Source organism: Rhodospirillales bacterium, from assembly GCA_016712595.1.
Lineage (GTDB): Bacteria > Pseudomonadota > Alphaproteobacteria > Rhodospirillales > Defluviicoccaceae > Defluviicoccus.
In genome coordinates this window covers 1,237,501-1,291,825 of the sequence record JADJQT010000001.1, presented here as the reverse complement: position 1 = coordinate 1,291,825, position 54,325 = coordinate 1,237,501, and the positions used below count along the sequence as shown (strand labels likewise).

Here is a 54,325-nt window from a genome sequence, read left to right as displayed (position 1 = left end):
CCATAGCGCCTTGAACCGCCCGTCGAAGGTGACGTAGGGGAACTCCTCGGCGGCGAGGTCGTCGACGCTGAGCGTGCCGGTGACGAAGCCGACGTCGAACGTCGACGCCCGCCATTCGAGCCCGGCCCATTCGCGCTCGACGATGTCGGGATCGGTGCTGCGGACGATGCGGATGATCAGCGACGGTGGCGTCGTCAAACCGCGCAGCAGCGCGACGACCTCCTGGCTAGTGTTGTCGATCCGGATCTGCGCTCTGGGCGCGCGGCCTTCGGCATCATCCGGCAGCGTCACCTCGAACGGGAACGGCTCGTAGCTGGCACCATTGCTGATGGTTGCCACACCATCTGAAGTGAGCCGCAGCGGCGCCGGCAGTTGCGGGTGGCTGATCTCCAGCAGCACCAGCCAGGGTGTCGCACAATCCTGCGCCGCGAGCTCGCGGGTCGCGGCGTCGGTGAGGGTCACGGCAGCAGTTCCAGGTCGAGGCTGACCCGCCAGGCGATGCCGGCAGCGACCGGCTCAATCGTGGGCGGCGGCACGATGCGGAAGGACCCCAAGGCGCCAGTCACCGGATGCACCCAGGAGAACGACAAGGCACCTCCCTGCAGGTCGGAAGCGAAGAAGCTGCGAAAGGTGGCGAGCTGCGACGGGCTGAGCCGGAACGCCGCCCTCAGCCTGGTTACCCCGGCCGTTGCCCGCCGTCGCGCCTTGGCCGGTCCGATGTCGGTGGCGCTGCGCACCAGCAGGTTCGGCGGCGTCTCGGCGAAGCCGTCGGCCAGCGGCCGCTGCGGCAGCGATGCCGGCCACGATGGAATGGGCATGTCAGGAGCCAGAGGTCAGGAACCAGGACCCAGGAGGACTACCTGGCATGGGCGGACCGAATATTGGCGGCAAGCTCGTTCCTGGCACCTGGTTCCTGGCTCCTGTCATCTGGCACGGATCGGGTTGGCGGCGGCGGCGAGCGCGCGGTTGAGCGTGCTGCCGGGGCGCGCCGCGCGCTGCGCCATCGCCACCTCGACCGTGTTGCCAAACGGGATCACGGAGAGGCTTGTTTCGCAGTCTCGCCTAAGGGCTGCCCGAGCTCAGGCCCATAGATCGACGCCAGACGGATCTTGTGCTGAATGTTTGCTTGGTCGACTGCAGTGGACGCGTCGCCCTCCTGCACAGCGACGACCTTGCCAGACCAGGCGAAGGAATCAGTCGAGACAAAAGCAACGATCAGCCCTGCCGCAAGACCAGCGCGAATTGCCACCTTCTCCAAACCTTGAACACCTCGGCAAGAATGATCCGCGTAGCGTTCGATGTTCGCGCGAAGGCCCCTAAGACGACGTTACCAGGCGAGTAACCTCGCGTTTACCGCCGGCCCGTATCCTCGCCGGCATGGAGGCGAGTCATCACCAGGCGTGTGCGCCAGTCCCGAGCCAAGCGTTCGTGCAACCCGGAACAGTCCGAGCATGACCAGCTCGGCGAGCAACTGTTGGATTTGACGGGAATCTAGATGGTGAGGAGGAGAAGCGATGACTACGACGCAGAAGAAAATCATAGCTATTGCCGCAACGGGCCTAGGGGTCTGGTGGCTGATCAGCGTGTCCGAGCCGTCGAAGTCGCCGTCGTTGCCGGCCGCGTCAGCGCCGGCGGGGCTGGAGTGGGATAGAACCGCGCATCCGGTTGTTCCGCACACGTCTGTCGAGCAGCAGCTCGCTCAACCCCGCAACCCCTCGGGGGGTGTTGAAAGTAAAACCATCAGCATGACGTTTGAGAACTGTCAGCTGTTGATTCGTCGAACCGCCGATCAGGTCGGCCAGGCACCAATCAATATCGTCGACAGCGAAATCCTGCGCATGGTGAGATTCGTCACTAGCGATGGTTCGGTGCTGGTGACGTGCTCGAAGCCGGACGAGAAGGCGATGATCACACGCAGCCCGTATCAGTGAATAATACCAAAGGCTCTGCTGGCTGACTCACGAAGGGGATTTCGCGGAGGAAGATTTCTGACTCGATTGGCGCGGGGAGATTCGCGCCATACCAGCAGCGGCATGTCAGGAGTCAGAGGTCAGGAATCAGGACCCAGGAGGAGGAGTACCTGGCAGGGGACGATCTAGTATTGGCGGCAAGCTCGTTCCTGGCATCTGACTCCTTGGCTCCTGTCATCTGGCACGGATCGGATTCGCGGCGGCAGCGAGCGCGCGGTTCAGCGTGCTGCCGGACCGTGTTGCTCGCTGCGCCATCGCCACCTCGACCGCGTCGATGATGACGTTCAGACTCAGGTTGCCGGAGGGATCCCGCTGCTCCTCGGTCGTCACCTTGGCACCGGCGTTGTTGATGACGTTGACGGTCACCTGCGGCCCACCGGCCGCCTCGACGCCGAGCCTTCCGGAGGAGAGCCGCTTCAGCGGCAGCACCGCTTCCGGCCCGGCCTCGCCCATCAGGCCCGTGCCGTGCGCCATCGGGAACAGGGTCGGCCGGTCGACCACGCCGCCCTGGGCGAACGGAATGACGGCGCCGTGCGCGAACACGCCGCCCTCGGCATAGAGCCCGCCGGTGCCGGGCCCCGGCGCCGCACCGGGCTCACCACTGCCTGCGGTCGGGGCCGACGAACCGAACAGCCCGGAGACCAGACCGCCGAGCCCGCCGCTCAAGGCCTGCGCCAGCGGTCCGAGAACCGCCATGCGGATCGACAGACGGGTCAGATCGGCGATCATCGAGTCGACGAGCGAGGCGAAGTCGAGCTTGCCGGTCGTAACGAAGCCGACGAGCGCGTCCTCCATCCCTTGGAAGGCCTGCGTCGTCACCTGCTCGGCGGCGCTCGCCGCATCCATCGCCTGATCGGCATAGTCGCGCAGCGCCCGCGTCACCCCGTCCTGCCAATCGCGGCTAATGGCGAGCATGCGGTCGGCCGCCTGCTCCGCCTCCCGGTATGCCTCGGCGATGGCGCGTCCATGCGTCTCGGCGTCGATGGCGCCGGCCCGCATCAGCGCATCGAGCTGCTGCAGCGTCGCTGCCAGTTCCTCCGCCGGCGTGCGCATCTGCTCGGTCAGCCGTGCACCCTGCTGGCGCAGCTGCTGCTCGGTGCGCAGGCTGTCGGCCAGCTGCTCGCGGGCGAGCTTCTCGTCGTAGAGGGCGTTGGCCAGCCGCTCCACCTGCACCCACTGCTCGTCGGTGGCGCGTTCCGACAGCCGCGATAGCGCCTGGTCGACGAACTGCCGGCGCTCGTCGCCGAACAGCGCCAGCTGCTTGGCGAGATCGTCGACGATTTTCTCGTTGGCCTGGTAGGCGCGTTCGGCTGCCGCCTGCTCGGCCGCCGATTGCCGTTCGGCGGCCTCTCGGGCGCGCCTGGCCGCTTCTTCCAGTGGCTGGTTGATCGCCGCGATCCTGCGCCGCGCGATCTCTTCCGCCTCCTGGATCGCCGCATCCACATCCGACGCGTTACCGCCGTCGGGTGCGCGCAGCGCGTCCAGGCGCTTCTTCGTCTCGGTGAGCTCGCGGTTGACCTGGGCGATCCGCTCGGCGGGACCGGTCGCCAGCTGGTCGAGCGCCTTGTCCAGCTGGCTGCGCTGGGCGGCGAGTGCGTCGGCGCGCCGTTCGGCCTCGGCCGCCTGCTGCCCGGCCAGCGCTCGCGCGCGCTCCTGTCTGGCCGCTTCGGCTTCGGCATCGCCGATGCGGGTGAGCGTCGCCAGTTCCTGCTCCAGCGCCGCCACCCGTTGCCGCTGCTCGTCGATGGCGAAGCGCTGGCCCAGCATCGGCGTGGCCGGTCCGCCTGCTTGCAGCCGGGCCAGCTCGTCGCGGGCCTGGGCCAGTCGTGCCGTTGCCGCGGCGATGCGCTGGCCGATCGGATCATCCTCGATCGAGGACGTGATCCCCTCGATCGCGCCCGACAGCAGGTCGAGCGCGCCTTGGGCGAGGGAGGTCACCGCCGGCGTGCGGCCGATCGCCTCCAGCAGGTTGCCCCAGGCGTCCTGCAGCCGGTTGGTCGCACCGGTGAGGCCGCCGGCTTCGGCCGCGCCGGCGCCGCCCACCTGCTGTTCGAGAGCATCGAGAATCACCCGCTGGGCTTCCGCCGTCTGCCCAGTCTCGACCAGCGAGCGGATCAGCTCCTTCTGGGTATCTGAGAATGAGATGCCGACCCGCCGCAGCGCGGTGAGGCCATCGATCGGATCCTCCAGCGCTTTGCCCAGCTGCGTCGCGGCACCTGACAGATCCCCTCCGAACACCGCGCTCATGTCCTGCGCCAGGCTCAGCGCGCGGGTGAAGGTCTCGCCGGAGACCGATCGGAAGGTGGCGAGCACCGCGGCGGCATCCTGCACACCTTCCGCCGTCGCCAGCGTCGAGCGCTCGATGCCGTCGGCGAACGAGGCGATCTCGACTGCAGTGAGGCCGGACGCATGTCCCGCGGCCTTCAGCACCGCCTCCAGCCGGCGATACGACTGATCGGCCTTCGCCGCCTCCTCCAGGCTGCCCTTGAGACCAAGCGTGACGGCGCCGATGGCGGCGGCCGCAGCGAGCCCGGCCGGGCCAATGCGCGCCAGACCGGCGCCGAGCGGGCCGGCGCGGTTGGCCATCTCCTCCAGCCCACCACGCAGTTCGCCGGCCACGCCGTCCAGGACCTGCAGCGCGCGCGACGCCGGCCGCGACGCCTCTTCGATGCGCTGCAGCGCCCGCGCTCCGCTGTCGCCGACATCGCGCAGCTCCGCCTTCACCTTGCCGCCGTCGATCACCGCGAGGCGGATGGCGAGATTACGATCGGCCATGGTGGAGACTTTCAATCCTGCTGATTTGCGAGGCGCTCGTTCAGCGCCTTGATCAGTCCGGCCTCGGCGGCGGCCAGCAGCTCGGCGATAGAACGGGCGTCGTAGCCGAGCGCCGTTGCGAGCGTCATCGCCGCCGTCAGGTCGAGGCCGATGACAACGGCTCCGTTCGGCGCCAGGCGCAGCTGGCCCGAGCAGCGAGTGAGTACGTCCCACGCCTGCCAGCCGGCATCAGTCAGCGGTTCATGCTCGGTGTAGGGGCAGCGATGTCCGTCGGCGCCGGGCTTACCTCGGGCGCAGGGGCGGTCCAGCGCTACGCAGCTCGCGCAGTATCCGGGCCCGCCGCCGAAGTGCCATTCGGCGCGGGCCCGAGTGCGTTTTTTTCTGCATCCAGCAGCAATGCCGGGCCGAGATACGCGCTCTCGAAGGCACTGGCGATCGGCCACAGGTCCATCAGCGCGTCGATACTCTCGTGCGTCAGCGCCGCCGGTAAACCATCGGCATCGCCGACGCCGTCCCAGTCGAGAAGCGACAGCCGCGCCAATGCCTTGACCAGCGCCGCGGTTCGCTCGCCGGCAGCCTGCGCTTCATTCTGAACCGGTGCGGCGATCCGCTGCACCTCGGCGCGGGCCGCCATCATCAGCGCCGTCGTGCACGGCCGGACGTGCAGCCGCACGCCATGGCCGAGGTCGAGCCAGTGCGGCTCCCGCTTGAGATCGAGACGGATCATGGAACGTACTCCCGACACTACGATCGACTTTATCGATCGCAAGAACAGAAAGTCTGCGTTTGAATCGATTGGCCGGCCGGTATATCTGAGCTGAGTCGTCTGGCGCGGCGATTCCCTCGAACCGCTGCGGGCGGCCGGGCATCAAGGATTACCACTAATGCTGAAAACACTGACCTTCGCCTGCGTCCACTTCACGGTCGCGTTTACGGTCGCTTATGCGCTGACCGGTAGCATTCTCGTGGGCAGCCTGGTCGCAGTGGTCGAGCCGCTGTGCAACACGGTTGCCTATTACTTCCATGAAAGGGCGTGGGAGCGCTGGGGTGGAAACGCCGCCAAGAGCGGCCGGGCGCATGTCTGTGCGCTACCGATCGGATCTCAGGCGTAGCTGGCGACGTCGTTGAGCAGGTGCACGCGCAGCATGGTGCCGCTGCTCTCGTCGTAGGCGGCACGCCAGTCGAAGCTCGCCTCGACGCCGCCGGGACCGGAAATGGCGTACTTTGGCTTCGGCAGGAACACCCGGAACAGCTCGAACGTCAGTGACCAGCCTTCCGCCGTGCTGAAGCCGTACTCGACCGACACCGGATCGCCGTTGGTCGCCTCGGCGACGAGGGTGGCGCCATCGAAGCGAAGCGTCATCGCGCCGGTGCACGTGGCGATCGTCGGATCGGCGGCCTCGATTTTGCCGTCGTCGCGGATCACCCGCACCCGCTCTAGATTGTTGGAGAAGGTGAGACTGCCACCAGTGACGCCGGCGAGTGGCGAGCCGCCGCGCTTGATGAAGCCGCGGCTTTGGCTGAACCGCTTCAGCGCGAAGGCATCCGGTGTCGCGTCGAGGGTGGCTGCCACCTTCTCTTCGCCTTGGGCGACCAGCTGCACGGTGCCGTTCGCCGGCCCCTCGCGGCCCATCTCGAAGGCAAGGCTCTCCATCACCGTGCCGAGGTGGCGGAAGAACACCGGCGTTACGAGCTTCGGATGACCGATCTCGAAGGTGAAGCTCGGAATGTCATCGCCGCCCGACAGCCACTCGTGCCGATAGCCGCCGCCGGTGAGCGTCGACGCCGACACGGTGCCATTACTGTCGGCCGAGGCTGCCAGCGTGAAGCTGTTGCCGGTGGTGCCGGCGGTGTCGAACTGGATCTCCAGCCGGTCGTCCGCCGTGCTCGCGGTGTAGGTGCACTTGGCCACCTGCACATCGGCCGAGCCGTTGAGATCGCTCGCGAGCGCCGTCAACGTCGCATCGATGCTGGCGCCGATTTGCGTCTGGTTGCCAGAGGGGGTGCCGATCACGAACGTCCAGGTGACGCCGTTGAAAGTGATGGTGCTGTTGGCGGCGGGCTGCGCAGCAAAGGCGATGTGTCCCGTCGCATTCGTCTGCACCGTCGCCGGGTCGCCGAACAGCCCTGTCAGCCAGAAGCCGGAGCCGCGCAGATCGAGCGGGATCTCGACCCGGCCCTCGTCGGTGATCAGCCCCTGATAAGGGTCCTGGGCGTTGCGCCCGCGCCCGAGCAGCGGATCGTCGCCGAGCGGCTGCTCGGCAGAGAGGTCGCACGACTTGAAGTCGAGAGAACGATAGCCGGTGAGCGGAGCAATGCCGTAGCTGGTTTCGCGGCCGGCGAGCAGTGTCGCGTCGGCGCCGTAGGCGCGGACTTTGGGCATCGGCGGGTCTCCGATTGTGGAAAGGTCAGGCGGCCAGCGGATCGCTAACCAGGTACTCGATGGTCACGGTGAGCCGCGCGGTCAAGACGGGTGCCGCGCCCTCGATCGCCAGCATCGACGTCTCGGGCGCGCTCCAGAACAGGTTCTCGGCGAGGCCGCCGAGACTGCGGTCGCTGACCAGCGCAGTACCGATCCCAGAGAGCAAAGCGTCGAGCGCTGTCTCTCCACCGCCGCCGACCGGCTGGGTGACAAACGCCTCGACCTCAGCACGGTGGCTGTAAAACTCGGTGCGCGGGTTGAGCGTCACGTCCGGCTCGCCGGGATCGCCGTCGCGAAGGATGACGAGACCACCGGCCGGCACCGTTTGTGGCAGCGCCTCCTTACGGCGGACGCTCGCGGCGGCGATTGTCTTCAGCCGGCCGAACAGCGCCAAAAGCACTTGCTCCCTCCTCGAAGGCATTCACGCGCATCCCTGCACTGTTGATCTTTCATGACAACTCGGGGACGGGCAGGTCTACGCTGCCTAAGTCGCAGTCATCGCGCTGCGCCCACAAATGAACAACAAACAATCTGCGGCGGACAAAATCAAAATGAGCGGCTTGACGATGTTGGGGCAAGTGCTTCACGAAGAGCACTTCCGAATACTAGTTTGCATTTGCGATCTGCAAAACCGGGTTGTGGGCCAAGCCGGAGAACGAACATTTAATCCCGACGACGACCGGGAACACGAAGAGATGCATGGCCTGATCGGCAGTCTCGATCGCGTTCTGGCGCATCATGCCTTCGAGGAGAACGTCATCTTCCCGCTCATCCGTGGCGACGGCGATCCCGATGTGGCTGATCTCCTCGAAGAAGAGCACGTCGAGATCGAGCCGACGACCCAGCGTCTGCGGGCGGTCACCGTCAACATCCTGCAGCATGGCCCGAGCAACGGCCGCTGGAGCGAGTTCCGTACGCTTGCCCAGAAGTTGTTTTCGCAGATGCTCGGGCATCTGGAAAAAGAGGAGGCAATCATCCTGCAGCGACTGGACCGCTTACTCGACGCGGCGACCGATCATCGCCTCGCTTCCCAGCACCTGTCTTCGCGTCTGGTGCCGGCCGTCGCCAGCAGCTCCGGCATGCCACGCTAAAGTAGCCACTGTCGAGCCACCAGCCGCGGCAATTCCGTGAGCCACTTCTGTGCCGCACCGTCGACGTCGAGGCGCTTGCGCACGGTCACCTGCGGCACCAGGATGAACAGCGGCACGGTGGTGCGGCCCGAGAGCCGCGAATATGCCGCCCCCTTGCGGCGCCCGATGTTAGCCACCGCCCTACCGCGGGCGGTCAGCCGGACGTTGTCGGCCACGAGCAGGCTCGGGCTGCCCCGGCGATAGACGAACCGCAGCCGCATGCCGTGGATCCGCTCCCAGGCACCGGGCGTGATCTTCTGCCGGCCATCGCCGAACCGGCCGGCGGCGGGTGTCGGGATAGCGAGGAACAGGCCCTGTTGCGAGCGGATGATCCCACCTTCCGCATACAGCCGCACCAAGCCCGGCGCCTTCGACCAGATGTAGCCGGCGGCGCCAATGCTCGGCTGGCCCTTCGGATAGACCTCGCCCCGCCAGGTGTTGGCCAGCCGTGAACCGAGGCCGGCGCCGGTGATCTGGCCGCGGAGTTCGGTCTTCAGGCCGTCCGTCGCCGCGCGAACGCCGGCGGTGACCGCCCGCTCGGCGGCGCCCAGTTCAGCCTTCAGCAACGCAATCAGATCCCCCTGAATGGCCGCCTGCAGCCTCATTGCGGCCGCGCCTCCACCGTCCAAACGAGCTGTTCGGCGTCGCGGATCGGCTCGCCTTGGATGACAAAGACCGTGCGGCCCGCCTCGATAGTGTCGCCGTCTGCCGGGGCGGCGACCTCGCTGACGCGAACGTCGATCAGCAGCGTCTCGGTGACGATGCGCGTCTCGCCCAACGTGCCCACCCGATCCGGCCGGCGCAGAATGACGCGCGCCGGGACAGCGGGATCGGCGCCGCTGACCCGGTAGACGGTATCGATGCCGAGGTTCGGATCGGCGAACAGTGCGTCCATGGCTTCCTTGAAGACGTTCATCAGTTGCTGGAGGTGATCTTCACCGCCAGGCGCGGCCGCTTGTTGACCGGCAGCACCGAGGCCTCGGTCTTCACCTCGATGGCGCTGCCGTCGGGACGCGCCAGCTGCCGGGCGTACATCGGCAGGCCAATGGTGTTGACCGTCTCGATCAGGTTGGCGGGCGCGCCGTAGGTGACGAAGGTATCGAGCGTGCCGAGCGGAAAGGCGATGCCCTCGCCGGCCGGCACCAGCGTCTCGGTCGAGCCGGTGGCGAGGGTGACGGTGGCGTTGTACTCCTCGAAGACGATGCCGGCGAAGGGGAAGCGTCGGCGGGTGTCCTCGCGCAGCGGCTGGGCGCCGGTCGAGGAGAAGTACTTGTAGGCCTCCTCGACCTTGGCGTGGCCGATCAGCTTGTCGAAGAACTCCGGGCTGACCAGCGCCAGCACGCCGCTCATCGTCTCGCCCTTCAGCTCGGTCTCGATCTTGCGCAGCACCTCGCGCACCTTCGCCTGGACCTGGGTGCCGGCGGTGCCGAGCACGAAGTCGACCGACTGCTGGGCGAGGCCGAACTCGGTGAAGTAATTGTAGAGGGTGGTGCCGGCGCCGTCCTTGACGATGCCGCGCAGCGCGTTGACCTCCATGTACTCGCGGGTCTGGGCGTGCTTGACGCGCATCCTGGTAAGCTTGCGCTCCATCACCGTCGCCAGCGGATCGGCGGCATCGCTCATCCCGAAGCCGCGCACGCCCTGGATGTCCTGCGGCGTGATCGCGTCGTCGTGTGGAATCCACGGGATGGTGAACGAGCGCATCGATCGCAGGTCGCGGTTGGCGACGGTGGCGGGCGCACCGAGCGGGACGGAGGGCAGCAGGTTGAGCACCCCTTCCGCCTGCTCGATGATGACGCTCCTTTGGGTGACGCCCTCGAAGCGGAACAGGCCCATCTGGCCGAGGCGGCTGTAGACGTTGGGCAGGATGTTGATGGCTTCCGTCATCTCGGCGAGCGAGTAGCCGCCCGCGTCGAACGGGTTGATCATCGTAACCATGGTGCGGGGAATCCTTGACGCAGAGTGCGGATCAGGCGGTTTCGCGGACGACGAGGCCGAGGGTGGCGAGCTGGACGTGCTTGGCCGTCTTCTCTGCCGGCTGATCGACCGAGGCATCGTACGCCAGCGCCGCCTTGGAGAGGATGACCGGGCCGCGGGCGGCGATCAGGCCGGTTTGGTCGGCACCACTGGCATCGACCGCCTCCAGCAGCACGGCTGAGGCGGTCTCCGCTCCTTCGTCGCCGACCACCTCGGCCGCAGCCGACAGGCGGTACTTGCCGCTCGCGGCGATCCTGCCCAGCACCGCGCCCAGCGGATAGCTGGTGCCGGCCTTCAGCGTCACCGTCTCGCGGCAGTAGCTGGCGTTGAGTTCGAACTTCAGCAGGTCGCCGAGCGTCGGCGACTGGGTCAAAACGGGCATGGATCAGACCTCCCTTATCCCCGGACCAAGTCCGGGGACCGGCCGGTGGCGGCCCGCTCGCGGGCGCGCCTGATGATCGGACTGTCCCCGGCAGTGGCGGCTTGCGGCGCGCTGGCGATCACGTCGGCGGCTTCCGAGCGTGCCGCCAGCTTCTCCAGGATGGTCCGGCGCAGCGCGTCCGGCTTCAGGCCGCGGCGCATCGCATCGGCCGCATCGATGTCAAGGCCGAGCCGCGCCGCCTGGGCGGCAACCGTCGCAATCTCCGAGAACTCGCCACGCAGCCTGTCGGCGATTGCGTGCGCATCCGGGACGGGCGCCGGTGACGGGCGATCCGGCGGCCTCGTGTCGGGCGGCGCTTCGGGCAAATCCGAAACGACATCCTCCGGCGAGACGTCGCCGGGTTGATCGATCAGAGGATCGGGGCTGTTCATGGTGCGGATCCTTGCGGGTGACGGGAATTGGCGAACGGTGGTTGGGTTCGCAGGCGGGCCGGCGCGGATGCGCTTCGTCTCCAGCGCCGCCCTCAGATCGGCGACAGCCTGGGTGACGGTGCCCACCCGATCGGCGAGACCGGCCTTGACCGCCCGCTCGCCGCGGTAGATCGCGGCTTGCGTCGCACGGATCGCGTCGGGACCGAGGCCGCGGTTGCCGGCGACGACCACGACCAGCGCGTCGTACAGCGCATCGACATCGGCCTGAATGTCGGCGGTTGCCCGCGGCGACAGCGGCTCGTGCGGATTGCCGTCGGTCTTGTGGGCCCCGGCGTGGATCAGCGTCCACTTCAGCCCGGCCATGGCGTCGGCCGCGCTCTCGTCGAGGTGCACGGCGACGACGCCGACCGAGCCAACCTCCCCGGTCCGGGTGACGTAGAGCCGGTCGGCGACAGAGGCGATGGCGTAGGCCGCCGACAGCGCCGCTTCGGAAGCGACCGCCCACAGCGGTTTGCTGGACTGCGCTTTGATGGAACCGACCGTCTCAACCAGATCGAACAGGCCGCCGACCTCGCCGCCGGGCGAGTCGACTTCGAGGACGATGCCGCGCACCGCCGGATCGTCGGCGGCATTGCGCAGCGCCTCGGCGACGGCGCCGTATTCGCTGGCGCCGAGCAGCGCGGTCAGCCAGTCGCCGCGGGCAACGAGTGGCCCCAGCACCGGCAGGATCGCGATGCCGCCTTCGGACACCGCGTAGTCCCGCGGGCGCGTCGCCTCCAACCACGACGGCAGATCGCTACGGCTGCCAAGTGCGGTTGCGCTGGCGACCAGTGCCTCCAGGCGTGTGGGCGCGATCGCCCAGGGCCGGCCAACGATCCGGCTGGCGGCATCAGATGTGAGATTCATGCGCTGATCAGCCGGTGGTCATTGGTTCGGCGCTAGCGTCGGCAGCGGCGAACGAGGGGTCCGGCGTTTCCGGCTGCGCACCAAAGCTCAGCCCCAGCGCCCGCTCGCGCGCCTGGTCGGCGGCGATCTCGGCGTCGACCTGCTCCGCGTCGTAGCCGCGCTCGGCCAGCGCCTGGGTGCGGCTCTTCAGCCCAGCCGCGATCTGCTCGATCTCGGCCTTGGCGTCCTTCAGCGGATCGACCCAGTCCCACTTCGGCGGCAGCCAGGCGCACGCCTGATAGCCGCGCCGGTTCGCGTCGTAGCCGGGGATGGTCAGCCCCCCGGCAAGCACGGCAGTGTCCATCCACCTAGCCCACACCTGCCGGCACAGCTGCCAGACCGTCACCGCATGTTGGTAGGCCTCAGTGCGGCGGCGGAACTCCAGCAGCGCCAGGCGGGCGTTGGAGTAGTTGGCCTTGATCATGTCGTTGGAGAGGTACGCGTAAGGGATGCCAAGAGCGGCCGAGACCTGCAGCAGCGTGCGGTACTGGAACGGCTCGTAGGTCTGGCCGGAGTCGGCCGGATCGGAGGTCTGCACCTGCTCGCCCGGCTCCAGCATGACGATCTGTCCCGGCTGCAGATCCATCGTCCGTTCGCCATCCTCGCCGGTGCTCTCCGCCACATCGAACGGCTCGGCCGGCGCCGGGGTGGTGATGAACAGCGCGTGCATCGCCGCCACCTTCTTGCGGTCGAGTTCGGCGTCGTCGTACTGGTCGAGCAGGAACAGCTTGACGATGGCGGGCGCGAACTTCGAGACCCCCCGCAGCTGGCCCGCGTCCACCGGATCGATGACGTGGACGATCTCGGGGGCGGGAATGCGCACCGTCTCGCCCACCAGGCCAGGGTCAGTCACGTCGCCCGGGTGCCGGCGGAGAAAGTGGTACGCCATCCGCCGGCCGATGCGATCGAACTCGATGCCCTGGCGAATGACGGTGCCGCTTGGGCCAACCTCGTTGCGGGACAGCGGCAGCATCTCCGAGGGCAGCATCTGCAGCTGCAGCGGCACGGTCAGTCCGTCCTCCGCCCGGCGCGGGCGGAAGCGGAAGAACACCTCGCCGGCGATGAATACCTCTCGGGCGGCGCGGCGCTGCAGGCCGTAGAAGTCGGTCACTCCGTCGGCGTCGGCATCGTCGGTCCACTCCAGCCACAGCTTCTGCACCGCTGCCTTCAGCGCGGCATCGATGATCAGCGAGGATGGCTTAATGCCGGCACCGACGACATTGCCGGCCCAGCTCTCGATCGCATTCGCGGCATAGCCGTTGTTGCGGATCAGCCAGCGGGCCCGGGCGGTGATATCGGCACCGGCGGCGGCAATGAGCGTATTGAGATGCGCCCGGCTCGGCTGGAAGCCCTTCAGCCGGCGGTTGCCGAGCCCCGCCTCGAAGCCGCCGATGAAGGCGCCGACACGACGCCGCCAGTGCGCGAACACGCCAGGCATCAGAGACCCTTCGTCGCCAAGGTGAGGATGCGCCGTCGGCGTGTGCCAGTCTCCGCGGCAGTAATGCGTTTTTCTAGATCGGCGAGTGCTGCCGCCATCTCGGCGTCGCTGGCGTAGGTGATGCGCTTGCCGTCGTACTCGACGGTGCGCACGCCGCGGTAGCGCGCCGCCAGCAGCGCCTCGCGTTGCGTGCTCAGCTCTTCCAGGGTCATCGATCAGCTCAGATAGCTCGAACGGAACACGCGGCGGCCGCGGCGCGGCGCCGCGGCCAGCCGGCCGGCGGTCGGCAGGTCATCCTGGCGGACGGCAGCCTCCGTCACCTCAATCTCATCTGCCGCCGGGGCGACCTGCAGCTCCAGCTCGCGCCACTTGCGCTCCGGCCAGCGGTCGGCGCCGGCGATCCAGGCGGCGGCGCGGGCATAGACGCGGCAGTCGAGCGCCTCGTTGCGTTCGCGCAGCTTCTGCCATTCGAGGCGGGTGAAGCCGCGCCGGGTCTTGACCGTCACCAATTGCTCGGCGACCAGCTGCTTGACCCATTCCGCGTCGACGCCACGCGGCAGGTGGATGTAGCCCCCGGGATGTCGCTCGCCCGCGTCCTCTTCGGTCGGCGCCGCCAGCCGCAGGAACCGGTAGGTCTCGCTCTTGAAGGTGGCGACGGCGACCGTCCACAGCCGCGCGCCGCGCTTGATCTTCACTCCGCCTTCGGTGGCATCGACGTGCGTCGGTCCCGACACTGGTGCCGAGCGGTTGAAGCCCTCGACGCCCTTGAGCGGCAGCACCTGGCCCCAGCCCTGCCGGCGTGCCCAGGCGTAGACGGCCGGCGCCTCGTAGCCGCTGTCGATGCCAAGGCGCGCCAGGCCGAGCCGAGCCCCCGAGACGTGCGGCCAGGTCTCACCGAGCAGGGCGGACACCTGTGCCCAGGTTGCGGCGTCGCCGGAACCGCCCTCGATCACCAGGTGATCGACCAGCCAGCTCTCCAGGCCGCGGCCCCACGCCCAGACCGACACCTCGATCCGGTCCTTTTGCACGTCGGCGCCGGCGGTGAGGAACAGTCCGCCCGGCGGCACCGTGCCACGGCCAAAGTCCTCACGCCGCTCGTAGAGGCGCTGCCAGTCGGGTGCTTCGCCGGTCTCCACCCAGGTCTCGCCGAGCACGGTGTTGATGAAGCTGCGCTTGGCCTCGTCGGAGCCCTGGGCCGCCTCCCACTCGCGGGCGATCCGCTCCCACGACAACCAGCCGACTGGGCTGTAGAGGCTCGACAAGTGATAGCCGATGCTGAGCGGATCGGCCGGCGTCGCGGTCGGCCGCCATTCGCCCTGGGCCAGCATACGCGTCTTGTGATGCTCGGCGATCGGCTGCTCGCAGCCTTCGCAGAGGTAGGCCGCCGTCTCCGGCTGACCCTGCTGCCAGCGCAGCCGTTCGAACCTGAGATGCTGGTGGTCGCCGCAGTGCGGGCACGGTACGAAGAACCGCCGCTGATCCGAAGCCTCGAATTCCCGTTCGATGCGCGACAGCCCCTTGATCGTCGGCGTCGAGGCGAGGAACACCTTGCGCCGCCAGGAGAAGGTGCGCGTGCGCGCTTCCGCCAGCGCCACCGGATCGCCCTCGTCGTCGGCGGACGGCGGATAGGCGTCGACCTCGTCGAGGAACAGATAGCGCACCGGCATCGAGCGCAGGCCGACCGCACTGTTCGCTCCCGTCATCACCAGGATGCCGCCCGGGAACTCCTTCGACAGCTGGGTGTTGCCGGCATCGCGCGAGCGCGACGGCGCCACCTTCTCGCGCAGAGCCGGGCTTTCCTCGATCAGCGGATCGACGCGCTGCTGTGAGAAGCGCTTTGCCAGCTCGACCGTCGGCTGCACCGCCAGCATCGGCCCGGGCGCGTGATGGATCACGTAGCCGATCCAGTTGCAGCCGCTCTCGCTGGCCCCGAGCTGGCTTCCTTTCATGAACACGACCCGCTGCGCCGGATGCCGGGGGCTCAGCGCATCCATCAGTTCCTGCAGATACGGTGTACGGCTGGTCCGCCACGGCCCCGCCTCGTTGGCACCACGTGGACTGAGGATTCGGTGGCGATCGGCCCAGGTCGACACAGTGAGGTCCGGATCGGGGGTGAGGCCATGGCACCAGGCGCGCAGCAGCGCGTCGCCGCCGTCAAACGCGAGGTCGATGCTGTCACCGGAACTCGGTCCGGAGGTCCGCCAGCTCTGCGAGGTGCTGCCGGACATGCGTCTCCAGAACCGTCTGCATCGCGTGCGCGCCGATGCCAAGATCTGCCGCCATCATTGCCGCCACCCGCGCCGGCCAGCCGGCCCAGGCGTCGCGCTCCTGCCGCGCCAGCCGGAACACCAGTGCCGTAGCGCGCGCCCGGTCGACCACCTCGCCCTTCAGCTTCTGCAGCCGGATGCGCCGCTCCTGCGCTTTCAGCACCTCGTTGGCGGTGCGCGCCTGCAGGTAGCTCATGCCGCCGGCAGCGGCGGGAGCAGGAAGGCCCTGCTCGCGCAGCGTCTCCGCCACCGCGCCGACCGCCGCTTCCGGCACCGCGCGCAGAGAGGCGGCTTGCCCGCCGCGCTGCATCGACGGGTCGGTCGCCTGCGTCCGGCGTGCATCCGATGCGGCGGCGTCGATCGAGCCATCGGCGTGCAGCACCAGCCGTCCCGAGGCGCGCGCCTTCTGCACCGCGCCGCGCGAGACGCCGGCGTGCGCCGCGTAATCGCGCTCGCTCATTCCGGCGCGGCCGCGAAAGTCGGGTCTTCGCCCGGTCATCGCGCCTCCCGGCGGTCAGGAGATGGTCCGCGGGCGACCGATAATACGCTGATACTGATCGCTTTTTCCCTGGATGTTGGGGCCCGCTTACGCCTTCATGTGAGCATCAGGAGCGAATGAACCAGCAACCAAGGCGAAGACGATGACCACGACGATCCTGCCGACCAACTACCAGGCCAGGGGCTTCTGGGGCACGATCGGCAGCCATGCCGATCAGAGCGAAGCCTGGACGCTGGCGATGGCCGCCATCGCCAAGGCGACCGGCTGCGCGCCGGAAGCAGTCCGCGACTTCCTCGATAGCCGGCACGGTCGTCACTTCGCCGACGACGTCGCCAACGGCCTGTTTGCCGGCCTCGGGCTTTCCGCTGCGATCGATGCGACGGTCGAGCGCTGGATGGGCTGGAGCATTGGCAAACAAACCGAGCGCGAGCACGGCATCCCGCGCGACCTGCCCTACCTGACGGGCTGGGTGATGAACTGCGAGATCGAGGCCGAACTGGCCGACTGACGCAGCACCCGCTTCTCTCAGCCCCGACCGCCGGTCGGGGCTCGCGGTGGTAGAAGGCGCCGCAGCCCGTGGCGCCGAGGCAAGGACGCCACCGATGGCCATCGACTACCCCTTCAGCCTCGCCCAGCTGGCGCAGATCCTGAGCGCGCTGGAGAACGAGCGCCGCAACCCCAACACCAAGCGCAACGCGATCAGGGCGATCGAGCGCAACGCCGCGCAGATCGGCCTTTCCGCCGAGGACGTCTTCGACGCCGCCGATGGCTTGCTCAGCGGCCGGCTGAGCGCCGTCGAGTGGCGCGCGCAGCTGCGCGACGAGCCCCCGCAGCCGGACAATGCCGCCGAAGAGCCGGCGGAAGCGTCGATCATGCCCGACGCCGGCCCGCTGGCGGTGGCCGCGAGCGACGCGGGCGGCACCGGCGACGACGCCGCAAGCGACGTCACCGAGGCGACCGAAGGTGCGCCGGGGGCCGCGACGGCCACCGTGGCCGCCAACCCGGAGACGACGACCGAGCCGCGGGTCGGCTTGAAAGAGAAACTGCTCAAGGCCTGCCAGGCCGCCGAGCACTGGCTGCGGGCAGAACGCGACCGGCCCGCCGAGACCCGGCCCGACGACATCCTGCGCGTCCTGCGCGCCGCCATCGCCCAGGCGGAAGGCCAGCCACGCCGGCCGCGCCAGAGCGATGAACCTCGCCGGCAGCGTCCGCCGCGCCAGGGCAGCAAAGAGTCGCAAGTGATCGCGATGCTGCGGCGGCCGGAGGGAGCGACACTGGCGCAGATCGGCGACAGCACCGGCTGGCAAACCCATACCATCCGCGGGTTCTTCGCCGCCGCGCTGAAGAAGCGCCACGGCCTCGCCGTCACCTCGGATAAGCCGCAGGGCGGCGAACGAACCTATCGGATCACCGAGTGACGGAGGCGGCGATGCCGAAGACTACCTTGCAGCAGCGGCTGGTCGGCGCGCTGGTTGCCACTGGCCGTGGCACGATCGTCCCGAGTCGGAGCCGCAAGTATGTGACGCTGCAGCGACCGGACGGATCGTTCTTCTACGTCGGCAAGGCTGGAGCGCTGCGCTTCGGCAAGACCGTGTCCGACAGCATGGCGGCACCCGACGACTTCAAGCGGCGGCTGCTCGCAGAAACCCAGCAATAGCCTTCAGAACGGGCGATGCCGCCGGGCCTCATGCCCGGTGGCAATCGCTCCAGCGCCGTGCGCTCGAATCGCTTCAAACAGGCGCCGTAAGGCGTACGATCGTGCCAGGGAGATCAGGGTGAAGACCGCGCCCAGCGCCAGGTTGTCGCCGAGCGACGCCTGCAGCCCGAACAGCGGAAAAACCACGATCTGGGTCAGCACCGCGAGGCCGTAGCCAACGGCGACATTGGTGATCGCCTCGATCAGCGACATCCGGCGCGACTGCTTCATGCCGCCCTCGGCAGCCGCTCGTCGGCGACCGCGTCGAACGTGCGGCCGTCGCCGTCCAGCATCGCTGGTTTGTTGGTCGCTGTCTGCCAGCGCCGCACCGCCACGTCCACGTACTGTGGGCTGATCTCGATGGCGAAGACGCGCCGCCCGGTGGTCTCGCCGGCGATGATCTGCGAGCCCGAGCCGGAGAACGGCTCATAGCAGACCTCGCCCGGCCTAACGTGTTGGCGCATCGGCAGCGCAAATACCTCGATCGGTTTCGACGTCGGGTGCTCGGTCTTCTCGCCCACCTTGATGGTTGGAATGCTCCACACCGTGCTCGGATAATCCTCTGAGACCCGCGGCGGCTTGTTGCCCTTCAGCCAGCCGAAGAAGCAAGGCTCATGCTGCCAGAGGTAATGCGACCGGGTCAGGATGCCGCGATCTTTCGCCCAGACAATCTGCTGGTGGACGAAGGCGCCGAACTTCTCCCACACGCTTTCGACCATCGCCTGCCGTCGGCTGGCGTGCCAGCAGTACCAGGCGGCGTTGGGCAGGATCGCGTGCTCGATGGCGGCCTTGATGAAGCCCTCGTACAGCTCCGGGCCTTGGCTGGAGTCGTCCCAGGTGATGCCGTAGCTCTCACCCCAATCCTTGTTCTTGTCGGCGCCAGCCCTGCTTCGACGGATGGTTGGTGCCGTCGTAGTCGACGAGATACGGCGGATCCGTTGCGAACAAGATCGCCTTCTCGCCGTTCATCACCCCGATCACGTCCGCGCTCTTGGTGCTGTCGCCGCACAGCAACCGGTGATCGCCCAGAAGCCACAGATCGCCAGGCCGCGACACCGGGTTCACCGGCGGCTCGGGTATGACGTCTTCGCCGGCAAGACCATCGCCCTCGTCGAGCGGTGCCAGCAACCGGTCCAGGTCCTCGCCTTCGAAACCGGTGAGATCGAGATCGAAGCCCGCGGCGTTCAGCGCATGCAGTTCGGCGGCGAGGAGTTCGTCATCCCAGCCGGAGAGCTCGGACAGCCGATTGTCGGCGATGCGGTAGGCGCGGACCTGCTCCCGCGTCAGGTGCGACAACCGGATGATCGGCACCTCGCCCAAGCCCAGGTGCTGCGCTGCCAGCAGCCGGCCGTGACCGGCGACGATCTCGCCGTCGTCCGCCACCATCACCGGCGCCGTCCAGCCGTACTCGACCAGCGAGGCGGCGATTTTGGCGATCTGATCCTCGGAGTGGGTCCGCGCGTTCTTCGCATACGGCTTCAGGCGCGCGACAGGCCACTGCTCGATCTGCTCGGGCAGGAAGGGAAGCATGTATTTCGACCGTTGTTGCTATGCTGCAGTCCAGCGGTAGGAGCGACGGACATGACGCTGATTGCCGACTGCATCTTCTGCCGGATCATCCGCGGCGAAATTTCGAGCTTTCAGGTGTTCGACAACGAACGGACGCTTGCCTTCATGGACATCAATCCGGCCAACCCCGGGCACGTCCTGGTGATCCCCAAGGTCCACGCCGAGAGCATCTTCACCATCGAGGAGCCATACCTGCGGGCGACGATGCCAGTCGTCCAGAGAGTTGCCCGAGCGGTGCACACGGTGTTCGAGCCTTATGGGCTGAACATCGTCCAGGCCAACGGCCCCGGCGCGGCGCAATCGGTCGCCCACTTTCATTGGCATCTGCTGCCGCGCGCCAAGGACGATGATCTGCCCCTGAACTGGCCGCTGCGGCCCTGCGACAAGACGGCCCTCGCCGATGCTGCCGAGCGACTCCGACTGGCGCTGGAAGTGGACTCCCATGTTCATTGGGGTCCATAACAGAGTCCAGGCTAACTCACTGAATTACGAGGCTACTGAAGCGATGGACTACTACTTCGGCAGGTGGCTTCCCCGATTTCGGGGCTGACGCTATCGAACTTTCGGGCCATGCCCACCAGCATAGGTTGTGTTCCAAGGAGGAACCAATTAGCTACTCAGCATCGCGCTCTCGTCTCGAAGCGCCGGCTTGACCGGCGGGCTGCTTCAGTGACAATTCAAAGTATGCGAACATCATACATGTTGCGAGTTCTCGTGTCAACAGCTCAATATGTTGTGCGCAGAAGCACGCAGACACCCGAAGTGGTTCGCTAGAACACCCAGCGCTGCGACGAGAATGCCCTGACGCAGCCACCGCCTGACCGCCAGCACCGAGTTATCGACTGCTGAACCGAGACGACCGAGTCTGAAGTTTTGGGTCAGCAGCATCTAAACCTCTGCTCAAAAGCATCGAAACGGCGTTATGTCGCCGTTCCTCGCAACGCTGGCCGGGCCCTATCGAATGCGAGTCTAGCGCGGCTCGCCGCCGAACCCAGCCCAAATGCCGCTGCGCGCCTCAAGGTCATGGGCAAGACCCGTTCGCAGTCTGCTACCAAGGGCACGCAGCAAGTGGAAATCTGCGTGCCCTTCATCGGTCGAATTCCACTTGGAAACCATCTGCCGAAGCACTTCTTCATTCTTTTTCGTCCGCCGGAGATGACCAAGTAAGCTCGATCCGACCTCTGCAACCGGCTCTAGACCCAGGGCACGCTCCCGCGCTTGAGCCTCTGCCAGAGTGAATCGGTCATCCCTTGTCCGAAGTGGCAACCAATCGGACGACTTCGAACGCGCCCCGATGATAACCTGCATCGCATCTTGCAATAAAAAGTAGTGGTCTCGGCTTTGCGTGGACAAAAAAATTCCGTGCTCGAAGTAATGCTTCGAGAGGTTCCGCTCCATCTCCTTCAACTTAGCGAGGGTGAGATCCTCAGGTGGCGCGTAGAGGGCAAGAGGCTCAAGAGCTTTCCAGATTTCCCGGTATGCTGCCACGCGTTCGCCCCGCAGCTCCCTGCGAAAATGCGACATCAGCTCGATTCGCATTTTTCCTTTGATCGCTACATAGCTTGCTACCGACCCCAGAAGCGCACCAAGCAACCCTACAAGACTTGGCAGAAGAAGCTTTAGCAGATCGTTATCCATATTTTTTGTCCAGCGATCTGAATGCCAACTCTCGTCTTTACCTGTCGATTGGTATCGTCGCAGGTCCACCGCCGGGGCCAAGTGCCACGAAGTCGAAGCGTGTCTACTGTCACCGTTTTCCATAGCCATAATACGCCGCCAGAACACCCAGCGCTGCGATGAGAATGCCCTGCGCATGCTTCTCGTTGACCGACCTGCCGCCCCACCCCTGGCGCATCGCCCACTCCCGCACCGAGCGCTGCAAGCCGACGACGTGCCAGACGCACGAACCGGCCGGGCTGCCGACGCCGCCCAGCGCATCCAGCGCTCCGCCGACGCGACGACGTGCGTCGACTTGCGCGTCGGAGAGATCAGCCCCGCCACCGCCGCCTGACAGCCGCACCAGCGGCATGCAGCGGATGGCGTCGAAACCGGCGATGGTGAACTGCGCCTGGAAGTCGCGCGCCGCATCGTGCATCTCCTGAGTGATCGTGCCGGCGCGCAGCATGATGCCGAGTGTATCGACGGTGCGATGGTGGACGACGGGCCGACCCTCGGGATCGGCCTCGTACACCGGCTCCAGCACATCGTCCTGCCGCCGGACGACCGGCAGCCCGGCCACCACGCGCGCAGCCGACGTCTTCCGCTTGCGCTTCGCCATCACGCCACCTCCCGCCGGCCGTAGAGCCGCGTCGCCTCGTTGATGAGCGCCTGCCGCGTCCAGTCGTCGCCGACGTCGGCCGGCCGGATCACCACGATCCCCTGCTTGCGCCACGCCGCCCGGCGCATGGCGAACAGCTCCTCTTCGGTCGGCAGCGAGCGCGGCAGGTGCCGCTCCAGGGAGCCGCGCACCGTGCTACGCATGGGCGACCTCACTCAGGATCGCGGCGTAGCCGGCCACATCGACGATGCTGTCGAGATGCGACGGGTCGCGCGTGAGCCGGGCCAGCTTCAGATCGATCAGGCACAGCGCCACCTGTGCCGGTGTCACCGTCATCCCAAGCACCAGCGACCAGCGCGCGGCGATGTGCGTGAACAGCGTCGCCGGTGGTCCGTAGATGCCTTCGCGGTGTTCGACGACACCGGCAGCGTGCTGCAACAGCATGGCGCCGTTCATCGGACGACTCCAACGCCATGGTCGATCGCCCAGTGCAGCAGCGCCAGCGCGTCCGCCTCGTTGTCGTCCACGGGTTGGAAGCCGAGCTTGCGGACGGCCTCGATCACTGCCGCCTTGTCGGCATTGCCCTTGCCGGCAATGTGTCGCTTGATCGTGCCGACGGGAACGCCTTGGTACGGGATGCGGTTCGCCTCCGCCCAGGCGGTGAGATGCGCGAGGTAGCCGCCGAACGCGTGCGCCGCGGTGGTGCCGAGATGCCTGCGCACCTCTTCGAACACCATCACGCCGACGCCGCCCGAGGTCTCGTGGACCTCCTGCAGCCAGGCGCGAAAGCGCAGCCAGATCATGCCGCCACCCTCGAACCGGCCGGGGCGAAACTCGTGGACGCCGCTGGCGATCGCACCGTCGCGGTTGCGGACCGCCCAGCCTGTGCGCTGCCCCAGATCGAGCGCAAGGATCACCGGCGTGCTCGGATTGCCGCCGGCCAGCACCTCAACTGGCACCGCTGCCGCAACGCTTGCATCCGCGTCTCGTTGGACCAGAGTCTGTGTAGCCATGATCGTCTCCTCATCTCAGGGTCATCGTGGTGAGGATGGCGGCGGGGAACTGCCAGGAACGCCGCCGCCATCCGCTCCTCCCCGGGGCTGGTGCCCGGGTGGTCCGAACAAGTCACGCACTCCCTCCATCCTTGAGAGAGAGCACTCCAAGGGAGGTGCTCTCTCTCCTCCTAAGGAGGGCTTGATATGGCAACTGAACTACGATCGTTAGAGCATTGATTACATTGCTGAAAATGCCAGTTGTCGCAGTTGCCGGAGCGGCAACTGGCAACTGGCGTAACCCATTGATATTGCAGCATTCCAGTTGCCGCGCTGGGCGCAGTTGCCGCAGTTGCCGGAAATTTGCGGCAACTGGATCACGCGCGATGCGCTTATTCCTCGTCATACTGATAAACCCATACGGCAGGGTTCTCGACGGCGAGGGCGACGCCGGTTTGCGGGCATTTGTAGTGGGTCGGCAGCAGGGGCAGCGGTGTGCTCTCGGTCACCTCGCCGGTATCGGGATCGACGCTTTGGCCGGCCGTGCCCAGTTCCATTCCCTCGACGCACAGGTAGCCGAAGCGGGACCGCCCGGGCGGCGGCAACCCGTATTCCTTTGCGTCGCGGAAGAATTTGATGAAGCCCTTGGTGGCGAGCACCGAGAGCCGCTCGCGAATGACGGTGTTGCCCCCGAGGCCGGCCTTGTTCTCGAACGCTTCGGCGAACTGGCTGGCGGTATAGACGCGGCCCTGGCGTGCCTCTTCGAACAGGATCTGCAGGATGACGTCGTGTTTGCGGACCCGTTCGGCGTCGAACCTCTCGCCCTGCGCCCTGCGCACCAGCCGCTCGCCGCGGCGGTCCAGCTCGATCCACCGGCCACCCACCTTGTCCACCAGCTTCGGCTCGATCGGCGGGCCGTTGCGCAGCTCGAACTGCAGCATCCGCTCCGGCCGCTCCTCGTCAGGCCGGTGCATCAGGATGCCGGCGGTATAGAAGCCGCGCAGGCTGCCGGCGCCGGACAGCGCCTGGAACGGATCTTCGGCCAGCTGCTTCTTGGTGATCTTGCGGGTGTGATGGCAGAGGATCAGTCCGGCTTCGGCCGAGACGGCATCGCGCAACGCCTCCACCCGCTCCTGCAGGAAGAACAGCATGGCCGCGTTGTCGTTCTCGCCCTTGCCCTCGGCGCCGCCGTCGAACAGGTTGCGGATCGGATCGATGACGATGATGTCGGGCGGCGCGTCGGGAAAGCGCTCGCGAATGGCGGCGGTGGTCGCGGCGACGCCGCCGGCATCGAGCAGCATCCGCACCTTCGGCGTGGCAACGAGGCGCTCCCTTGCCGCAGCGATGACCGCCGCATCGAGGCGGATCGCCTGGATGCGCTCGCGCAGATAGTGGTACTGCACCTCCGCCTGCAGGTAGAAGATCGCGAGCGGCCGCGGTGGGGTGAAGCCGAGGAACGGCACACCGGCCGCCATGTGTGCCAACAGGCTGATCACGAAGTCGCTCTTGCCGACCTTCGGCGCGCCGCCGAGCACGAGCATACCGCCGGGGGTGAGCAGCCGGGGAGCGATGAGGTCGTCCGGCATCGGGCCGGTGTCGTCGAGCAGCTCGCCAAGCGTGAACGTCGGCAGCGAGGGCGGAGCGACGGACCCCGCGAGCTGCAGGGCCGGGCCGTTGCGTTGCTCGTGCAGCCGCCACAGCCGCTGCGACTCCGCTGCCAGCCGCTCCAGCGGCCAGCTGGGGCGCAGCATGGCGGCGTTGTACTGGCAGATCGCCTCCCACGCCTCGTCGCGGCTGATCCGGCCGTCGTGGGCGATGCGCACGTAGTGACCGATGGCGGCGCTGGCGCCCTGGAAGCGCGTCCAGTCGTCCTGCCCGCTTCCCCGCACCGGGGTGATCAGCACGTCGTCGATGCCGGGCTTCGCGGCCCCTGACGGCGCGGGATCGGAGCCGATGCCCGGCAGCGGCGGCATCGCATCGACCGCCTCGGCGAAGTCGCTCAGGTCGACCTCGAGGGAGGGGCTGTGCCGGCGGATGGCGACCAGCCGCTTGCAGCCGCCCTTGTGGTAGATCGAACCGGCCACCCGGATCGGCTGGTGCGCCGAGCGAAAGTGGGTGTCGCCGCCCACCTTGACGGCGATGTCGCCGCGCAGCCGGCACAGGACGCCGATGTCCTCACCCTCGGCCGGCTCGGTCAGCCGCCACCAGACGTGCAGCTTGTCGAGCCCCTCCGGCGTCCGCCCGCCGGACTCGACGATCAGCGTCGGCTCGCCGAGATGCCTAAGCAGGTGATCAAGCTTGGCGGCGATGTCGCCGGCGTCGAGATCCACCACCACCGTCTGCATCTGCCGGATGTCGGCCGACTTGGCGCGTCCGTGCTCGCCCACCGTGCCGGGAACAACGTAGAACGCCGCTCCCTCGCGTGCCGCCCAGCCGGCGAAGTTGACCGCCTTCCCGGCAACCGTGCCGTCGGCCTCCACCCAGATGTTGTGCGGGCGGCCGGCGAAGCCCTGGCCCTTGTCGATAAAGCCGCGGAACGGGATCCAGCCCTCGCAGTAGCCGAACACGACGTCGAGGAACACGCCGATCTGCGCCGCATCCGGCTCCAGATCGAACGGATCGTCCTCGGTCACCGTCGGCACGTCGTTGAAGTCGCGCCACGGGTTGAAGTGGAGGATGTTATCGCCATCGTCGCTCATGCCGACAGGCTCCAGCAGCGCTGCGACCAGGCGCACATCCGGCATTCGTGATGGTCAGGATTGGCGGCGAGGCGCGGCAGCAGTTCGCCCGCCTCGGTCGCCCGCAGGATGCGCACCGCCCGGTCGCTCATCCGCTGCGCCAGCCCGCCGTCGAACGGCACCAGTTCGTGGTGCAGCTCGGCGGTGTCCTTGTTGATGGCGGTGAACAGCGCCGGGTTGGCGGAAATGCCGGCGACGCTGCCTTCCATGTACGCCTGGTAGACGGCCAGCTGCGCGGCGTAGACCGGCTTCGATACCACAACGCCCTTCTGCGCCGTCTCCCTCCAAGACCGCGCGTTCATCGTCTTGCATTCCCACAGTGCCGGGTAGCCCAGCCCCGGCAGCGAGGGGCCATCGGCGAGGATGCCGTCGACGTGGCCGCAGATGCGGCCGCCGGCGACGGAGAAGCCGAACTGACCGCCGTCCGGACGGTTGCCCTTGCGGGTGTAGAGATCGAAACCGGCGCTGCGCAGCCAGGCGGCGGCCACGTCCTCCAGCGCGTGGCCGATGGCGAAGATGCGCAGCGTGCGGCCGCCGAAACCGCCGCCCTCGTCCTTCGGCGCGTGTGCGTACTCGAACTGCAGCGCCCGCTCGCAAGGCACGCCGAGCCGGGAGCCGCCGAGATAGGTCCGCGGTGCCGTCGCCCGGTCACCGGCCTCCAGGCCGGCATCGATCTCGGCGTTGACCAGATCGGCGAACTTGGGCCGCGAGTTGAAGTCGAGCATCAGAACGGCACCTCCGGGCCGTCCTGCCTGGCTGTGGCGTGCATGGCGTCCTGGAAGCCGCCGACTGCCACCGCGATCAACGTCAGCACCTGTGTTTCGTCTAGGTCGCAAAGGCGCCGCTCCCAGCCGATCTCCTCCATAATCTCGGCGACCGGCTTCATTGCAGCGTGCAGCGCCGCCTTCTCCTCCGGCTGCAGGTCAAACATGCCAGCCGAATCCCTGTGCCGCCGCCACCAGTAGCCCTGACAGAGCATCGAGCAGAACCACTGCGATGGCGCCGATAGCTTCCGCGGTGCGGGGTCGTACCAGCCAAAGCCAGCGGCCGGCCTCGAGCACACCGCGCAGAGCACGCCCCGCGGATGCCAGAACCGCGGTCGGGCGAAAGGGGCGGCCGGCCATCACGCCGCCCTCCCCAGTCCAGCCTGCTCGGCGGCAAACACCAGCGCGCGGATGCCGGTGCGATTGAAGCGAAAGGTCAGCAGCGCCGACGCCTGGTAGCGGGTAAGCCCAAAATCCTGCCGATATTCCGCCGGCAGATAGGCGAGCTGCTTCTCGGTCGGCGGCTGCTTCAGCCAGGACCGCGTCTTGTGGGCGCTCTCGTCGGTTTCGTTCTCGTTCAGCCAGTCATCGGCGGCAGCGAGGCAGATGGTGCGCTCGCCGATGCCGAGCAGGCGCGGGTTGTTTCCCCGTCCGCCGCCGACAGCGTACCAGCGGCCGTCCAGGAAGAAGACACCGCCCCAGGCATTGAAGCCGTTGGCGACCAGCGCCGCGTCGTCGCCGAACAGATCGCACCACTGGAAGCTGGAGCGTTTCAGGAGGTCGATCTCGCTCATGGCGAAGTCGCCCAGCTGACCGCCTCCCCCGGCGCCGGCCGCCGAGAACAGGTATCCGCACAGCGGACACTCCGGAACACCGAGCGGCACGATGGCGCCACAGTCCGGACAGGTCTTGGTCGGCGCCTCGCCGTCCGGCTCGCGGCCGATCAGGTCAACGTCCTGCTCCAGCGAGCCGTGCAGCAGCGACGACGTGCCGAAGTCGAGAACGACACAGTCGGTCTTGACGATGCCCGGATGCTCCTGCGGATCGACGGTGCGCAGGCCGCGACCGACCATCTGGATCATCGTGCACTTGAACGAACTGGGCCTGAGCAGGACGACGCAGCTGGTCGGCGGGTGGTCCCAGCCCTCGGTCAGCACCGCGACGTTGACCACGACCTGACAGCCGCCCGCAGCATAGCGCGCCAGCACCGAGCGCCGCTCCTTCTCCGGCATCTCGCCGGTCACGAGCGCCGCGTCGATGCCGGCATCACAGAAGGCGGCCGTGACATTGGTGGCGTGGTCCACCGTCGAGCAGAACACCACCGTCTGCCGGTCGCCAGCTTTCTCGCGCCAATGCCGGATCACCGCGTCGGTCACCGGCGAGCGGTTCATGATCGCGTCGACCTCGGCCATGTCGAAGTCGTCGGCGGTGCGCCGCACCCTGCTCAGCTGGTCCTGGACGCCGACGTCGATGACGAAGGTGCGCGGCGGCACCAGGTGGCCGGCGGCCACCAGTTCGCCGATGCGGATCTGATCGGCGACGTTGGAGAACACCGCGCGCAGGCCTTTGCGGTCGCCGCGGTTGGGCGTGGCAGTGACGCCGTAGAGCCTGAGATCGGGATTGCGCTCCCGAGCCCGGTCGATGATCCGCCGGTAGGTATCGGCCGCGGCATGGTGCGCCTCGTCGATCACCAGCAGATCGAGGACCGGCATCGCCTCGAGATTGGCCGGCCGTGCCAGCGTCGGCACCATCGCGAATGTGACCTGGCCGGCCCAGGACTTCTCCTTCGCGTCGACCACCGAAGTGCTGATCGCCGGATGGACGCGACGAAACTTGGTGCGGTTCTGTTCGGTCAGCTCGTCGCGGTGGGCGAGGACGCAGGCTTTCGCGGCACCGCCGCCGACCAGATCGCCGGCGACGGCCGACAACATGATCGTCTTGCCGCTGTTGTGGGTGACGGTGAAGTCGCCGAGCAGGTAGCGGTGGTCCCCGTCAACGGTGAAGCCGAAATACTCGCCCTGCCCGACGTCATGCAGGGTGAAACCGGTTCGCAGCACGTCTTTCTTCTGCCCGCGCGGCGCCGGTGTTTTGCGGACGACGCGCAGCGGCAGGCCGGTCATGTCCCCGGCAATATGCACCCGATAGTAGGTGATCCCGTTGACCGGTTTGGCCCCGCGAAGCGCTCGCAAGCCGAGGCTGCGGGCGAGAAACGCGATGTCATCAGCCAGCTTGCAAGAAGCCAAGCAGAGTTCGAAGCATCCTCGATGCATATGGCCATCGGTGTCGAGCAACCCGGCCAGGATAGCCGCCCGCGTCGGACGCGAGCCCGTCTTGTAGAGGCGCGGCACCGACTTCTCCGCCGAGCGGAGCCCGAGCAGCCGAAGCGCGCGCAGCTGATCGAGCAGCGGGTTTGGCTGCCCGCGCGGCGTGACGAAATGGTAGGTGTTGGCCTCATTGTCCGGGCACTGTTCGAGCCGGATGTTCAGGCCGAGCCGGGCCGCCTCATGGTGAACACCCTCGACAATCTCGGCGTCGGGCGTGGTAATCGAGACTCCGCCGCCAACCAGACAGCCGTCACCGAGCAGAAGGCCAAGGAAATATGGATCAATCGGCGGCTCGGGCGCGGCCGGGAAGTCGACACCCACCCGGTAGAGTTTGTGCAAGTGGCGGAAGTTGGCGCTGCGTCGGCGCAGTTCGGCCACGCTGATGTCAACCAGCGTGCCGCCGGGCATCGCCGAGGCGTGGGTGCCGCAGCTCCCCTCGGAGGTCTTTACGAGCGCCAGGATATGGCTCTCGTTGACGACGAACGGTTCGCCCTTGATCGGCCGTACCTCGACCATCGCATCCCGCCCACGGTGCAGCTCCAGCACCGTGCGTGGACAGCTGTCCGGCCCCACCAAGCGGTCACCGACATCGATGGTCTCGACCGCGCGGATCGATCCATCGAACATCAGGATCGGCGTTCCGGGGGCGTGGCAACCGGTCGGGGCCACGCCGAGGGTGTTCGAGTGTTCGCCGAGCGCGCGAACGCTGCGCTCGACGAACAGACGCTGTCGCGGTCTGAGCAGCATGGCTGCGCTGTCCGGTCACTGTGCCCAGGTCGGGCGGATGCCGGACTTCGGCTGCGCCGGCGCTGCGGCCGGAACCGGTACCGCCGGTGCCGATGCGACCGCTCCGCCCATGTACTTGGCGTAGTCCCGGTGGTCCGGGGTGATCGCCTTGCGGATCTCGTTCTTCGGATCGCCGTTGACGTCCTCGCCGACGTCGACGCGGGCGAGGAACTCGATGCCGTCAAGGTCCTGGAAGCCGCTGATGCGGCGTGCCGCCTGCGCCTGCGGCGAGGTGTCCTTGTCCGAGATGCCACGCGCCGAGTTGAGGATGCCGCGGATCAGGGCGCGACCCATGTTCGCCCACTCCGGGCCTTTCGGGCTGTAGAGGCCGATCAGCGTGAAGATCTTGCGCCGGGCGTACGGGCCTTCGAGAACGGTGAATTCGGCGTTGAGGTAGACGGCGCCGCTGTCGCCGCGCGTGGCATAGCCGCCGGTCCAGCCCTGCGCCGGATCGTCGTAGCCGCCCGGCCGGATGGTGAGGCACGCCTTGATGATCGTGCCCTTCGGCATGATGGACGTGTTCTGGGCGTCGTTGAAGTCGTTCCAGGAAGCGCTCATGGTTGGAAAGCTCCTTTCCGTCATGCTTGCGATGGTTGAGGGGTGTCGGCGTCACGGGAGGCGGGGCGGCCAAACTCCAACCTCTCGTGCGCCGGCTTCACCGGGCCGCGGATCTTCGCCATCAGCCGGCCCAGGTGCGGCTCTTCGATCATGGCGAGCCGGCCCGAGCGGTCCTTCGCCGGATACTTCCAGGGATTGAGCGTGTGGCAGACGAAGGCGCGGTAGGACGAGCCGTCGTCGGCCGGGATCTCGGCCATGGTGATGACCTCGTCGACGATGCCGGGCAGCTCGCTGCCCGTCTTGGCGCCATCGATCTGTGGCGCGAAGGTGCGGCGGTTGAAGTCGTCGAACTTCTCGTCGAGGATCCCGACGAACCAGACGTTCTTGTTTCGCGTGTGTTGCAGCTGGGTGAGCCAGCCGATCATCTCGCGGCCGTGCAGCCCGTAGGTGCCTCGGATGTCCGGCCGGCCGGTTTTCTCGGAGATCGCTTCCGGCTGCCCCTTGCACCACTGGAAGCAGAGACGTCCGGCAACGGTGATCGAGTCGACGAAGATCGTCTCGTAGCGGTCGAGCATGGCGGGATCGCCGAAGCGCTCGCAGACGGCGTCATAGTGGGCCTGGCCGTACGCCTGGTCGTCCCGCAGCGCCGGGTTGGGTCCACCGATGAACACGGCGAAGTCGCGGCACTCCTGCCAGGTGCGTGGCCGGACCGTGTCGCCGGGCCAGCCCTCGACGGCGAGATCGCCGGCCTCCAGGTCGAGGAACAGCGTTTCGCCCGACGGCAGGGTCCACAGCAGCGTGGTCTTACCGATGCCGCTGATCCCCAGCAGCACCGCCTTGACGCCGCGCCGCTCGGCGAGACGCTCGTCCGCCGTGATGATCCGGAAGCCGGCGGTAAACCCACGCTCGCGGTCGAACTTGACGACGGTGCGGACGGTTTCGGGGTGAGGGCCAGCCATCACGCGGCCTCCGTTTCCCGGGGCGCCTCGATCACGTACCGCGGCTTGGCCAACCGGACAGTGCGGGCCGGCTCGAACAGCCGTCGGATTGCCGAAGGCCACGCGGTGTACGAGCGCTCGCTGACCTCGTAGGTCGTCCGCACGTATTCCGCAGGATCGTCGCCGGACTGGCGGATGCGGGCGATGACGGCTGCCAGCTTGTCCTGGTCCCAGTTGACGCGCTTCGGAAGGTCGGCGACGACAACGAATACGCCGTCGCCGAGCCGCACCCGTCCGCTGTCCTTGTCGTCCGCCGCGCGCAGCTGCCGCGCCCGGTCGCCGAACCGGACGTCGAGCCCGGCGTTCAGCCGCGCTTCCGCGGCGGCGACGAAGGCCTTCATCTCGGTGAGGCTGTCGGCGAGAGCGGCGAGAATTTCGATCGGCTGCGCCGCCACCTTGCCGGGCGGCCAGTCGCGCAGCTGGTTGAGGGTGACCTTATTCATCGCTTGGCGTGCTCCTTCCGTCACGTCGCGCTCCTCGCTTCCGTCGGTGGGAGTGGCAGCCGGGCTCCGACGCGGCCTCGGAGCAGTGCCGTCGAGGTATTTCCCCGGAGGGTGTTGCATTCCCTCGAAAACCCGGCGCCGAAACCGGGCTCAGGCGCTGCGCGCCGCCGTTAGGCTCGTCGGATCGGTAGAGGTGCAGCTGCGCAGCTGCTCCTGCTCGAACGCCTCGATATCGGCCAGGCGGTAGGCAATTCGGCCGCCGAGTTTCAGGAACTTCGGCCCCTGTCCGAGCCACCGCCAGCGCTCCAGCGTCTTGGGGGAGATGCCCCAGCGCTCGGCCAACTGCTTCTGATCGAAGTGCTTAATGGTCACGGGCGGTCTCTCCGGTTGCGTCGCGTTGACGAGGGGGAGATTACGCCCGTGCGGTGGGGGAAATCGGGGGGACCCAGGGGGGACCGAGTGGGGGACTGCGCCGATCGCGCAAAAAAAAACGGCGCCGGAGGAGGGCGCCGTGTCGTGCCGGAATAACGTGACTGGGGATTACTCGGCGGCGACAACCTTGTTGCCGGATCCGTCAGCTCGCGCGTCCGGCCAACAGAAGCTGCAGACGCCATTGCGCTGGGTCAGAAGCCCGTTCCATGCCGGGCTGTCCTTGAACAGCTTTTCGATGCGCAAACCATCGGCGAGGTCTAGATCAGTGATGATCCTAGCCACCGAGACATTGTAGATGCCCTGCAGGTACTGCTCGTAGAGATAGACGATCACGAGGCGTTGCTTCTCGCCGCGTGGAAACTCGAATTTCTCGCCATAGAACCAGACAACGCGGCCCTCGCCGATGATCTGCAACGGCTGCTGCCCGCGTTCCAGCAGGTTGCCACCCAGCCGGCTCGCGAGATTGCCGGTGTCGACGGTTAGCCCCGCGCCGATGACGAAGCAGGTCCGAAGAGGAACGACGACGGGCTGTCCGGGTATCATCACGAACGCCGGCGGGGCGCCCCCGGTCGTCAAGAGCAGGCCGGTTCGGCCGCAGACACGCTCGCGCAGGGCGTGGCACGCGGCTTCGAAAACGTTGCGTTGACGCAGCCGCCGCCCGAGAAACACAGGCGTCATGTGCTTGCGATGGCCGATCCAGGCCGGCCCGAGCTCCCACAAAACATCCTCGAGCAGGCATTTCGGCTCGATGGTTCGCGGTATCCGCAGCTGCCGGGACAAAATCGTCAGCAGCCATGCGAATTCGACCCGGTACCGCCTGAGCAGCTCCCCATCCACCTTTACCCAGCCGGCCGACGGACTGAAGTAGGCGTAGCCGCCGACCTCAGCGCGCCAGGTGACGCCCACGGGCAGGTCGTCATGATCGGCCATTCCGGTGATCACCGGCTCGTGTCCGTCATCCTTCAGCGCCCCAGCATGGATGAGTGCCGCGCCCGCATCCGGATAGAAGTCGTGAAGGGCGGCGCCCGAGAGCTGTGCCTCGGGCGCCTCCATCAGCGTTAGCAGCAGATCGACGGCATCGGCTCCGAGGACCGAGGCCGCGTCAGACATCAAGGAGGAACCCCCAGCGCCGCAGGTACTTCTCGCCGATGAGTCGCTCGCGGTCGGTCTTGCCTTGAGGTCGCAGCCGTTCGGCATGGTGATGGTCACCGGCAGCGTCCGCCCGCCGCCGTCGGCCGGTGCCGCATGGAAGCGGATCGTCAGCCGGACCTGGGTGATCAGGTAGGCGCCGTCGAGTGGGTTGCTGTCGCCGAACCGCTCGCCCGCCGCGTCCCAGATGCTCCGCGTCGCTTTGCGCAGGCATTCCAGCGTGTAACGCTCCCCTGGACTGTCGATCGGCATCAGCCGCAGCAGCTTCACCTGCACCGACTCGATGCCGTCGTCGGGATCGGTCGGGAAGTCGAAGTTGCGGAACAGGACCGAGAGGTCGTAACGGCGGAGCTTGATCTTTTCCCCTTTGAATTCGGCGCTGAGAAGCTCACGAGCAAACATCCGCGCGATCTCCGCCCGGCTCTCGCGGTCGGGCGCCACCACCTCGACCACACCGGTCGCGGGCTCGTAGGTGAGCGCCGCTTCGTACACCGGCCGCCGTGGCCGGCGCACCAGGGCGCCGTTCTCGAACTCAAGGAAGTCGTCGGCAGCGCCGTCACGGTAGATGGTCACCTGAACGAGATCGCTGTCGCCGTCGTCGAAGGTGGGGCGCGTCCGGCGGAACAGGTCGATCTCGACGTTCGGCGATCCGAACTGCTTGCCGACGGCTGCCTTCAGCGCGGCGATGCTGCCCGGAGTCTCGTCGATGCGCAGCCGCGGCGGGACGACGAATCCGTCCCACATCCGGCCTTGGCGGCGCTCGTCGGTATATCGTGACTCCTCCGCCCGCCGAAAGCCGGCGGGATCATTCAGGAACAGCCACAGAGCTCGCTCATGGCCGTTGCGGAGAGCCTCGATCTTCGCCCGGTCGGAAACGACGCCGAGGATGGCGGTCTGTCCGACCTCGTCGGCCATCGTGGTGATCCGGTCGGCGTCGAGCAGTAGGCGTGCCCGTTCCAGATCGGATAGCGCGTCCACGGCGCGCAGGAGCGGCTTTACAACCTCCGCTTCCGCGTTGCTCCAATTCACCGGTTCCGGGAAAGAAAACCCGCCCGCCTCGAAGTAGGAACGCAGGCTGTCAACGGGGGTATTGCGGATGAAATTTGCGATGCCAGGCATCGGGAAGCGATCCTTTCGGTTGGGTTCATGTTGGTAGTTTCCCGCATCGCCCTGTTCCCTTGTGCCTTCATCAACGTTGCCTGGGTGAGGTCCGGCCCAACCCAGAGAGCGCGGTGACCGCCGTTCTCGTTGTCACTATGTTGTGTTCGGTGTATCGAACTTCCGAGAATGTCGTCGCATGGGTTCCAAATGTCAAGTATCCATGATATGTCTACAGCGAACAGAACATAAGTAGAACATGGGAAGGGTGCTCTGCCATGACCACGCTGAGCGACAAGATCAAGCGCTACCGGAAGGAGAAGGGCCTGACCCTGGAGCAGCTTGGCGAGCTGACCGGATCAAGCAAGAGCTACATGTGGGAGCTGGAGAACCGCAATTCGCCGCGGCCGTCGGCGGAGAAAGTCGCCCGCGTCGCAGCGGCTCTCGGGTTGACGCCTGAGTTCCTGATGGACGATGAGCGGGATTCGCCCGAGCCCAGCGACGTTGATCTCGCCTTCTTCCGCAAGTACCAGAAGATGCCGGGCGACACGAAAAAGCGGCTGCGCCAGATCCTCGATGCCTGGGACGAACCGGAATGACGGAACCGTCGTCCGGCAGAGCCTGGGCGAATCGCCTCACCCGGATGCTCGATCAGGTGCTCGGCTCGGAGCGCTTTCCGGTCGATGTGACCGCCCTTGCCCTCAATTACTCACGACAGTGTTTTGCCGACCCGATCACCATGGTGAAGGGCGCAGCGCTCGATGGATTCGAAGGCGGGCTGTTTCGCAAGCGGACGGGCAAAGCCGAGTGGAGCATCGTCTACAACGATGCGCTGCCGGTCCGCGGCCGGATCAATTTCGTCCTCGCCCACGAACTCGGCCATTACCTGCGCCATCGCCACCAGCTCGACGAGTTCCTGTGCAGCCAGCGCGACATGGTCGATTGGGATCGCGAGGACCAGGCTCGCGAGACCGATGCCAACCAGTTCGCCTCATACCTGTTGATGCCGATCGGTGATTTCCGCAGGCAGCTTTCCGGCCAGAAGATCACCGTCGATGTTCTCGGTCATTGCGCGAACCGGTATGGCGTCTCGTTTACGGCCGCCATCCTGAAGTGGCTGGAGTTCACCGACGAGCGCGCCGTCCTGGTCATCGCGCGAGACGGCTTCATTCTCTGGTCCCGGTCGAGCGAGCCGGCACTCAGGTCTGGCGCCTATTTCCGCACGCGGAATATCGTGTGTCCAGTTCCCGAGATGTCGGTAGCGTCTGGGCAATGGGGGGCCGGGCGCAAGCGAGAGGCCGTCGCGATTCCTTCCGGGCGTATGGTTTCCTCGAGAAGCCGTGGTCGAGACCACCATCTTCTCGGACCGGTTCGATATGACGATCAGCTTGCTTCAATTGGAAGCCGATCCGCACGCAGGCAACGTTGATGTCGAGCCGGACGAGGATCTGCTGGACCAGATTCGAGGCGCCTGAGCACCTTTAACCAAGGTCACGATCCCATGTTGGACGCCCTGGCGCCAGCAGCCCAGCCACCTGCCGCTCTCTAGGGATGCCGTGATCGCTGTAGCAGTTGTTCATCAGCACGCCACTATGCAGCGGGGCGCCGCAACCTCTCCTATCCGTTCGTTTTCCTCGTTCGGACATCGGATCCGCCATGTTTTTGCTGCCGACGTCCGTTGCGTTCACGGAGGCGCCGAACGGCGATCGGCAGCAGCGAAAGCATACCCAAGCCGACCATGGCGGCGATCAGGGTCGGGCTGAATACGTCACTAAGGTTGACTTCGGCGCCAGCGTCGAAGATCTGTCCCAAACCAGCGCCGAATGCCGTGTAGACGATCGTCCCCGGAATGATGCCGATCATCGTCGCGGCAACGAAGGGTGCCGCCCGCGTGCCAAGCAGCGCCGGCACCAGATTGACCGCCCAGAACGGAAACACCGGCACCAGGCGCAGGAACAGCAGATAGTTGAAGGCGTCGCGCCGGAACCCCTCCTCCATGCGCGTGAGGAACGGGCCAGCGCGACGGCGCAGCGCATCGCCGATGGCCGAGCGTGCGACCAGGAACAAGGCGGCGGCCCCCGCGGTCGCGCCGACAACGTTCAGCGAGGCGCCGAGCCACGTTCCAAACAGAAAGCCGCCGGCCAGCGTCATCACCGTTGCGCCGGGCAATGACAGAGCCACCACGACCGCGTAGGCGACGACGAATCCGACGATCGCGGTCAGCGTGTGGTTGTCGACAGCGGCCTTCAGTGCCGCGCGGTGGTCTCGCAGCGCCTCCAGGCTGAGAAAGCGGTCGAGGTCCAACGCGAACGCGGCGGTAACGAGGCACGCAAGAACGATGAGCGGAAGCCAGCGCTTCACCATTTTCGCTGCGTTCATCCCAACCATCCCAGCAAGCGGACCAGCAGGCGTGTCCGCTGCCCGAACAAGGTCTGTGTGTAGTAACTGCCGGCGACCCGCTTGCTGATCTCGCTCAGCGTCGGATAAGGAGCGATCATGCCAGCCAGCGTGCCGATCCTGAGGCGCGCGCCGATCGCCAGCACCCAGGGCAGGATCAGCTCGCCGGCATGCGCACCGACGATGGTGGCGCCCAGCACATGGCCGCGCTTGGAAACGACGACCTTGATGAGTCCCTCGGTGGCCCGCTCGGCCTGTGCCCGGTCGTTCTCGGCGAACTCGGAACGGAGAACCCGGATCGCGGGGCCGTAGTCCGCGCGGGCCTGCTCCTCGGTCAGCCCGACGTGAGCCAGTTCGGGGTCGGTATAGGTGACCCACGGCAACGCCCCGGTGTCCACCTTCGCGGGCAGGCGGAACAGCGCGTTGCGCAGTACGATGCCAGCGTGGTAGGCGGCCAGATGGGTGAACTGCGCACCGCCGGCGACGTCACCCGCGGCGTAGATGCGCCGGTTGCTGGTGCGCAGCCGCCGATCGACCTCGATGCCCTTGGGACCGTGGCGGACGCCTGCCACATCCAGTCCCAGATCCTCGACGTTCGGCCGCCGCCCGGCGCCGATCAGCAGTTGCGAGCCCTCGATCACCCGCTCGGCATCCCCCTCTGCTGTGACCACGGCGACGCCAGCCGGACGCGACTCGATCCGGAGAATTTTCACGCCTTCGGCGAGGTCGATGCCATCAGCGAGGAAGGCGTTGCGGACGACCGCCACCAGTTCGGGATCATCCTTGGGCAGCATCGGTCCGAGATCGAGGAGGCTCACCTGCGCACTCAGCCGCCGGTGTGCCTGCGCCATCTCGCAGCCGATCGGCCCGGCGCCGATGATCACGAGATGTTCGGGCAACCGGGTATTGTCGAACAAGGACTCGTTGGTAAAGAAGGGCACGCCGTCGAGACCGGGAATCGGCGGCACGCCGGCGCGGCTGCCGGTGGCGACGACGAAGCGACGGGCGCGGATGCGCTGGTCTCCTGCTTCGACCGTGCGGTCATCGATGAAGCGGGCGCGGGCCTGAATGACCGTGCAGCCGAGGCTGGTGAACCGCTCGACCGAGTCGTGCGGGGCGATCGCGGCGATCACGTCATGGACGTGCCGGTGCACGGCCGGGAAATCGACGCGCGGCTCGCCGCCATGCACGCCGAAGCGGCCGGCGTGGCGGATCGTCGCCGCCGCTTTGGCAGCGGCGATCAGTGACTTCGACGGCACGCAGCCGGTGTTCAGGCAGTCGCCGCCCATGCGGTCGGCCTCGATGAGGACGGTCCGCGCGCCCATTTGCGCGGCACCGGCGGCGACCGAAAGGCCGGCCGATCCGGCGCCGATGACGCACAGATCAGCCGAGATGGTACTGACCATGGTCGAAATCTCCTCAAACTTCCTACTCCGCGAGGAAGCGCACCGGGCCATACCAGGCCTCGGCAGCTGTCGCGCGGTTGTCGCAGTCGGTCATGATGGCCACGGCGTCGATGGTCTCGATGTCGCGCCCGTGATAGCGACGAAAATCGTCACGGATGTTGCGCCGCTCGGTGACCCATTGGCCGGGCGCGGGAGGCGCGCCAGAGCGCAGCGCCACCATGTGGGCCTGCGAAGCGAAGGGATTCGGCCAGCTGGACCCGGGCGGCGCGGCGCTCGCCCAGACATAGTTGATCGCCCGGGTGCGCCAAACCATGACTCCGCCGTCCCGCACCACGTATAGGCGAGCGGGAAAGTCGTCGCCGGGCTTGCTTTTCTCATCGACGGAACCGTCAAAGACGGCGTCCACGCGCCACGACCATTCGATGACGGGGGTGACGCGAAGATCGATCTCTTGTCTCAGGAACAATCCGGAAGCGCTGTTGCGACACCTGGCCCTGAGCGCTTCTCCGTCCATCTCGTAGGCGGTTTCGCCTTGGAAGCTCTCGCTCTGCCAAGCGAGGATGTCTCGCGGCGTGAACTCCGGCGAGGCGGCGAAGGACGGCATGGCCAGCGCCATGACGCCGACGATCAGATAGCCTGTCCGCACGGGGTCAGTTTCCCCCGCTGCACGAGGCTCCGCCGAGCACGCAGAACTGCGCGCAGTGGCGATGATTGAGCTTCACCGGACGGGCAGCCTCGGCGAGCGTCGCACCCAGTTCGAAGGTCTCGTCGTAGGGCAGCAGCGTGCAGGAGACGACCACCGGCCGCCCGGCGCCCTTGCGCTTCACCACCATGCGGGAACTTGCGCACATCACCGACGAGGGGCTCTTGCCGAGGATGTTCCAGCAGCGCTCGGTGATCTCGGGAACGTCCGCATCCGCCTCCATCTCCGGGAACAGGACGAGGCGAGCGGGATCGTCGGCGTCAATAGGGATCTGCAACGCCGCAAACAAAGACCGGTAGCCGGCGCGCAACTCGGCTTCGCTCTCGCCCCAGATCGTCCGGCCGGCAACGGTAACTGCAAAGCCGTTGGCGCAGAGCCACATCAGGCCGTCGATCGTCGGTTGCCAAGTCGCTGCGCCGCGCAGCTTCTCGTGGCCCGCCAGCCCGTAGTGGTCGAGGGACACCCGCAGTGTCAACTGCCCGCCATGCCGCCGGCCAAGATCGAGCAGCGGCCCCTTCAGCCGCTGCATCGGCTTCATCGCGTTGGTCAGCACCAGGGCGCGGAACCCAGCCGTCAGGGCATCCTCGATCATGCCGAGGATGTCGGGGTTCATGAACGGCTCGCCGCCGGTAAAGCCGATCTCATCGGGCGGCGGGCTCAAGCAACCGGCCTCGCCAAGGAATTCCCCCACCTCCGCACGGCTGAGATAGACCAGGCGATCGTTGCGCGGGCTCGACTCGATGTAGCAGTTGTCGCAGGCCAGATTGCACAGCGTGCCGGTGTTGAACCAGAGCGTCTCCAGTCGTACCAAGTGGACGCTGGCACGCGGCTCGCCGCCGGCGGTGATATCCGGATCGCTGAACTTGGCGCGGATCGGGCAGGGCACTGTAAAGCTGCCGCTATTTCCGCGATCCACATGGGGATTCGGTTGCCAGATCGTCTCCACCGTCGGGAGCGGCTCGCCGCGCCGCGTCCGTTCGGCCGGCGGTAGTACGTCGCAGCTCGGCCACAAACCGGTTTCGAGCGCCGTCGCATAGCCCTCGGGAAGCCCGGCCATGCGCATCTTGCGGGCAGCCGATGCAAAATCGTAGTCCAGCGGCAGGTTTCGGATGCGCAGGCCGCGCTCCAACGGCTCGATCAGGCTGAACCATGTCCGCGTCGTCCCATCGTTGGCCGGCAGACCGATGGTGCCGCAATTGTGCCAGACGGAGCCGGAAACGATCCTGGTGAAGGGCAGGCCGCAGTGGCCGCCGATCACGCCGTCGCAACCCGCGAGCGCGATCTGGCGACGCAGTTCCTCATCCGGCACAGAAGCAAAGATGAACGTGTTGATGCGGTCGACCGCTCCGTGCACGACGGCAAACCGGTGTCCGCCGACAAGAACGTCGATGCGCCGGGGGAGGCTGCGCATCCATGCACGGTCGTCCTCGTCGAGTTGGCGATCGGCGTACGGATACCACTGCGCCGCCGCGCGATCGCAGGCGGTCCCTTCGGCGAAGCCACACCCGCAATCTGCGTGGCCCCAACCGAGGGATTCCTCGCAGTTTCCCATGACCACATGCACGCCCGCTGCGCGGATCAGCGCGACGGTCGCGCGGGCGTCGGCGCAATAGGCGACGATGTCGCCGGTGCAGACGATCCTGTCCGGAAAGACGCCGAGCCGCGCCGCGGCGGCGAGGAGGGATTGCATCGCCTCCAGATTGCTGTAGCTGCCGCCAAAAACGACGATCGGCTCATCCACGATCATTAGTGCGATGTCAGTGCCGTCGCTGCCACGGATTGGCTCGTAGCTCATTGTGTCCATCAAGGCTCTCGCTGATTTCTCCTGTCCAGTTCGCAGGGAGGACACGGAAGGTTTCACATGGGAGAGTTTTTCTCGCACGTAACCAAATCGGCTTGTGCGGCGAAACCGGAATGGATGACGGCCGATCGACGGGGAGACTGGCATGAATGTAGAGGTCCTTGCGCCGTGGGCGGTATTCGCGGTTGCCTGTGGCGTGACCTGGATGGCGACCCCGCGGCGGGTCACGTCGCCGCAATTCTTCGACGGCCGCCGCCAGGACGGCGGGTTGCCCGGGCTGTGGCTGGTGGCGGTCAGCGCCGCGATCACCTGGATCTTCGCCAAGTCGATCGCCAATGCAGCCGACCTGTCTTACGCCTTCGGGATCACCGGTGGCCTCGGCTATACCCTATATTACCTCAGCTTCATCGTCGCCGGCGTCGTCATCTACCTGCTACGGACGCGTGGGCACTATCGGTCACTCACACACTTCCTCGTCGATAAGTACGGGATGTTCTGTGCGCGATTGTTTCTGCTGACGATCGGTTTCCGCCTGTTTAACGAAGTTTGGTCGAATACCAAGGTGATGGCGCTGTTCTTCGGCACCGAGGGCAGCGCGGCGTACTGGCTCGCCACCGTCGCCGTCACGCTCTTCACGGTCAGCTACGCCTGGACCGGAGGCATGCGCGCCAGCCTGCTGACCGACCGGATCCAGGCCATCCTCGCCTTCGTGCTCCTCGGTGTGGTGCTGACCGTGCTGTTTCCCGGGCTCTCCATGAAGGGACTGCCCGAGGTTCCGATCGACCTTCGGCAGGCCGGCATCACCTTCTGCCTGCTCGCGCTGGTGCAGATCCTGTCCTACCCGTTCCACGATCCGGTGCTGACCGACCGGGCCTTCTTGTCGCCGCCCCGCCAGATGCTGAAGAGCTTTTTCCTCGCCGCGCTGATCTCGGGAGGATTCATCTTTCTGTTCAGCTTTATTGGCCTCTATGCCCGGGCCCACGGGCTGCCGGCCAATCCGTCGGTGAGCGTCCCGGCAGCGTTCGGACTGCTGATGATGCTCATCTTCAACGGCATCATGCTGCTCTCCGGCTCATCGACAATCGACTCGACCTTCACCAGCGTCGCCAAGCTGGCGGCACGGGATTGGCGCAACGATGCGCACGAGCCCGCGGCGCGCCATCTGTCGGCCGGTCGGATCGCCGTGCTGGTCGTCGCTGTTATCGGCAACCTGCCGCTGCTGACCATCTACCTGGGCGACAAGGTGGGCCCCGCGATCATCGCCGCCACCACCATCAGCGGCACCATGGTCATGGGACTGGCGCCGATCTTCCTCTTGTCGTGGATCAAGTCCGCGTCCCGTTTGAGCTTCCACCTCGCCTTTTGGCCCGGGCTCGTTTTCGGCGTGCTGCGGACACTCGAGGTCTTTCTCAAGGTCCACATTTTTCCCGAGTCGATCGCGCTTGGCTTCGGAAAGTACGCCGTCGATCTGGGGGTCAACGTCTGGGGACTGCTGATCTGCACCGCCGGTTACCTCCTCGGTGCGGCTCTTGCCTCGAAACGGCAACCCGCCCTCGCTGCGACCTGACGACTTGGGGGGTGCCGGCAAATGGCGGTGAGTTGCAGCCTCGGGGTGGATCGGGCATGGTCGCCGACACGCGACACTATTGCCAGGCGAAGCATGACCGAAACGGAGGTCCGGGACGACCATCCCGAATGGTGCCGGCTGATGGCGGCGGCGCAGGATGGTGATACGGGCGCTTACCAGCAACTGCTCTGCGAAATCGCCCCGCTGCTGCGGCGGGTCGCCGCACGTCGTCTGTACAGCGCGCCAGCCGCCGACATCGAAGATGTGGTGCAGGATGTTCTTCTGTCGGTGCACGCAGTTCGGCACACCTACGACCCGGCGCGCCCGTTCCTTCCCTGGCTGATGGCGATTCAGCGTCATCGCCTCGCCGACTGGATGCGGCGGTCGATGCGGCGCAGCGCCAACGAAGTGGCCGTGGAGTCCCTCGAAGTAACCTTTGCCGAGCGTGCGGCGAATACGGATGACGAGGAGACGATCGACCGCAAGGAAATCCATGCCGCGGTCGCCGGGCTGCCCCCCGCACAGCGGCGGGCCATCGAACTGCTCAAGCTGAAGGAGATGTCGCTGAAGGAGGCGGCGCAGGAAACCGGAATGACCGAGACCGCGCTGAAGGTTGCCACCCATCGCGGGATCAAGGCCCTGCGCGCCCTGCTGGGCAAGGACAGGTAGTCATGGTCGATACGGAGACCTTGATCGAGACGTTGGCGCGGGAGGCACGACCGGTCAAGCGGCTGCCGCCTCCGGGCCGGCGTGTCGTAAGATGGCTTGCCGTCGGGCTGCCGGTGATCGCCCTGTTCGGCGTGATCATGGGCGCACGCCCCGACCTGGCGGAGAAGCTTGCCGAGCCGGTGTTCCTGCTGCAACTGCTCGCAGGGCTGGCGACGGCCGTCTGCGCCGCGTTTGCTGCTTTCGCCTCGTGCGTTCCCGGCGCGCCGAAATGGACCTTGTGGCTGCCGGCAGCGCCGCTTGCAGTGTGGATCGGCAGTCTCGGCCGCCAGTGCTGGCAGGACTGGCTTGCATTTGGACCGGAGGGAGTGGTCTTCCATCCCGATCTGATCTGCCTGCCGATCATCGCCATGGTCGGCGCCGCGCCTGCCATCGCCATGGTCGCGATGGTTCGGCGTGGCGCGCCGCTGACGCCCCGCCTGACCGCCTTTCTCGGCGCGCTGGCGGCGGCAGCGCTCGCCTACGTCGGGCTTCGTCTGGTCCATCCGCAGGATGCGGCGTTCATGGTGTTCGTCTGGCAGTTCGGGTCTGTGGCGCTGTTCGCGTCCGTCGTCGGTGCCTTCGGACGGCGGTTCCTGTCCTGGCGCCATGGCGCTGCCGCCTGAGTCCAGCCGCGAAGTTTCCATTTATCGAGGAGATCGCCCCATGCTGAAACCCACACAGCCCGTACCGTCGCTGTCCGTCCCGCTGGTCGGCGGCGGCCGGTTCGACATCGCCGGGAGCCCCCCGAAGACGTTCACGCTGATCGCCGTCTATCGCGGGTATCACTGCCCGATCTGCCGGCCCTGGCTCGGATCCCTGGTCGCTCGCTTGGACTCCCTTGCCGCTCTGGGCATAGCACCGGTCGCCATCAGCACCGACGCGGAAGACCGGGCGACGAAAGCCAGGGACGAGTGGAAGCTCGTCGATCTGCCGGTCGGCTACGCGCTGTCCATCGACGTGGCGCGCGCCTGGGGTCTCTCGATCTCCTCGTCGATCACGGAGAAGGAACCGCCGCTGTTCGCCGAGCCGGGCGTGTTTCTGGTTCGCCCTGATGCAACGTTGTTTGGCGCCTCCGTGCAAACCATGCCGTTCACGCGGCCGAGCTTCGCCGATATCGAGACGGCGGTGAGGTTCGTGCTGGAAAACAACTACCCGCCACGCGGCACGGCCTGAATCAGCTCGAGGAGATTGTCACCGATGATCCGTTCCATCCGCTCGACGCTCTGCCCCGCGCTGACTGAGCTGCCGATCATGCCGAAGTCGCGGCGGAAAACGGAGAACGTCGCACTCCGAGCACCGCCCGTCCTACCCGCAGCGCGCGCTGCTCCTGAATCGGCGGGCACTTCATTGAGCCGAATGAACAGAACACGCAGCAGTCGCCAGGATTGGGGCGCAACAGCGCCTTGCAGTTGGGACACTCGTAGTAAAACTGGCAGGCGTCCGTGGGCATGATTTCCTGCTTGGCAAATCCACAGCGCGGACACGTCAGGACGGACTCAAGGACAACGGCGCTCATGGCTGGCTCACCTGGACGGTGGAAGGATAACCGGCATCCGTGGTCGCCTCTGTCAGCGCTTCTGGCTGGACCTTGTCGGGTTCGAAGCTGACGGTAGCTGTCTTCTTGTCGAAATCAACCTTAACGGCGTTTACACCGGGCACCTTCTCCAGCGACTTCATCACCGTGATGGGACAGAGCTCACACGTCATGTTCTTCACATCGAGCGTGACGGTCTTCTGGGAGGCCGCCAGCGCTCCAAGGGGAATGGCGACGAGGGCGGTGATCAGCAATCTGCGCATGGAAAGCTCCTCTCAGTAGAACAGCGGGGCGAACCATGGCACCGCCAACAGGCTGACCGACGACGCGGCAACGATCCAGAACGTGAGCCGCTGCCGCGTGAGGGTACGTGGGTCGGCGCAGGTCGTTCCGGGAGCGCAGGCCTTTGGAGCCAAGTAGAGCTTGCGGAAGGCCAGCCCGAAAAACAGCAGTGTCAGGCCGACGAACAGGGGCCGGTATGGCGTCAGCGCCGTCAGGCTTCCGACCCATGCCCCGCCGATGCCGAGCGCCAGCAGCACGAGCGGCCCGACGCAACACGCTGACGCGCCGATGGCGGCCAGCGCCCCGGCAATTAGTGTGCTTTTTCCGGTGGTTTGTACCACGATCGCTTCTTGAATCTGTTTGGCCAAGCGCTACTCTAGATCCCGTACCTAAGTACGGAATCAAGGGCAAAGTGATGGTGGCAGAGTTGACCATTGGCAAGTTGGCGGATGCCGCAGGACTGAACATCGAGACCATCCGCTATTACCAGCGCCGCGGCCTGCTGGACGAACCCGTCAAGCCACCGGGCGGGCACCGCCGCTACTCGGCAGAGGATACAAAGCGGCTTCGCTTCATCAAACGGGCACAGGGGCTCGGCTTCACGCTGTCCGAAGTCGCCGGTCTATTGAGGTTGGAGCAGGGCTGCGCCTGCGCCGAGACACGCGCATTGGCAGCCTGCAAGCTCGCGTTGATCGAACAGAAGATCGCCGACCTCGCCGTCATGCGGCGAGTGCTGGGCGGACTGGTGGCGCAATGCGACGTTAGCGATGGGGGCACGGCGTGCCCGATCATCGACGTGCTGGCACAGGAGTGAGATCGGTTTGGGCCGTACCTCAACCGGGCGTCAGGTGTAGGGAATGTGCATCGAATCGGGGCCGGCTTCGGCATTGCCTGTCGACTACGGCCCGACCTCTCACACTTCAACCGAACAGGTCATTCCTTGGCGTACGGTTTTTTCGTGTCCGGAGGGAAACTCGGTCTTGTGGTGCCAGCCGCTTTTGATGCGGGGAACGGACCGCTTCGCCGATACGGAGACTGCGGTGAGATTCGTCCTGGAAAACAACTATCCGCCGCGCGGCGCGGCCTTACCGAGGTGAGGAGACAGCCATGATGACCCCTTACGCCCGCTCGATGCTCTTGTCTGTGCTGGTTGCCGTTCCGATCATGTTCATGGCGCCGGCCGCATTTCCTGCCGACAACGAGCCGCTCGTTGTCAAGTCGAGCCCGCATGACGTGCCGACAACGGTCAGCCGGCTGGAAGCGGCCGTGAACAGCCGTGGCGCCTCGGTGGTGGCGAAGATCGACCACGCCGCTGCCGCCCAGGCGGCCGGGCTTTCGTTGCGGCCGACGGTGCTGGTGCTGTTCGGCAATCCGAAGCTGGGGACGCCGCTGATGCAGAGCCAGCAGACGGCCGGACTTGACCTGCCCCTGCGCGTGCTGGTCTGGCAGGACGCCGCCGGTACGACCCAGGTCGGTTATGCGCCGCCGGCCGTTATCGCCGCCCGCCACGGCATCACCGATCGCAACGACGACGTCGACAAAATGACCGGCGTGCTGGCGGCGATCACCGGGGAAAGCTTGGCGCCCTGAGAGCCGCCAGCCGCGCGCGCAAGCGCGCCGCCGACGCAGACGGCTTCCAGGTCTTGCCGCGCCGCTGGGCCGTCGAGCGCACGCCCGCCTGGCTCAACCGCAATCGGCGCCTCGCCAGGGACTTCGAGGCCTCCATCGCCAGCGCCGAAAGCTTGATCGTCAGCGTCAAACTCCTCTGGCGACGCTTAAGCCCGCCGTTGATCAACTCTGCGATTCCGAGTCAGACACTTATGCGCTCGGTCCGCTTGGACAACATCATTGCCGGATGCAAGGTCGCTAATCGATTTCTTCATCCGCTTGACCATTGGTGGGAAGTCGTCCCCTTAACGTCCGCCGGCTTGTCCCGGTCCGGTCGCGCACTGGTCTTCTGGCCGAGAGCTCGATCCACGCGATTTCGCCGACGTTATTGGCGCTGTTCGCGGTCATCGTTGCCAAGCATTTTTTCCCTGCGCGCGTAACCTCCCGAGCGGCTGCGGCGAATTCATGGGTATCGGCTCATACAGCCGATGCACCGCACTGACTACCAAAGGAGTCTTCCATGAACAAGCTCGTTGCCCCCTCCGCCCTTGCTGTTGCCGTCGGCCTCGCTCTGGCGGCGCAAGCTCTGCCAGTCAAGGCGCAGGTGACCCAACAGACCATGGAGCGTGTAGCGAAGTATAACCTCGAGAAGTGTTACGGCATTGCCGCCAAGGGCAAGAACGACTGCGCCGAGGGGGCACATTCGTGCGCCGGCCAGGCGACGGTCGATCGCGACAACGGTTCCTTCGTGCTTCTGCCCAAGGGGGATTGCAGCAAAATCGCTGGCGGCAACCTCAAGGGCGAGTGATTGGCGAGCCGCGGCGGTGTCGCTCCTGACCCCCATCGCACTGGAAGCCAACGGTTCGATCCCTGCTTCGGCGGGGATCGGACTACGCTTCCCACACCATCAAGCGGTCCTCGACCAGCGGCCGCGCCTCGGGTGGTTCGAGGTGCACACCGAGAACTATATGGGTGGAGGACGGCCGTTTGCGTACCTGATCGCGATCCGGAAACGACTACGCCATCTCCTTGCACGGGGTTGGTCTTTCGCTGGGCAGCGCCGAGGGGCTAGACCCCGCGCATCTCGAACGCACACGTCGCCTCGTCGAACGAATCGAGCCCGGGCTCGTCTCGGAGCACCTCTCGTGGAGCGTCGCCGGCGGCATCTATTTCGCCGATCTGTTGCCCCTACCCATGACGGAGGAAGCGTTGGCGGTGGTTTGCCGGAATGTCAACGAGATGCAGGATCGCCTTAGGCGTGCGATCCTCGTCGAGAATCCGTCTTCCTACATGCGGTACCAGCACTCGACGATTCCTGAATGGGAGTTCCTCGCCGCCGTGGCCGATCGCACCGGGTGCGGCATCCTATGCGACGTCAACAACATTTACGTCAGCGCCTGCAACCACGGCTTCGACGCGCTCGCCTATCTCGGCGCGCTGCCGGTTGGGCGCGTCGCCGAGATCCATTTGGCCGGGCATACGGTGAAGATGCTTGAAGGCAACGTCGCACTGCGCATCGATGACCATGGCTCACGCGTGCCTCCCGACGTTTGGACCCTCTACGCAGCGGCGCTCGCACGTTTTGGGCGAGTGCCTACGCTCGTCGAGTGGGACACGAACCTGCCCAGCCTGGACACCTTGGTCCGCGAGGCCGTCGAGGCGGAACGTCGCCTTGCCGCAACACCCCGGGGGACCCGCGATGCCGCCTCGGCTGCATGAGATCCAGCAGGCCTTCGGGGCCGCGATCTTTGCCGACGATGCCCGCGTCGCAGAGCACGTGGTCGCCGACGGCATCGCCGCGGTGGATCGGTTGCGCGTCTACCGCAACACGGCCTTCTCCGTCCTCACCGACGCGCTGCGGCTCACGTACCCCGCCGTGGATCGGCTTGTCGGGACCGCGTTCTTCGACGGCGCTGCGGCGGCTTTCATCCGACAGCATCCGCCGAAGGGCGCCTACCTCACCGAATACGGCGCTGCGTTCGCCGACTTCCTCGCCGCCTTTCCGCCTGCCGCGGAGATCGGCTATCTGCCGGACGTGGCGCGTTTCGAGTGGGCGCTCAACATCGCCGCCAACGCGCCAGATGCCCGGTCACTGGATCCCGCGATACTGGCGACGTTCAATGCGGCGGAGCACGACGACGTCCGCTTTACACCGCACCCCTCGCTGGGCCTGCCACATCTTGACCATCCCGCCGATGCGATCGCCGACGCTGTCCTGGCCGGGGACGAGGTGGCGATGGCCGCCGTCGACCCATCCAGCGGCCCCGTATGGCTGGTCGTACATCGCGGTCCAGAGGGGGTCGAGGCTCGCCGGCTAACCGAAGCCGAATGGCGCCTCACCGAGTGCCTTTGTGCGGGCCTCCCTCTCGGACCGATGCTCGATGCCCATTCCGATGTCGACGCGGCAAGGCTGCTTACCGACCACTTGGCCAGGGGGCGTTTCGCTGGTTTCGATCTCATCCGCCCATGCCTGGAGGCCTCATCATGAGAAACACCACGACCAAGACGCGTATCGCGACCTCGCGCAGGCCCGAAGCCGCTGCGCTCATTCGGAATGTTCTCCAATGGCTCGAGGCAGTGCCTTACGCGCTGCTTGCACTTCCGTTGCGGCTGGGGGTCGCAACGGTGTTCTGGAACTCGGCGATGGCCAAGCTCGCGAACTGGGACACCACGCTCTACATGTTCGCGGAAGAGTACAAGGTGCCGATCCTGCCGCCCGAGGTCGCCGCTAATCTCGCTCTCGCGATCGAGTTGACGACACCCGTGCTGCTCGTCCTCGGCTTCGGTACCCGCCTCACGGCGGTCGCTCTCCTCGGCATGACCGCCGTCATCCAGACCTTCGTCTATCCCGGGGCGTGGCCAACGCATATACAATGGGTGGCGATGCTCTTGGTGCTGCTCGCGAGGGGCGCAGGAACAATTTCCGTCGATCACCTGTTGCGCCGGCGGTTTTTTCGGACGACCCTCCCCGAGAGCGAGGCACAAACGTCGCCTTCCCGGCGGGGGTGAGCATGCAAAGCGGCCGACCGGTGACTGCGGCCGGAGCGCTCGTCGATTGCCACCTTGCCGGACAGCGGCACCGGCGACAAAGCATCCTTCCTGCCCCCGAAGCGAGTGGTGTACGACTGCGCCGGCTGTGGCCACCAGATCTCGTGATCGCCGGGACGATCTTCGAACAGAGCAAAAAGCCACTCGCCCCGTGGTTCCGGGCCATCTTCGAAGTCACCGCGTCGAAGCAGGGGATCTCGACTGCCGAACTGCAACGGAAGCTCGGTCTTGGCAGCTGTCAGACGGCGTGGTCCAGAAGATCCGCACTGCCATGGTTCGCCCCAATCGCCAGCTTGGCAATCAGCGGCTTGCCGAGAGCACGTCGAGAACAGGGCACTCCGGCACAACATCGCCCGAGCAAGCCGCTGCCGTTGCCGCGAGTACTTTTTCGATCCGTTTGAGGTCCGCAATCTTCGCGCGCACGTCGGCCGCATGCGCAGCGCCGGCGAGCGAGGTGGCAGCGACCAGGGGGCCGGCAAAAGCCAACGCGATACGACGGCTGGTGGTGCTGACTATGAGTGAGTTCCTTTCTCCGGTGTTCGAACGGGAGGCTGGTCCGCGAGTCGGTTTCCGACCTCACCTGCCCTGTTCGTCCGCGACGATAAGAAGGTTACTCTCCGCCCGAGCGGTGACCTCTTCTCTCGTCGTTGTGAAGGAGGGTGTGTGGGGTCACTGGGTAACCTTCCGCACTCGTCCGGCGAACCAGGAAAGGTAAACGGATGCAGTTTCGACACTTGGTTGCTGGAGAGGACAGGACGGATGTTTGGCGGGCCCGGAAACTGGTTCGGAAAGTTTCTGCGAGCCAACGAAGCCGCACCGCACATCGCGGCGCCGGCATTGTCCTCGACGTTGTTCCGTGGGCTCGATGAGGCGGAAATCGACCTCGTCTGTCGCCGAATGCGGCGCCGGAAGTATGATGCCGAGCATGTTCTCTGCCGGCAGGGTGAGCCGGGCGATCGTCTCTACGTCGTGGAAATCGGCCTCGTCGAGGCGCTGATCGACTCAGAGGACGGCCCGCGGGTCGTGAGCCGCATTCGCCAGGGCGAAGTCGCCGGCGAAATGGCGCTGCTGACCGGTGAGCCTCGGGCGGCGAGCCTGGTCACGGTTGTTCCGACCGTGACCCTTGAGGCGAACCTGGACGATTTCTCACAAATCATCGCCCGCCATCCGCTGGTGCTGCTCAATATCACGCGAATGCTGGTCGCCCGCCATAAGCACGACACCGGCCGCTACCTTGCTCACCGCGATGCTAAGGATGTGGCGGCGATGATCGTGTCGCGGGGATACGAACGGCTGATCGAACCGGTGATCGCTGCTGCGCGTGCAGCGACCCCTCGCGATGTGAGGGTCATCAATCTGACGGACGCGCGGCCCGACGGCGACCTCATTGCGGTCGAGAGCGCGACGTCCGCCCTGACAACGGTCGACGACCTGGCCGCTTCGGGCACGATCGTGCTCATCGTGGCCTTCTCGGACCACCCTGATCTTCGCTCAATCGTCCGCTACGTGGACCGGATTGTTTTTCTGGGGGACGAATGCGATGGACATGCCCTTTCGGCCAGCTTTGAAGCAACGCGGTGCCCGGTCGACCTGTTCCCGATCGCCGGCCGCGGCGGCGTCTGCCCGACGATGTCCTCCAATGTTCGGGTGGTCCGCACCCTCGGGCCGGAGGAATCTGGCGTTGATATCGCGTGGATCGGCAGACACCTCGCGCGAACCAAGATCGGCATGGCGCTCGGCGCCGGCGGTGCCAAAGGCTTCGCCCATGTCGGCGCGATCGAAGTGCTGCAAGATGCCGGATATACCGTCGACTACGTTTCGGGGAGCAGCATCGGTGCGATCGTCGCTACCCTTCTCGCGCTGGGGCTGACGGCCAAAGAAATCGACCGCGAGTTGAGGCACGTTTGGTCGCCCGAAAACGTGGAGCTGCTGGCCAATTTGTCGCCGGAAGGCTTTTCCCTCGGCCTGAAGGGCGTTCTTCGCGCCCTGGAGCCACGTGTCGATAACCGGTCGGTCTCCGAGCTTTCTCCTCCCCTGACCATCATGACCGCCGACCTGGAAAGCCGGCAGGCCTTCCCGCTTCGGGACTGGCCAGTGCGTCAGGCGTTGCGTGCGGCGCTGTCGATACCCGGGTTGGCACCGCCTTATCAGCATGGACCGCAGCGCCTTGTTGACGGGATCTGTCTCGTGCCCGTGCCCGCCCTCGCAGTGCGTGAAATGGGCGCCGACATCGTCGTCTCGATCGACCTTCTTGCCAGAGAGGCGCTTGCCACATGGCCCTCGTCGCTCCCCGATCGCCCGGCGTCACCCAAGAAGGGCGGCGGCAACCTTAGCCCGGTCGTGGAAACATTGATGATGCTGCAAAGCGACACTAGTGCACGCAACGCCGCTCTCGGCGACATCGTGCTCGCACCCCAATTCGCGCCGTCGAGCTGGCGCGATTTTCACCTCGCAGATTTTTTCCGGGACGCCGGACGCCTGGCGATGAGGGCCCGACTTCCTGAGCTCGGCCGGCTTGCGAACCCGACAGCAGCAACCCCGACCAGTGCGCAATGAGTCGCCGTAAGGGCGCGCAAAGCGGAACTGTCCTGCGAAGGCTGCTATCGGGAGGGTTGTCTCGTCGACAGCAACAGCTTGGGCGTGGCAGCGGCGTCCGACCGAATACGAAGCTTCGCTCGCCGCGTCGCCGACGTTTGGTGCTCCGCTTCCGAGAAGCGAAGGAGGTCCGTGTGGCGATGCAACTACCTGGAATTGCGCAGAATTTCGCGCCCGCTTGCTGACTTAGTGCTGACTGCCGCGCAAGTAAAGTGTGCTTCCAGGTGAAGCAGCGATCCCGTAAGACGCTGATATTACGAAGTAAAATCTGGTTGCGGGGGCAGGATTTGAACCTACGACCTTCAGGTTATGAGCCTGACGAGCTACCGGGCTGCTCCACCCCGCGGAGGATGGGTGGACGGGAGCCATGGGCCGGGTTTGGTCCGGCGTGGCTCGGGCGCGTTTGGAGGGTTTTGTACGGGATATTTGCTGTAACCGGCTGGGAGGACCGGGCGGCGACCTACTCTCCCACGTCTTAAGACGCAGTACCATTGGCGCTGAGGGGTTTCACGGTCGAGTTCGGGATGGGATCGGGTGGTTCACCCTCGCCATAGCCACCCGGTCTTCGCAGCCGGCGTATTGTGTGTTGTGTGTGTATTGGCGTATGGGGATTGTTGGGCTTTTCGAGCGCGATCGAGCGATTAGGACCGGTTAGCTGCACGCATTGCTGCGCGTCCACATCCGGCCTATCGACGTGCTGGTCTTGCACGGCTCTCATGCGAGACCTGGTTTTGAGGGGAGTTTCCCGCTTAGATGCTTTCAGCGGTTATCTCGTCCGAACTTAGCTACCCGGCTGTGCCGCTGGCGCGACAACCGGTCCACCAGAGGTTCGTCCACCCCGGTCCTCTCGTACTAGGGGCAGCTCCTCTCAAGTCTCGTACACCCACGGCAGATAGGGACCGAACTGTCTCACGACGTTCTAAACCCAGCTCACGTACCTCTTTAAACGGCGAACAGCCGAACCCCTTGGGACCTGCTCCAGCCCCAGGATGTGATGAGCCGACATCGAGGTGCCAAACCTCCCCGTCGATGTGGACTCTTGGGGAGATCAGCCTGTTATCCCCGGCGTACCTTTTATCCGTTGAGCGATGGCCCTTCCACGCGGGACCACCGGATCACTATGGCCGACTTTCGTCTCTGCTCGACGTGTCAGTCTCGCAGTCAGGCGGGCTTGTGCCATTGCACTCGACAGCTGATGTCCGACCAGCTTGAGCCCACCATCGCGCGCCTCCGTTACTCTTTGGGAGGCGACCGCCCCAGTCAAACTACCCGCCATGCAGGGTCCCGGCCGTGGATGACACGGCGCGGTTAGATACCAGAGACCGGAAGGGTGGTATTTCAAGGGTGGCTCCACGACACCTGGCGGCATCGTCTCGCAGCCTCCCACCTATCCTACACATCTAATCCCTAGTACCACTGCAAAGCTGTAGTAAAGGTGCACGGGGTCTTTCCGTCTGACCGCGGGTACTCCGCATCTTCACGGAGAATTCAATTTCGCTGAGCCGGTGTTGGAGACAGTGGGGAAGTCGTTACGCCATTCGTGCAGGTCGGAACTTACCCGACAAGGAATTTCGCTACCTTAGGACCGTTATAGTTACGGCCGCCGTTTACCGGGGCTTCGATTCAGAGCTTGCACCCCTCCTCTTAACCTTCCGGCACCGGGCAGGCGTCAGACCCTATACGTCGCCTTGCGGCTTTGCAGAGTCCTGTGTTTTTAGTAAACAGTCGCCACCCCCTGGTCTGTGCCCCCCGCCCCTGGTTGCCCAGGAACGGGGCCCGCTTCTTCCGAAGTTACGCGGGCAATTTGCCGAGTTCCTTCAACACCGTTCTCTCAAGCGCCTCGGTATGCTCTACCAGTCCACCTGTGTCGGTTTCGGGTACGGTCTTAACGCCGGAGCTCTTTCCTGGAACGCGCCAGCCGCCGGGACAATCCGATAAGCCCCGACAACACTTTGCGTTCGTCACTCACGGCAGGCCGGGGATTGTTAACCCCAGTTCCCATCGGCTACGGCTTTCGCCCTCACCTTAGGGGGCCGGCTCACCCTGCGCGGATTAGCCTTGCGCAGGAACCCTTGGACTTGCGGCGAGCGGGTTTCTCACCCGCTTTGTCGCTACTCATGTCAGCATTCTCACTTCCGATACCTCCAGCAGTCCTCACGGACCACCTTCGCAGGCTTACGGAACGCTCCGCTACCACTCTTTCGAGTCCGCAGCTTCGGTGCGTGGCTTGAGCCCCGTTACATTTTCGGCGCAGGACGGCTTAACTAGACCAGTGAGCTATTACGCTTTCTTTAAAGGATGGCTGCTTCTAAGCCAACCTCCTGGTTGTCTTGGCCTTCCCACATCCTTTCCCACTTAGCCACGACTTGGGGACCTTAGCTGGCGGTCTGGGCTGTTTCCCTCTTGACGATGAATCTTAGCACCCACCGTCTGTCTGCCGCGCTGACGCTCGTCGGTATTCGGAGTTTGGTTGGATTTGGTAGGGCTGTGGGCCCCCCTAGTCCATCCAGTGCTCTACCCCCGACGGCGATACGCGACGCGCTACCTCAATAGCTTTCGCGGAGAACCAGCTATCGCCGGGTTTGATTGGCCTTTCACCCCTAACCACAGGTCAT

57 protein-coding genes, 1 tRNA gene, 2 rRNA genes and 5 pseudogenes (2 of these 65 running past the window's edge) are annotated in these 54,325 nt (G+C 66.1%); 21 read left to right on the top strand and 44 right to left on the bottom strand.

Annotated features, from left to right (window positions below):
- The 3 genes from IPK66_05940 to IPK66_05930 all read right to left on the bottom strand — a co-directional run.
- Nucleotides 1-462, bottom strand: partial view of a DUF1833 family protein gene (locus IPK66_05940; GenBank protein ID MBK8174813.1) — the 5' portion only. 6 nt of this gene lie to the left of the window's left edge; only the first 462 of its 468 coding nucleotides appear in the window; the start codon lies at nt 460-462; its stop codon lies off the left edge, out of view.
- The gene (locus IPK66_05935; protein MBK8174812.1) at nt 459-818 is read right to left on the bottom strand and encodes a hypothetical protein; all 360 of its coding nucleotides are present in this window, start codon (nt 816-818) and stop codon (nt 459-461) included. The genes IPK66_05940 and IPK66_05935 overlap by 4 nt, the downstream gene beginning before the upstream one ends.
- Before the next feature lie 215 nt (nt 819-1,033).
- On the bottom strand, nt 1,034-1,258 hold the full coding sequence (locus IPK66_05930) for a hypothetical protein (protein ID MBK8174811.1): 225 nt from the start codon (nt 1,256-1,258) through the stop codon (nt 1,034-1,036).
- Between the two features lie 256 nt (nt 1,259-1,514).
- Between IPK66_05930 and IPK66_05925 the strand changes: the two genes are divergently transcribed.
- Nucleotides 1,515-1,931, top strand: coding sequence for a hypothetical protein (locus IPK66_05925; GenBank protein MBK8174810.1), 417 nt, complete (start codon nt 1,515-1,517; stop codon nt 1,929-1,931).
- 213 nt (nt 1,932-2,144) lie between these two features.
- On the opposite strand, the gene IPK66_05920 is transcribed toward IPK66_05925, so the two are convergent.
- Both IPK66_05920 and IPK66_05915 read right to left on the bottom strand, forming a co-directional pair.
- Nucleotides 2,145-4,745, bottom strand: a complete 2,601-nt coding sequence (locus tag IPK66_05920) for a phage tail tape measure protein (protein MBK8174809.1) — start codon at nt 4,743-4,745, stop codon at nt 2,145-2,147.
- A 310-nt stretch (nt 4,746-5,055) separates the two neighbouring features.
- A complete protein-coding gene (locus IPK66_05915) occupies nt 5,056-5,472 on the bottom strand; it encodes a hypothetical protein (protein MBK8174808.1) in 417 nt (138 codons plus the stop codon).
- Nucleotides 5,473-5,629: 157 nt separating this feature from the next.
- Here IPK66_05915 and IPK66_05910 point away from each other — a divergent pair, with 157 nt between their 5' ends.
- Nucleotides 5,630-5,857, top strand: coding sequence for a DUF2061 domain-containing protein (locus tag IPK66_05910; protein ID MBK8174807.1), 228 nt, complete (start codon nt 5,630-5,632; stop codon nt 5,855-5,857).
- Here IPK66_05910 and IPK66_05905 read toward each other — a convergent pair.
- Both IPK66_05905 and IPK66_05900 read right to left on the bottom strand, forming a co-directional pair.
- A complete protein-coding gene (locus tag IPK66_05905; GenBank protein ID MBK8174806.1) occupies nt 5,848-7,128 on the bottom strand; it encodes a hypothetical protein in 1,281 nt (426 codons plus the stop codon). The two genes, IPK66_05910 and IPK66_05905, sit on opposite strands and share 10 nt — an antisense overlap.
- Before the next feature lie 25 nt (nt 7,129-7,153).
- Complete coding sequence (locus tag IPK66_05900) at nt 7,154-7,588, bottom strand: acyl-CoA transferase (GenBank protein MBK8174805.1); 435 nt, start codon at nt 7,586-7,588, stop codon at nt 7,154-7,156.
- 130 nt (nt 7,589-7,718) lie between these two features.
- Between IPK66_05900 and IPK66_05895 the strand changes: the two genes are divergently transcribed.
- A complete protein-coding gene (locus IPK66_05895) occupies nt 7,719-8,258 on the top strand; it encodes a hemerythrin domain-containing protein (GenBank protein MBK8174804.1) in 540 nt (179 codons plus the stop codon).
- Here the strand turns inward: IPK66_05895 and IPK66_05890 are convergent.
- From IPK66_05890 to IPK66_05850, 9 genes are read right to left on the bottom strand one after another with little or no spacing between them, the layout of a single operon-like run.
- A complete protein-coding gene (locus IPK66_05890; protein ID MBK8174803.1) occupies nt 8,255-8,902 on the bottom strand; it encodes a hypothetical protein in 648 nt (215 codons plus the stop codon). The two genes, IPK66_05895 and IPK66_05890, sit on opposite strands and share 4 nt — an antisense overlap.
- Nucleotides 8,899-9,213: a hypothetical protein gene (locus IPK66_05885; protein MBK8174802.1), complete on the bottom strand. Its 315-nt coding sequence runs from the start codon at nt 9,211-9,213 to the stop codon at nt 8,899-8,901. Before IPK66_05885 ends, IPK66_05890 begins: the two co-directional genes overlap by 4 nt.
- Nucleotides 9,213-10,235, bottom strand: a complete 1,023-nt coding sequence (locus IPK66_05880; GenBank protein ID MBK8174801.1) for a major capsid protein — start codon at nt 10,233-10,235, stop codon at nt 9,213-9,215. The genes IPK66_05885 and IPK66_05880 overlap by 1 nt, the downstream gene beginning before the upstream one ends.
- A 31-nt stretch (nt 10,236-10,266) precedes the next feature.
- Entirely contained in the window at nt 10,267-10,656 is a 390-nt protein-coding gene (locus IPK66_05875; GenBank protein MBK8174800.1) for a head decoration protein, read from the bottom strand.
- 14 nt (nt 10,657-10,670) lie between these two features.
- Complete coding sequence (locus IPK66_05870; protein ID MBK8174799.1) at nt 10,671-11,993, bottom strand: S49 family peptidase; 1,323 nt, start codon at nt 11,991-11,993, stop codon at nt 10,671-10,673.
- 7 nt (nt 11,994-12,000) lie between these two features.
- On the bottom strand, nt 12,001-13,470 hold the full coding sequence (locus tag IPK66_05865) for a phage portal protein (protein ID MBK8174798.1): 1,470 nt from the start codon (nt 13,468-13,470) through the stop codon (nt 12,001-12,003).
- Complete coding sequence (locus tag IPK66_05860) at nt 13,470-13,682, bottom strand: hypothetical protein (GenBank protein ID MBK8174797.1); 213 nt, start codon at nt 13,680-13,682, stop codon at nt 13,470-13,472. The genes IPK66_05865 and IPK66_05860 overlap by 1 nt, the downstream gene beginning before the upstream one ends.
- Nucleotides 13,683-13,685: 3 nt before the next feature.
- Entirely contained in the window at nt 13,686-15,698 is a 2,013-nt protein-coding gene (locus IPK66_05855) for a phage terminase large subunit family protein (protein MBK8174796.1), read from the bottom strand.
- The gene (locus IPK66_05850; GenBank protein MBK8174795.1) at nt 15,646-16,236 is read right to left on the bottom strand and encodes a hypothetical protein; all 591 of its coding nucleotides are present in this window, start codon (nt 16,234-16,236) and stop codon (nt 15,646-15,648) included. The genes IPK66_05855 and IPK66_05850 overlap by 53 nt, the downstream gene beginning before the upstream one ends.
- Before the next feature lie 142 nt (nt 16,237-16,378).
- Between IPK66_05850 and IPK66_05845 the strand changes: the two genes are divergently transcribed.
- The 3 genes from IPK66_05845 to IPK66_05835 all read left to right on the top strand — a co-directional run bounded on the left by IPK66_05845 (nt 16,379) and on the right by IPK66_05835 (nt 17,893).
- Nucleotides 16,379-16,744 carry a hypothetical protein gene (locus tag IPK66_05845; GenBank protein ID MBK8174794.1) on the top strand — a complete coding sequence of 122 codons (366 nt, stop codon included), beginning with the start codon at nt 16,379-16,381 and terminating at the stop codon, nt 16,742-16,744.
- A gap of 364 nt (nt 16,745-17,108) precedes the next feature.
- On the top strand, nt 17,109-17,654 hold the full coding sequence (locus IPK66_05840) for a DUF3489 domain-containing protein (protein MBK8174793.1): 546 nt from the start codon (nt 17,109-17,111) through the stop codon (nt 17,652-17,654).
- Between the two features lie 11 nt (nt 17,655-17,665).
- Nucleotides 17,666-17,893, top strand: coding sequence for a hypothetical protein (locus IPK66_05835; GenBank protein ID MBK8174792.1), 228 nt, complete (start codon nt 17,666-17,668; stop codon nt 17,891-17,893).
- A 3-nt stretch (nt 17,894-17,896) separates the two neighbouring features.
- Here IPK66_05835 and IPK66_05830 read toward each other — a convergent pair whose 3' ends face one another.
- Both IPK66_05830 and IPK66_05825 read right to left on the bottom strand, forming a co-directional pair.
- A complete protein-coding gene (locus IPK66_05830; GenBank protein ID MBK8174791.1) occupies nt 17,897-18,163 on the bottom strand; it encodes a hypothetical protein in 267 nt (88 codons plus the stop codon).
- Nucleotides 18,160-19,462: pseudogene (locus IPK66_05825) on the bottom strand (site-specific DNA-methyltransferase). Before IPK66_05825 ends, IPK66_05830 begins: the two are co-directional and overlap by 4 nt.
- 51 nt (nt 19,463-19,513) lie before the next feature.
- On the opposite strand from IPK66_05825, the gene IPK66_05820 reads away from it, so the two are divergent.
- Entirely contained in the window at nt 19,514-19,963 is a 450-nt protein-coding gene (locus tag IPK66_05820; protein ID MBK8174790.1) for an HIT family protein, read from the top strand.
- 507 nt (nt 19,964-20,470) lie between these two features.
- Here the strand turns inward: IPK66_05820 and IPK66_05815 are convergent.
- From IPK66_05815 to IPK66_05740, 16 genes and pseudogenes are all read right to left on the bottom strand, one after another.
- Complete coding sequence (locus tag IPK66_05815) at nt 20,471-21,139, bottom strand: hypothetical protein (protein MBK8174789.1); 669 nt, start codon at nt 21,137-21,139, stop codon at nt 20,471-20,473.
- Between the two features lie 109 nt (nt 21,140-21,248).
- On the bottom strand, nt 21,249-21,779 hold the full coding sequence (locus IPK66_05810; protein ID MBK8174788.1) for a hypothetical protein: 531 nt from the start codon (nt 21,777-21,779) through the stop codon (nt 21,249-21,251).
- On the bottom strand, nt 21,779-21,982 hold the full coding sequence (locus tag IPK66_05805) for a hypothetical protein (GenBank protein MBK8174787.1): 204 nt from the start codon (nt 21,980-21,982) through the stop codon (nt 21,779-21,781). Before IPK66_05805 ends, IPK66_05810 begins: the two co-directional genes overlap by 1 nt.
- The gene (locus IPK66_05800; protein ID MBK8174786.1) at nt 21,975-22,235 is read right to left on the bottom strand and encodes a hypothetical protein; all 261 of its coding nucleotides are present in this window, start codon (nt 22,233-22,235) and stop codon (nt 21,975-21,977) included. Before IPK66_05800 ends, IPK66_05805 begins: the two co-directional genes overlap by 8 nt.
- Nucleotides 22,232-22,738: a hypothetical protein gene (locus tag IPK66_05795; protein ID MBK8174785.1), complete on the bottom strand. Its 507-nt coding sequence runs from the start codon at nt 22,736-22,738 to the stop codon at nt 22,232-22,234. The genes IPK66_05800 and IPK66_05795 overlap by 4 nt, the downstream gene beginning before the upstream one ends.
- A gap of 425 nt (nt 22,739-23,163) precedes the next feature.
- Nucleotides 23,164-25,515, bottom strand: a complete 2,352-nt coding sequence (locus IPK66_05790; protein ID MBK8174784.1) for an AAA family ATPase — start codon at nt 25,513-25,515, stop codon at nt 23,164-23,166.
- Complete coding sequence (locus IPK66_05785) at nt 25,467-26,234, bottom strand: hypothetical protein (protein ID MBK8174783.1); 768 nt, start codon at nt 26,232-26,234, stop codon at nt 25,467-25,469. Before IPK66_05785 ends, IPK66_05790 begins: the two co-directional genes overlap by 49 nt.
- A complete protein-coding gene (locus tag IPK66_05780; GenBank protein MBK8174782.1) occupies nt 26,234-26,440 on the bottom strand; it encodes a hypothetical protein in 207 nt (68 codons plus the stop codon). Before IPK66_05780 ends, IPK66_05785 begins: the two co-directional genes overlap by 1 nt.
- Entirely contained in the window at nt 26,433-26,633 is a 201-nt protein-coding gene (locus IPK66_05775) for a hypothetical protein (protein ID MBK8174781.1), read from the bottom strand. The genes IPK66_05780 and IPK66_05775 overlap by 8 nt, the downstream gene beginning before the upstream one ends.
- Nucleotides 26,633-29,344, bottom strand: coding sequence for a DEAD/DEAH box helicase family protein (locus IPK66_05770; protein ID MBK8174780.1), 2,712 nt, complete (start codon nt 29,342-29,344; stop codon nt 26,633-26,635). The genes IPK66_05775 and IPK66_05770 overlap by 1 nt, the downstream gene beginning before the upstream one ends.
- Before the next feature lie 15 nt (nt 29,345-29,359).
- Nucleotides 29,360-29,941 carry a hypothetical protein gene (locus IPK66_05765; protein ID MBK8174779.1) on the bottom strand — a complete coding sequence of 194 codons (582 nt, stop codon included), beginning with the start codon at nt 29,939-29,941 and terminating at the stop codon, nt 29,360-29,362.
- A gap of 20 nt (nt 29,942-29,961) precedes the next feature.
- Nucleotides 29,962-30,900 carry an ATP-binding protein gene (locus IPK66_05760; protein ID MBK8174778.1) on the bottom strand — a complete coding sequence of 313 codons (939 nt, stop codon included), beginning with the start codon at nt 30,898-30,900 and terminating at the stop codon, nt 29,962-29,964.
- Nucleotides 30,900-31,382, bottom strand: coding sequence for a hypothetical protein (locus tag IPK66_05755; protein MBK8174777.1), 483 nt, complete (start codon nt 31,380-31,382; stop codon nt 30,900-30,902). The genes IPK66_05760 and IPK66_05755 overlap by 1 nt, the downstream gene beginning before the upstream one ends.
- Before the next feature lie 150 nt (nt 31,383-31,532).
- Entirely contained in the window at nt 31,533-31,754 is a 222-nt protein-coding gene (locus tag IPK66_05750) for a helix-turn-helix domain-containing protein (protein ID MBK8174776.1), read from the bottom strand.
- A gap of 168 nt (nt 31,755-31,922) precedes the next feature.
- The gene (locus tag IPK66_05745) at nt 31,923-32,924 is read right to left on the bottom strand and encodes a hypothetical protein (GenBank protein ID MBK8174775.1); all 1,002 of its coding nucleotides are present in this window, start codon (nt 32,922-32,924) and stop codon (nt 31,923-31,925) included.
- Nucleotides 32,917-34,082 (bottom strand): annotated as a pseudogene (locus tag IPK66_05740) (hypothetical protein). Before IPK66_05740 ends, IPK66_05745 begins: the two are co-directional and overlap by 8 nt.
- A gap of 257 nt (nt 34,083-34,339) precedes the next feature.
- On the opposite strand from IPK66_05740, the gene IPK66_05735 reads away from it, so the two are divergent.
- Both IPK66_05735 and IPK66_05730 read left to right on the top strand, forming a co-directional pair.
- Nucleotides 34,340-34,660, top strand: a complete 321-nt coding sequence (locus IPK66_05735; protein ID MBK8174774.1) for a helix-turn-helix transcriptional regulator — start codon at nt 34,340-34,342, stop codon at nt 34,658-34,660.
- On the top strand, nt 34,657-35,490 hold the full coding sequence (locus IPK66_05730; protein ID MBK8174773.1) for an ImmA/IrrE family metallo-endopeptidase: 834 nt from the start codon (nt 34,657-34,659) through the stop codon (nt 35,488-35,490). Before IPK66_05735 ends, IPK66_05730 begins: the two co-directional genes overlap by 4 nt.
- 188 nt (nt 35,491-35,678) lie before the next feature.
- Here IPK66_05730 and IPK66_05725 read toward each other — a convergent pair whose 3' ends face one another.
- From IPK66_05725 to IPK66_05710, 4 genes are read right to left on the bottom strand one after another with little or no spacing between them, the layout of a single operon-like run.
- Nucleotides 35,679-36,425: a TVP38/TMEM64 family protein gene (locus IPK66_05725; GenBank protein MBK8174772.1), complete on the bottom strand. Its 747-nt coding sequence runs from the start codon at nt 36,423-36,425 to the stop codon at nt 35,679-35,681.
- An 11-nt stretch (nt 36,426-36,436) separates the two neighbouring features.
- The gene (locus IPK66_05720) at nt 36,437-37,864 is read right to left on the bottom strand and encodes an FAD-dependent oxidoreductase (protein MBK8174771.1); all 1,428 of its coding nucleotides are present in this window, start codon (nt 37,862-37,864) and stop codon (nt 36,437-36,439) included.
- Between the two features lie 22 nt (nt 37,865-37,886).
- Nucleotides 37,887-38,480 carry a DUF3047 domain-containing protein gene (locus tag IPK66_05715; GenBank protein ID MBK8174770.1) on the bottom strand — a complete coding sequence of 198 codons (594 nt, stop codon included), beginning with the start codon at nt 38,478-38,480 and terminating at the stop codon, nt 37,887-37,889.
- 34 nt (nt 38,481-38,514) lie between these two features.
- Entirely contained in the window at nt 38,515-40,257 is a 1,743-nt protein-coding gene (locus IPK66_05710) for a radical SAM protein (GenBank protein MBK8174769.1), read from the bottom strand.
- A gap of 256 nt (nt 40,258-40,513) precedes the next feature.
- On the opposite strand from IPK66_05710, the gene IPK66_05705 reads away from it, so the two are divergent.
- The 4 genes from IPK66_05705 (at nt 40,514) to IPK66_05690 (ending at nt 43,816) form a co-directional block, all read left to right on the top strand.
- Complete coding sequence (locus IPK66_05705; GenBank protein ID MBK8174768.1) at nt 40,514-41,935, top strand: Na+/proline symporter; 1,422 nt, start codon at nt 40,514-40,516, stop codon at nt 41,933-41,935.
- 141 nt (nt 41,936-42,076) lie between these two features.
- Nucleotides 42,077-42,604 (top strand): sigma-70 family RNA polymerase sigma factor, encoded by a 528-nt coding sequence (locus tag IPK66_05700; GenBank protein MBK8174767.1) that lies wholly within the window; start codon nt 42,077-42,079, stop codon nt 42,602-42,604.
- A gap of 2 nt (nt 42,605-42,606) precedes the next feature.
- Nucleotides 42,607-43,266 (top strand): DUF1109 domain-containing protein, encoded by a 660-nt coding sequence (locus tag IPK66_05695; GenBank protein ID MBK8174766.1) that lies wholly within the window; start codon nt 42,607-42,609, stop codon nt 43,264-43,266.
- A gap of 40 nt (nt 43,267-43,306) precedes the next feature.
- Nucleotides 43,307-43,816 (top strand): redoxin domain-containing protein, encoded by a 510-nt coding sequence (locus IPK66_05690; protein MBK8174765.1) that lies wholly within the window; start codon nt 43,307-43,309, stop codon nt 43,814-43,816.
- A 148-nt stretch (nt 43,817-43,964) separates the two neighbouring features.
- Here the strand turns inward: IPK66_05690 and IPK66_05685 are convergent.
- From IPK66_05685 to IPK66_05675, 3 genes and pseudogenes are all read right to left on the bottom strand, one after another.
- A pseudogene (locus tag IPK66_05685) lies at nt 43,965-44,159 on the bottom strand (hypothetical protein).
- The gene (gene merP, locus IPK66_05680) at nt 44,156-44,440 is read right to left on the bottom strand and encodes a mercury resistance system periplasmic binding protein MerP (GenBank protein ID MBK8174764.1); all 285 of its coding nucleotides are present in this window, start codon (nt 44,438-44,440) and stop codon (nt 44,156-44,158) included. The pseudogene IPK66_05685 and the gene merP overlap by 4 nt, the downstream one beginning before the upstream one ends.
- Before the next feature lie 12 nt (nt 44,441-44,452).
- The gene (locus IPK66_05675; GenBank protein ID MBK8174763.1) at nt 44,453-44,803 is read right to left on the bottom strand and encodes a mercury transporter MerT; all 351 of its coding nucleotides are present in this window, start codon (nt 44,801-44,803) and stop codon (nt 44,453-44,455) included.
- A 71-nt stretch (nt 44,804-44,874) separates the two neighbouring features.
- Here IPK66_05675 and merR point away from each other — a divergent pair, with 71 nt between their 5' ends.
- The 8 genes and pseudogenes from merR to IPK66_05635 all read left to right on the top strand — a co-directional run bounded on the left by merR (nt 44,875) and on the right by IPK66_05635 (nt 51,671).
- Nucleotides 44,875-45,273 carry an Hg(II)-responsive transcriptional regulator gene (gene merR, locus IPK66_05670; protein ID MBK8174762.1) on the top strand — a complete coding sequence of 133 codons (399 nt, stop codon included), beginning with the start codon at nt 44,875-44,877 and terminating at the stop codon, nt 45,271-45,273.
- A gap of 317 nt (nt 45,274-45,590) precedes the next feature.
- Entirely contained in the window at nt 45,591-46,049 is a 459-nt protein-coding gene (locus IPK66_05665; protein MBK8174761.1) for a DUF302 domain-containing protein, read from the top strand.
- Nucleotides 46,050-46,069: 20 nt separating this feature from the next.
- Nucleotides 46,070-46,222 (top strand): annotated as a pseudogene (locus IPK66_05660) (transposase).
- A gap of 365 nt (nt 46,223-46,587) precedes the next feature.
- On the top strand, nt 46,588-46,875 hold the full coding sequence (locus IPK66_05655; GenBank protein ID MBK8174760.1) for a DUF2282 domain-containing protein: 288 nt from the start codon (nt 46,588-46,590) through the stop codon (nt 46,873-46,875).
- A gap of 25 nt (nt 46,876-46,900) precedes the next feature.
- Nucleotides 46,901-47,786 (top strand): annotated as a pseudogene (locus IPK66_05650) (DUF692 domain-containing protein).
- On the top strand, nt 47,767-48,555 hold the full coding sequence (locus tag IPK66_05645; protein MBK8174759.1) for a putative DNA-binding domain-containing protein: 789 nt from the start codon (nt 47,767-47,769) through the stop codon (nt 48,553-48,555). Before IPK66_05650 ends, IPK66_05645 begins: the two are co-directional and overlap by 20 nt.
- Nucleotides 48,552-49,076 (top strand): DoxX family protein, encoded by a 525-nt coding sequence (locus IPK66_05640; GenBank protein ID MBK8174758.1) that lies wholly within the window; start codon nt 48,552-48,554, stop codon nt 49,074-49,076. The genes IPK66_05645 and IPK66_05640 overlap by 4 nt, the downstream gene beginning before the upstream one ends.
- Nucleotides 49,077-49,874: 798 nt before the next feature.
- Complete coding sequence (locus IPK66_05635; protein ID MBK8174757.1) at nt 49,875-51,671, top strand: patatin-like phospholipase family protein; 1,797 nt, start codon at nt 49,875-49,877, stop codon at nt 51,669-51,671.
- A 308-nt stretch (nt 51,672-51,979) separates the two neighbouring features.
- Here IPK66_05635 and IPK66_05630 read toward each other — a convergent pair.
- The 3 genes from IPK66_05630 to IPK66_05620 all read right to left on the bottom strand — a co-directional run.
- Nucleotides 51,980-52,056: transfer RNA gene (locus tag IPK66_05630), tRNA-Met, on the bottom strand.
- Nucleotides 52,057-52,157: 101 nt separating this feature from the next.
- Nucleotides 52,158-52,272: ribosomal RNA gene (gene rrf, locus IPK66_05625) — 5S ribosomal RNA — on the bottom strand.
- A gap of 58 nt (nt 52,273-52,330) precedes the next feature.
- Nucleotides 52,331-54,325, bottom strand: a 23S ribosomal RNA gene (locus IPK66_05620); it runs 737 nt beyond the window's last position.

Excerpts from the sequence above, each read along its gene's own strand:
- IPK66_05830 (MBK8174791.1), bottom strand. The coding sequence starts at position 18,163 with ATGAAGCAGTCGCGCCGGATGTCGCTGATCGAGGCGATCACCAATGTC.
- IPK66_05705 (MBK8174768.1), top strand. The coding sequence starts at position 40,514 with ATGAATGTAGAGGTCCTTGCGCCGTGGGCGGTATTCGCGGTTGCCTGT.
- IPK66_05890 (MBK8174803.1), bottom strand. The coding sequence starts at position 8,902 with ATGAGGCTGCAGGCGGCCATTCAGGGGGATCTGATTGCGTTGCTGAAG.
- IPK66_05925 (MBK8174810.1), top strand. The coding sequence starts at position 1,515 with ATGACTACGACGCAGAAGAAAATCATAGCTATTGCCGCAACGGGCCTA.
- IPK66_05865 (MBK8174798.1), bottom strand. The coding sequence starts at position 13,470 with ATGCCTGGCGTGTTCGCGCACTGGCGGCGTCGTGTCGGCGCCTTCATC.
- IPK66_05920 (MBK8174809.1), bottom strand. The coding sequence starts at position 4,745 with ATGGCCGATCGTAATCTCGCCATCCGCCTCGCGGTGATCGACGGCGGC.
- IPK66_05785 (MBK8174783.1), bottom strand. The coding sequence starts at position 26,234 with ATGCTCGACTTCAACTCGCGGCCCAAGTTCGCCGATCTGGTCAACGCC.
- IPK66_05805 (MBK8174787.1), bottom strand. The coding sequence starts at position 21,982 with ATGCGTAGCACGGTGCGCGGCTCCCTGGAGCGGCACCTGCCGCGCTCG.
- IPK66_05665 (MBK8174761.1), top strand. The coding sequence starts at position 45,591 with ATGCTCTTGTCTGTGCTGGTTGCCGTTCCGATCATGTTCATGGCGCCG.
- merP (MBK8174764.1), bottom strand. The coding sequence starts at position 44,440 with ATGCGCAGATTGCTGATCACCGCCCTCGTCGCCATTCCCCTTGGAGCG.
- IPK66_05915 (MBK8174808.1), bottom strand. The coding sequence starts at position 5,472 with ATGATCCGTCTCGATCTCAAGCGGGAGCCGCACTGGCTCGACCTCGGC.
- IPK66_05810 (MBK8174788.1), bottom strand. The coding sequence starts at position 21,779 with ATGGCGAAGCGCAAGCGGAAGACGTCGGCTGCGCGCGTGGTGGCCGGG.
- IPK66_05640 (MBK8174758.1), top strand. The coding sequence starts at position 48,552 with ATGAGAAACACCACGACCAAGACGCGTATCGCGACCTCGCGCAGGCCC.
- IPK66_05800 (MBK8174786.1), bottom strand. The coding sequence starts at position 22,235 with ATGAACGGCGCCATGCTGTTGCAGCACGCTGCCGGTGTCGTCGAACAC.
- IPK66_05745 (MBK8174775.1), bottom strand. The coding sequence starts at position 32,924 with ATGTCTGACGCGGCCTCGGTCCTCGGAGCCGATGCCGTCGATCTGCTG.
- IPK66_05845 (MBK8174794.1), top strand. The coding sequence starts at position 16,379 with ATGACCACGACGATCCTGCCGACCAACTACCAGGCCAGGGGCTTCTGG.
- IPK66_05770 (MBK8174780.1), bottom strand. The coding sequence starts at position 29,344 with ATGCTGCTCAGACCGCGACAGCGTCTGTTCGTCGAGCGCAGCGTTCGC.
- IPK66_05755 (MBK8174777.1), bottom strand. The coding sequence starts at position 31,382 with ATGAATAAGGTCACCCTCAACCAGCTGCGCGACTGGCCGCCCGGCAAG.
- IPK66_05885 (MBK8174802.1), bottom strand. The coding sequence starts at position 9,213 with ATGAACGTCTTCAAGGAAGCCATGGACGCACTGTTCGCCGATCCGAAC.
- IPK66_05900 (MBK8174805.1), bottom strand. The coding sequence starts at position 7,588 with ATGCCTTCGAGGAGGGAGCAAGTGCTTTTGGCGCTGTTCGGCCGGCTG.
- IPK66_05850 (MBK8174795.1), bottom strand. The coding sequence starts at position 16,236 with ATGACCGGGCGAAGACCCGACTTTCGCGGCCGCGCCGGAATGAGCGAG.
- IPK66_05835 (MBK8174792.1), top strand. The coding sequence starts at position 17,666 with ATGCCGAAGACTACCTTGCAGCAGCGGCTGGTCGGCGCGCTGGTTGCC.
- IPK66_05855 (MBK8174796.1), bottom strand. The coding sequence starts at position 15,698 with ATGTCCGGCAGCACCTCGCAGAGCTGGCGGACCTCCGGACCGAGTTCC.
- IPK66_05765 (MBK8174779.1), bottom strand. The coding sequence starts at position 29,941 with ATGAGCGCTTCCTGGAACGACTTCAACGACGCCCAGAACACGTCCATC.
- IPK66_05775 (MBK8174781.1), bottom strand. The coding sequence starts at position 26,633 with ATGGCCGGCCGCCCCTTTCGCCCGACCGCGGTTCTGGCATCCGCGGGG.
- IPK66_05690 (MBK8174765.1), top strand. The coding sequence starts at position 43,307 with ATGCTGAAACCCACACAGCCCGTACCGTCGCTGTCCGTCCCGCTGGTC.
- IPK66_05860 (MBK8174797.1), bottom strand. The coding sequence starts at position 13,682 with ATGACCCTGGAAGAGCTGAGCACGCAACGCGAGGCGCTGCTGGCGGCG.
- IPK66_05655 (MBK8174760.1), top strand. The coding sequence starts at position 46,588 with ATGAACAAGCTCGTTGCCCCCTCCGCCCTTGCTGTTGCCGTCGGCCTC.
- IPK66_05725 (MBK8174772.1), bottom strand. The coding sequence starts at position 36,425 with ATGGTGAAGCGCTGGCTTCCGCTCATCGTTCTTGCGTGCCTCGTTACC.
- IPK66_05760 (MBK8174778.1), bottom strand. The coding sequence starts at position 30,900 with ATGGCTGGCCCTCACCCCGAAACCGTCCGCACCGTCGTCAAGTTCGAC.
- IPK66_05895 (MBK8174804.1), top strand. The coding sequence starts at position 7,719 with ATGAGCGGCTTGACGATGTTGGGGCAAGTGCTTCACGAAGAGCACTTC.
- IPK66_05635 (MBK8174757.1), top strand. The coding sequence starts at position 49,875 with ATGTTTGGCGGGCCCGGAAACTGGTTCGGAAAGTTTCTGCGAGCCAAC.
- IPK66_05780 (MBK8174782.1), bottom strand. The coding sequence starts at position 26,440 with ATGTTTGACCTGCAGCCGGAGGAGAAGGCGGCGCTGCACGCTGCAATG.
- IPK66_05700 (MBK8174767.1), top strand. The coding sequence starts at position 42,077 with ATGGCGGCGGCGCAGGATGGTGATACGGGCGCTTACCAGCAACTGCTC.
- IPK66_05695 (MBK8174766.1), top strand. The coding sequence starts at position 42,607 with ATGGTCGATACGGAGACCTTGATCGAGACGTTGGCGCGGGAGGCACGA.
- IPK66_05935 (MBK8174812.1), bottom strand. The coding sequence starts at position 818 with ATGCCCATTCCATCGTGGCCGGCATCGCTGCCGCAGCGGCCGCTGGCC.
- IPK66_05730 (MBK8174773.1), top strand. The coding sequence starts at position 34,657 with ATGACGGAACCGTCGTCCGGCAGAGCCTGGGCGAATCGCCTCACCCGG.
- IPK66_05720 (MBK8174771.1), bottom strand. The coding sequence starts at position 37,864 with ATGGTCAGTACCATCTCGGCTGATCTGTGCGTCATCGGCGCCGGATCG.
- IPK66_05905 (MBK8174806.1), bottom strand. The coding sequence starts at position 7,128 with ATGCCCAAAGTCCGCGCCTACGGCGCCGACGCGACACTGCTCGCCGGC.
- IPK66_05735 (MBK8174774.1), top strand. The coding sequence starts at position 34,340 with ATGACCACGCTGAGCGACAAGATCAAGCGCTACCGGAAGGAGAAGGGC.
- merR (MBK8174762.1), top strand. The coding sequence starts at position 44,875 with ATGGTGGCAGAGTTGACCATTGGCAAGTTGGCGGATGCCGCAGGACTG.
- IPK66_05880 (MBK8174801.1), bottom strand. The coding sequence starts at position 10,235 with ATGGTTACGATGATCAACCCGTTCGACGCGGGCGGCTACTCGCTCGCC.
- IPK66_05820 (MBK8174790.1), top strand. The coding sequence starts at position 19,514 with ATGACGCTGATTGCCGACTGCATCTTCTGCCGGATCATCCGCGGCGAA.
- IPK66_05870 (MBK8174799.1), bottom strand. The coding sequence starts at position 11,993 with ATGAATCTCACATCTGATGCCGCCAGCCGGATCGTTGGCCGGCCCTGG.
- IPK66_05910 (MBK8174807.1), top strand. The coding sequence starts at position 5,630 with ATGCTGAAAACACTGACCTTCGCCTGCGTCCACTTCACGGTCGCGTTT.
- IPK66_05710 (MBK8174769.1), bottom strand. The coding sequence starts at position 40,257 with ATGCAATCCCTCCTCGCCGCCGCGGCGCGGCTCGGCGTCTTTCCGGAC.
- IPK66_05790 (MBK8174784.1), bottom strand. The coding sequence starts at position 25,515 with ATGCCGGATGTGCGCCTGGTCGCAGCGCTGCTGGAGCCTGTCGGCATG.
- IPK66_05840 (MBK8174793.1), top strand. The coding sequence starts at position 17,109 with ATGCCCGACGCCGGCCCGCTGGCGGTGGCCGCGAGCGACGCGGGCGGC.
- IPK66_05715 (MBK8174770.1), bottom strand. The coding sequence starts at position 38,480 with ATGGCGCTGGCCATGCCGTCCTTCGCCGCCTCGCCGGAGTTCACGCCG.
- IPK66_05815 (MBK8174789.1), bottom strand. The coding sequence starts at position 21,139 with ATGGATAACGATCTGCTAAAGCTTCTTCTGCCAAGTCTTGTAGGGTTG.
- IPK66_05645 (MBK8174759.1), top strand. The coding sequence starts at position 47,767 with ATGCCGCCTCGGCTGCATGAGATCCAGCAGGCCTTCGGGGCCGCGATC.
- IPK66_05875 (MBK8174800.1), bottom strand. The coding sequence starts at position 10,656 with ATGCCCGTTTTGACCCAGTCGCCGACGCTCGGCGACCTGCTGAAGTTC.